The 57671-nt window shown below is 50.5% G+C and carries 55 protein-coding genes and 1 pseudogene (1 of these 56 running past the window's edge); 42 read left to right on the forward strand and 14 right to left on the reverse strand.

The features are described from left to right. Window positions 1–315 precede the first annotated feature (315 nt). From FPZ49_RS03105 to FPZ49_RS03120, 4 genes are all read left to right on the forward strand, one after another. Window positions 316–1644 carry a helix-turn-helix domain-containing protein gene (locus tag FPZ49_RS03105; protein ID WP_144843084.1) on the forward strand — a complete coding sequence of 443 codons (1329 nt, stop codon included), beginning with the start codon at window positions 316–318 and terminating at the stop codon, window positions 1642–1644. Between the two features lie 20 nt (window positions 1645–1664). Then, window positions 1665–2168, forward strand: a complete 504-nt coding sequence (locus tag FPZ49_RS03110) for a VOC family protein (RefSeq protein WP_144843640.1) — start codon at window positions 1665–1667, stop codon at window positions 2166–2168. 124 nt (window positions 2169–2292) lie between these two features. Continuing rightward, window positions 2293–2784 (forward strand): hypothetical protein, encoded by a 492-nt coding sequence (locus FPZ49_RS03115; RefSeq protein ID WP_144843086.1) that lies wholly within the window; start codon window positions 2293–2295, stop codon window positions 2782–2784. 89 nt (window positions 2785–2873) lie between these two features. Continuing rightward, on the forward strand, window positions 2874–3851 hold the full coding sequence (locus FPZ49_RS03120; RefSeq protein ID WP_144843088.1) for a pectinesterase family protein: 978 nt from the start codon (window positions 2874–2876) through the stop codon (window positions 3849–3851). Between the two features lie 558 nt (window positions 3852–4409). On the opposite strand, the gene FPZ49_RS03125 is transcribed toward FPZ49_RS03120, so the two are convergent. Beyond that, window positions 4410–4652: a glycine zipper domain-containing protein gene (locus tag FPZ49_RS03125; protein ID WP_144843090.1), complete on the reverse strand. Its 243-nt coding sequence runs from the start codon at window positions 4650–4652 to the stop codon at window positions 4410–4412. A 128-nt stretch (window positions 4653–4780) separates the two neighbouring features. On the opposite strand from FPZ49_RS03125, the gene FPZ49_RS03130 reads away from it, so the two are divergent. Beyond that, complete coding sequence (locus tag FPZ49_RS03130; protein WP_144843092.1) at window positions 4781–5590, forward strand: phosphotransferase family protein; 810 nt, start codon at window positions 4781–4783, stop codon at window positions 5588–5590. Window positions 5591–5661: 71 nt separating this feature from the next. On the opposite strand, the gene FPZ49_RS03135 is transcribed toward FPZ49_RS03130, so the two are convergent. Beyond that, a complete protein-coding gene (locus tag FPZ49_RS03135) occupies window positions 5662–6381 on the reverse strand; it encodes an RNA polymerase sigma factor (protein ID WP_144843094.1) in 720 nt (239 codons plus the stop codon). Window positions 6382–6566: 185 nt separating this feature from the next. Here FPZ49_RS03135 and clpP point away from each other — a divergent pair, with 185 nt between their 5' ends. From clpP to FPZ49_RS03165, 6 genes are all read left to right on the forward strand, one after another. Then, window positions 6567–7163 (forward strand): ATP-dependent Clp endopeptidase proteolytic subunit ClpP, encoded by a 597-nt coding sequence (gene clpP, locus FPZ49_RS03140; protein WP_144843096.1) that lies wholly within the window; start codon window positions 6567–6569, stop codon window positions 7161–7163. Between the two features lie 168 nt (window positions 7164–7331). Then, window positions 7332–8360: an ABC transporter substrate-binding protein gene (locus tag FPZ49_RS03145; RefSeq protein ID WP_144843097.1), complete on the forward strand. Its 1029-nt coding sequence runs from the start codon at window positions 7332–7334 to the stop codon at window positions 8358–8360. Window positions 8361–8379: 19 nt separating this feature from the next. Then, complete coding sequence (locus FPZ49_RS03150; RefSeq protein ID WP_144843099.1) at window positions 8380–9363, forward strand: aromatic ring-hydroxylating dioxygenase subunit alpha; 984 nt, start codon at window positions 8380–8382, stop codon at window positions 9361–9363. A 167-nt stretch (window positions 9364–9530) separates the two neighbouring features. Continuing rightward, a complete protein-coding gene (locus FPZ49_RS03155) occupies window positions 9531–10445 on the forward strand; it encodes an S-layer homology domain-containing protein (protein WP_144843101.1) in 915 nt (304 codons plus the stop codon). Between the two features lie 309 nt (window positions 10446–10754). Beyond that, window positions 10755–11339: a TetR/AcrR family transcriptional regulator gene (locus FPZ49_RS03160; protein WP_144843103.1), complete on the forward strand. Its 585-nt coding sequence runs from the start codon at window positions 10755–10757 to the stop codon at window positions 11337–11339. 280 nt (window positions 11340–11619) lie between these two features. Continuing rightward, window positions 11620–12828, forward strand: coding sequence for an MFS transporter (locus FPZ49_RS03165; protein ID WP_186445570.1), 1209 nt, complete (start codon window positions 11620–11622; stop codon window positions 12826–12828). On the opposite strand, the gene FPZ49_RS03170 is transcribed toward FPZ49_RS03165, so the two are convergent. After that, entirely contained in the window at window positions 12825–13670 is an 846-nt protein-coding gene (locus tag FPZ49_RS03170) for a helix-turn-helix transcriptional regulator (protein WP_144843107.1), read from the reverse strand. The genes FPZ49_RS03165 and FPZ49_RS03170 overlap by 4 nt on opposite strands. 127 nt (window positions 13671–13797) lie before the next feature. Between FPZ49_RS03170 and fabF the strand changes: the two genes are divergently transcribed. Continuing rightward, window positions 13798–15036: a beta-ketoacyl-ACP synthase II gene (fabF, locus tag FPZ49_RS03175; RefSeq protein ID WP_144843109.1), complete on the forward strand. Its 1239-nt coding sequence runs from the start codon at window positions 13798–13800 to the stop codon at window positions 15034–15036. Between the two features lie 24 nt (window positions 15037–15060). On the opposite strand, the gene FPZ49_RS03180 is transcribed toward fabF, so the two are convergent. Genes FPZ49_RS03180 through FPZ49_RS03190 form a run of 3 tightly spaced genes read right to left on the reverse strand, consistent with a single transcriptional unit; the run spans window position 15061 to window position 18568 of the window. Further along, window positions 15061–16131, reverse strand: a complete 1071-nt coding sequence (locus FPZ49_RS03180; RefSeq protein WP_144843110.1) for a Ger(x)C family spore germination protein — start codon at window positions 16129–16131, stop codon at window positions 15061–15063. A gap of 9 nt (window positions 16132–16140) precedes the next feature. Further along, window positions 16141–17223, reverse strand: coding sequence for a GerAB/ArcD/ProY family transporter (locus FPZ49_RS03185; RefSeq protein WP_222429853.1), 1083 nt, complete (start codon window positions 17221–17223; stop codon window positions 16141–16143). Between the two features lie 22 nt (window positions 17224–17245). Beyond that, window positions 17246–18568 carry a spore germination protein gene (locus tag FPZ49_RS03190; RefSeq protein WP_186445572.1) on the reverse strand — a complete coding sequence of 441 codons (1323 nt, stop codon included), beginning with the start codon at window positions 18566–18568 and terminating at the stop codon, window positions 17246–17248. A 176-nt stretch (window positions 18569–18744) separates the two neighbouring features. Between FPZ49_RS03190 and FPZ49_RS03195 the strand changes: the two genes are divergently transcribed. The 8 genes from FPZ49_RS03195 (at window position 18745) to FPZ49_RS03230 (ending at window position 26050) form a co-directional block, all read left to right on the forward strand. Beyond that, window positions 18745–19566 carry an XdhC family protein gene (locus tag FPZ49_RS03195; protein WP_144843116.1) on the forward strand — a complete coding sequence of 274 codons (822 nt, stop codon included), beginning with the start codon at window positions 18745–18747 and terminating at the stop codon, window positions 19564–19566. Beyond that, entirely contained in the window at window positions 19563–19877 is a 315-nt protein-coding gene (locus FPZ49_RS03200; RefSeq protein WP_144843118.1) for an XdhC family protein, read from the forward strand. Before FPZ49_RS03195 ends, FPZ49_RS03200 begins: the two co-directional genes overlap by 4 nt. A 76-nt stretch (window positions 19878–19953) precedes the next feature. After that, on the forward strand, window positions 19954–20547 hold the full coding sequence (locus FPZ49_RS03205) for a nucleotidyltransferase family protein (protein ID WP_261381232.1): 594 nt from the start codon (window positions 19954–19956) through the stop codon (window positions 20545–20547). Window positions 20548–20560: 13 nt separating this feature from the next. Further along, the gene (locus FPZ49_RS03210; RefSeq protein WP_144843122.1) at window positions 20561–22720 is read left to right on the forward strand and encodes a xanthine dehydrogenase family protein molybdopterin-binding subunit; all 2160 of its coding nucleotides are present in this window, start codon (window positions 20561–20563) and stop codon (window positions 22718–22720) included. Further along, window positions 22717–23184, forward strand: coding sequence for a (2Fe-2S)-binding protein (locus tag FPZ49_RS03215; RefSeq protein ID WP_144843124.1), 468 nt, complete (start codon window positions 22717–22719; stop codon window positions 23182–23184). Before FPZ49_RS03210 ends, FPZ49_RS03215 begins: the two co-directional genes overlap by 4 nt. Continuing rightward, the gene (locus FPZ49_RS03220; protein ID WP_144843126.1) at window positions 23178–24074 is read left to right on the forward strand and encodes an FAD binding domain-containing protein; all 897 of its coding nucleotides are present in this window, start codon (window positions 23178–23180) and stop codon (window positions 24072–24074) included. Before FPZ49_RS03215 ends, FPZ49_RS03220 begins: the two co-directional genes overlap by 7 nt. Then, window positions 24037–25299: an ArgE/DapE family deacylase gene (locus tag FPZ49_RS03225; RefSeq protein WP_144843128.1), complete on the forward strand. Its 1263-nt coding sequence runs from the start codon at window positions 24037–24039 to the stop codon at window positions 25297–25299. The genes FPZ49_RS03220 and FPZ49_RS03225 overlap by 38 nt, the downstream gene beginning before the upstream one ends. A gap of 4 nt (window positions 25300–25303) precedes the next feature. Continuing rightward, the gene (locus FPZ49_RS03230) at window positions 25304–26050 is read left to right on the forward strand and encodes an isochorismatase family protein (protein WP_144843130.1); all 747 of its coding nucleotides are present in this window, start codon (window positions 25304–25306) and stop codon (window positions 26048–26050) included. A gap of 38 nt (window positions 26051–26088) precedes the next feature. Here FPZ49_RS03230 and FPZ49_RS03235 read toward each other — a convergent pair whose 3' ends face one another. Next, window positions 26089–26283, reverse strand: coding sequence for a hypothetical protein (locus tag FPZ49_RS03235; protein WP_144843132.1), 195 nt, complete (start codon window positions 26281–26283; stop codon window positions 26089–26091). A gap of 239 nt (window positions 26284–26522) precedes the next feature. On the opposite strand from FPZ49_RS03235, the gene FPZ49_RS03240 reads away from it, so the two are divergent. The 5 genes from FPZ49_RS03240 to FPZ49_RS03260 all read left to right on the forward strand — a co-directional run bounded on the left by FPZ49_RS03240 (window position 26523) and on the right by FPZ49_RS03260 (window position 30596). Beyond that, complete coding sequence (locus FPZ49_RS03240) at window positions 26523–26732, forward strand: PspC domain-containing protein (protein ID WP_144843134.1); 210 nt, start codon at window positions 26523–26525, stop codon at window positions 26730–26732. Between the two features lie 26 nt (window positions 26733–26758). After that, entirely contained in the window at window positions 26759–27421 is a 663-nt protein-coding gene (locus FPZ49_RS03245; RefSeq protein WP_144843136.1) for a PspA/IM30 family protein, read from the forward strand. Window positions 27422–27604: 183 nt separating this feature from the next. Continuing rightward, window positions 27605–27934 carry an ArsR/SmtB family transcription factor gene (locus FPZ49_RS03250; protein ID WP_144843137.1) on the forward strand — a complete coding sequence of 110 codons (330 nt, stop codon included), beginning with the start codon at window positions 27605–27607 and terminating at the stop codon, window positions 27932–27934. After that, window positions 27931–28329 carry an SRPBCC family protein gene (locus FPZ49_RS03255; RefSeq protein WP_144843139.1) on the forward strand — a complete coding sequence of 133 codons (399 nt, stop codon included), beginning with the start codon at window positions 27931–27933 and terminating at the stop codon, window positions 28327–28329. The genes FPZ49_RS03250 and FPZ49_RS03255 overlap by 4 nt, the downstream gene beginning before the upstream one ends. Window positions 28330–28340: 11 nt before the next feature. Then, complete coding sequence (locus tag FPZ49_RS03260; protein WP_144843643.1) at window positions 28341–30596, forward strand: ATP-binding cassette domain-containing protein; 2256 nt, start codon at window positions 28341–28343, stop codon at window positions 30594–30596. 29 nt (window positions 30597–30625) lie between these two features. On the opposite strand, the gene FPZ49_RS03265 is transcribed toward FPZ49_RS03260, so the two are convergent. Beyond that, on the reverse strand, window positions 30626–31198 hold the full coding sequence (locus FPZ49_RS03265; protein ID WP_144843141.1) for a hypothetical protein: 573 nt from the start codon (window positions 31196–31198) through the stop codon (window positions 30626–30628). A 223-nt stretch (window positions 31199–31421) separates the two neighbouring features. Here FPZ49_RS03265 and FPZ49_RS03270 point away from each other — a divergent pair, with 223 nt between their 5' ends. The 4 genes and pseudogenes from FPZ49_RS03270 to FPZ49_RS03285 all read left to right on the forward strand — a co-directional run. Further along, entirely contained in the window at window positions 31422–33599 is a 2178-nt protein-coding gene (locus FPZ49_RS03270) for a histidine kinase (RefSeq protein WP_186445574.1), read from the forward strand. Beyond that, window positions 33596–34234 (forward strand): response regulator, encoded by a 639-nt coding sequence (locus FPZ49_RS03275; protein ID WP_222429854.1) that lies wholly within the window; start codon window positions 33596–33598, stop codon window positions 34232–34234. Before FPZ49_RS03270 ends, FPZ49_RS03275 begins: the two co-directional genes overlap by 4 nt. 205 nt (window positions 34235–34439) lie before the next feature. Beyond that, window positions 34440–36296 (forward strand): stalk domain-containing protein, encoded by a 1857-nt coding sequence (locus tag FPZ49_RS03280; RefSeq protein ID WP_144843146.1) that lies wholly within the window; start codon window positions 34440–34442, stop codon window positions 36294–36296. 135 nt (window positions 36297–36431) lie between these two features. Further along, window positions 36432–36880, forward strand: a pseudogene (locus FPZ49_RS03285) (SDR family NAD(P)-dependent oxidoreductase); the annotation flags it as partial. A 430-nt stretch (window positions 36881–37310) separates the two neighbouring features. On the opposite strand, the gene FPZ49_RS03290 reads toward FPZ49_RS03285, so the two are convergent. The 3 genes from FPZ49_RS03290 to FPZ49_RS03300 form a co-directional block, all read right to left on the reverse strand. After that, on the reverse strand, window positions 37311–38036 hold the full coding sequence (locus tag FPZ49_RS03290) for a YheC/YheD family protein (protein ID WP_144843148.1): 726 nt from the start codon (window positions 38034–38036) through the stop codon (window positions 37311–37313). Then, the gene (locus FPZ49_RS03295; RefSeq protein WP_144843150.1) at window positions 38023–38988 is read right to left on the reverse strand and encodes a hypothetical protein; all 966 of its coding nucleotides are present in this window, start codon (window positions 38986–38988) and stop codon (window positions 38023–38025) included. Before FPZ49_RS03295 ends, FPZ49_RS03290 begins: the two co-directional genes overlap by 14 nt. Before the next feature lie 113 nt (window positions 38989–39101). Beyond that, the gene (locus FPZ49_RS03300; protein WP_186445575.1) at window positions 39102–40283 is read right to left on the reverse strand and encodes an MFS transporter; all 1182 of its coding nucleotides are present in this window, start codon (window positions 40281–40283) and stop codon (window positions 39102–39104) included. A 208-nt stretch (window positions 40284–40491) separates the two neighbouring features. Between FPZ49_RS03300 and FPZ49_RS36605 the strand changes: the two genes are divergently transcribed. The 10 genes from FPZ49_RS36605 to FPZ49_RS03345 all read left to right on the forward strand — a co-directional run bounded on the left by FPZ49_RS36605 (window position 40492) and on the right by FPZ49_RS03345 (window position 49447). Continuing rightward, window positions 40492–40656 (forward strand): hypothetical protein, encoded by a 165-nt coding sequence (locus FPZ49_RS36605; protein ID WP_186445576.1) that lies wholly within the window; start codon window positions 40492–40494, stop codon window positions 40654–40656. A 37-nt stretch (window positions 40657–40693) separates the two neighbouring features. Further along, window positions 40694–41290 (forward strand): amidase, encoded by a 597-nt coding sequence (locus tag FPZ49_RS36610; protein ID WP_261381225.1) that lies wholly within the window; start codon window positions 40694–40696, stop codon window positions 41288–41290. Window positions 41291–41294: 4 nt separating this feature from the next. Next, a complete protein-coding gene (locus FPZ49_RS36615; RefSeq protein ID WP_186445577.1) occupies window positions 41295–41588 on the forward strand; it encodes a hypothetical protein in 294 nt (97 codons plus the stop codon). Window positions 41589–41828: 240 nt separating this feature from the next. Next, window positions 41829–43604: a sensor histidine kinase gene (locus tag FPZ49_RS03315; protein ID WP_144843158.1), complete on the forward strand. Its 1776-nt coding sequence runs from the start codon at window positions 41829–41831 to the stop codon at window positions 43602–43604. Between the two features lie 128 nt (window positions 43605–43732). Further along, window positions 43733–44473: a sugar phosphate isomerase/epimerase family protein gene (locus FPZ49_RS03320; RefSeq protein ID WP_144843160.1), complete on the forward strand. Its 741-nt coding sequence runs from the start codon at window positions 43733–43735 to the stop codon at window positions 44471–44473. 13 nt (window positions 44474–44486) lie between these two features. Then, window positions 44487–45473, forward strand: a complete 987-nt coding sequence (locus FPZ49_RS03325; protein WP_186445579.1) for a Gfo/Idh/MocA family protein — start codon at window positions 44487–44489, stop codon at window positions 45471–45473. A gap of 16 nt (window positions 45474–45489) precedes the next feature. Continuing rightward, window positions 45490–46824 carry an extracellular solute-binding protein gene (locus FPZ49_RS03330; protein ID WP_144843164.1) on the forward strand — a complete coding sequence of 445 codons (1335 nt, stop codon included), beginning with the start codon at window positions 45490–45492 and terminating at the stop codon, window positions 46822–46824. A gap of 19 nt (window positions 46825–46843) precedes the next feature. Continuing rightward, on the forward strand, window positions 46844–47839 hold the full coding sequence (locus FPZ49_RS03335; RefSeq protein WP_186445580.1) for a carbohydrate ABC transporter permease: 996 nt from the start codon (window positions 46844–46846) through the stop codon (window positions 47837–47839). Between the two features lie 5 nt (window positions 47840–47844). Then, window positions 47845–48663, forward strand: coding sequence for a carbohydrate ABC transporter permease (locus tag FPZ49_RS03340; protein ID WP_144843168.1), 819 nt, complete (start codon window positions 47845–47847; stop codon window positions 48661–48663). A 10-nt stretch (window positions 48664–48673) separates the two neighbouring features. Then, window positions 48674–49447: a response regulator gene (locus FPZ49_RS03345; RefSeq protein ID WP_144843170.1), complete on the forward strand. Its 774-nt coding sequence runs from the start codon at window positions 48674–48676 to the stop codon at window positions 49445–49447. A gap of 465 nt (window positions 49448–49912) precedes the next feature. Here the strand turns inward: FPZ49_RS03345 and FPZ49_RS03350 are convergent, their stop codons facing one another. Together FPZ49_RS03350 and FPZ49_RS03355 are read right to left on the reverse strand one after the other, a co-directional pair. Continuing rightward, window positions 49913–50932: an aldo/keto reductase gene (locus FPZ49_RS03350; RefSeq protein ID WP_144843171.1), complete on the reverse strand. Its 1020-nt coding sequence runs from the start codon at window positions 50930–50932 to the stop codon at window positions 49913–49915. A 16-nt stretch (window positions 50933–50948) separates the two neighbouring features. After that, window positions 50949–51797 carry an NAD-dependent epimerase/dehydratase family protein gene (locus FPZ49_RS03355; RefSeq protein ID WP_144843173.1) on the reverse strand — a complete coding sequence of 283 codons (849 nt, stop codon included), beginning with the start codon at window positions 51795–51797 and terminating at the stop codon, window positions 50949–50951. 198 nt (window positions 51798–51995) lie between these two features. Here FPZ49_RS03355 and FPZ49_RS03360 point away from each other — a divergent pair, with 198 nt between their 5' ends. The 3 genes from FPZ49_RS03360 to FPZ49_RS03370 all read left to right on the forward strand — a co-directional run bounded on the left by FPZ49_RS03360 (window position 51996) and on the right by FPZ49_RS03370 (window position 55997). Further along, window positions 51996–53039, forward strand: a complete 1044-nt coding sequence (locus tag FPZ49_RS03360) for a zinc-dependent alcohol dehydrogenase (RefSeq protein WP_144843175.1) — start codon at window positions 51996–51998, stop codon at window positions 53037–53039. A gap of 132 nt (window positions 53040–53171) precedes the next feature. Further along, a complete protein-coding gene (locus tag FPZ49_RS03365) occupies window positions 53172–55487 on the forward strand; it encodes an ATP-dependent DNA helicase (RefSeq protein WP_144843177.1) in 2316 nt (771 codons plus the stop codon). Between the two features lie 33 nt (window positions 55488–55520). Continuing rightward, window positions 55521–55997: a DUF2062 domain-containing protein gene (locus FPZ49_RS03370; RefSeq protein WP_144843179.1), complete on the forward strand. Its 477-nt coding sequence runs from the start codon at window positions 55521–55523 to the stop codon at window positions 55995–55997. A gap of 77 nt (window positions 55998–56074) precedes the next feature. Here FPZ49_RS03370 and FPZ49_RS03375 read toward each other — a convergent pair whose 3' ends face one another. Then, window positions 56075–57671, reverse strand: the 3' portion of a protein-coding gene (locus FPZ49_RS03375; RefSeq protein ID WP_186445582.1) for an alpha-amylase family protein. 452 nt of this gene lie beyond the right edge of the window; only the last 1597 of its 2049 coding nucleotides appear in the window; its start codon lies off the right edge, out of view — the gene reads right to left on this strand; the stop codon is at window positions 56075–56077.

A 57671-nucleotide genomic window follows, 5' to 3' on the forward strand; every position in this document is an offset into this window, starting at 1 on the left:
AAGATGTCATAACCTCACACAGACCTACAAGAAGGGCATTCGGAACGCCACCGAACATTGCCTTTTTTCCGCATTGGCTTTAAACATAAAACGTATGATAAGAGCGGTATAAGGGGGAAGTTAGCCACCGCAAATCGCAACAATTCAAGAGAAAATATGCCAAAAACTGAAGTATGGCTAGGGAACTTACTCCCTAGCCATACTTTGTCAACAGTCCCTATTATGCGGGCTTTTTTTGCTTTTTGATAAAAAAATACACTCCAGCGCATGGAGCATTTGTTATGATGAAGGCACGGAAGTGAAGGGAGGGACGCTGTGGAAACCGCCGAAATTGTCCAGCGGGCGATTGATTTTATCGAGAAGCATCTGGACGAGCCTCTTGACCTAGAGCAGATCGCAGAGGCGGCAGCCATGTCATTGCCGAATTTGTACCGTTTGTTTTATGCCATGACGGGCCATCCCATCAAAGAATATATTCGCAAACGAAGACTGAGCGAGGCAGCCCGATTCCTGCGACAAACAGATCTATCAGCTATGGATATTGGATTTCGCTGCGGTTTTGACACGTATCAAGCCTTCCTCAAATCGTTCAAGCGAAGCACCGGGCTGACCCCTGGCATATACCGGCAAGCGGAGCTGATTTTTAGCTTTGAACGGCTGCAGCTGAACGAACGCGTGAGCTATTTGGAAGAAAAGGAAATATCCGAGCGTTACCCTGACGTAAAGGTCATCCGACTTGCGCCGCAACCAGGCATTGGCTATTTGCACGCCGCGGTACAGGAGGAAGGGGGGGAAGATCTAGCGCTGCAGCGGATTCGAGAGCTGCTAGCAGATAGCGGAATTGATGCAAGGGAGCTGCGACTTTTCGGTTGGAATGTTGATTTGCGCGGAAGTCTTCGGCCCTACGGTTATCAAGTGGTCGCTGTGACCGAGTCGTGTCGGCAGATTCAAGCAGCTTTGCAGACGATTGAGCTGTCTGGTGGTCTTTATGCGATGACCCGAACCCCGGCGGGGAGTGGGCCTGAGATCGTCGCCGCATGGAACCGGTTGTTGTCGGAATGGCTGCCGCGAAGCACGTTTGAGCTTGGCGATCATGGTTTTCTGGAGGAATATCAACAGTACGGTGGCCAAATCTCGCGCTTAAAGCTCTATTTGCCGGTGAAACGCCGCCCTGCGCTGGAACCGATCGCCGTTGTGGAGCAGCCGTCGGTGAGCGTCGTGACATTTCGAGCCGAAGGCATCGATTGTGTGAGCAAGGCGGATGAAGCCTCTACAGAATGGTTAACAAGTAACGGATTCGCCGGGGATCGACGGCTTCAAGTCTACATGAGCTGCAGCTACGGCAATTCGTCAGACGAGCTCAGCATGTATGAAGTGCATATTGCTCTGCCAGAAGGGTACGTACCGCTTCAAGTTGACGCCCATCGGATGAACTTGCTGGAAGGCGGTTTGTATGCTTGTATGGAGACCGGCGCCTATGGCTCCATGGCAGGTGTGCTGGAGCGAATGTACCGCTGGCTCGGCACCACCGCTGATTATGAACTGGACGAAGAGCGAACATGGTACGCGCATTATCATTGTGTTGTGAATGACTTCGATCGATCGGTGAGCGTGCAATGCTATGTGCCCATCGTGGCAAGATAACTTAGGGTGGGGGATCGATGATGAGCAGCAATCCTATACGCAAAGAGCCGCCGGAAGGGTACCGACCGGTGATGATGCCGAAAGCATTCAAAATGATCCATGGAGGGAAACCAATGAACAACGATCAGCAAACCGCGAGTGATTCCAAATACGCCAGCCCCATTAAAAATAAAGTGGGGAGCATTTTCGTCCCTGTACGAGATATGGAGAAATCCCGCGCCTGGTACTGCCGAGTGCTTGGGATCGAGGTGGCGGACTGCCAGATCGTGGCCGGGCATCTATGCTCTCTGCCGATGGAAGGGACCGGTATCGTACTGGATACGATGCCGAAGTGGGGCGGCGATGAGCCTGAGGGTGCTCCGCCGATCCAGACGCCTGCTTTTATGCTCATGACCAATGATCTGGAGGGTTCCTTTGAATTTATGAAACAGCTTGGCGTAGAATTGGTCACAGACATCGAGCACAACCATTGGTTCGTCGTAAAAGATCCGGATGGCAACAAGCTGATGATAACCCGCGAATAGATCAAGCGAACCATACTCAAGTCCGCCACATGGCGGGCTTTTTATTTTATCCGTGAATTTCATAGCACTCTCGCACTAGACTACATAAAATGAAATAACCAAAACGCAAGAGAGGTGCTGCCGGATGGGATTTACGGTGCAATATATACCTCTTCATAAGATTAAAACGGAGCCCGCCGCCAAACCAACTAAGCGCAGCCGGGAGCTTCGCAGAGTCGCACAGGATTGCATGCAGCTGCTGATCGTCCGCAAGAGTCGAAAAGACGGCGGCTACCTTGTTATCAATGGCAGCCAACATTTGGACTACTATAAAAGGCATTCAAAAAAAACAGCCGTGCCCTGTCTTATAGATGAAGGCAAGCTTTCATCTACGTTTGCCGCGTTAATAAATCGTTTGCTGAAACGCAAGTTACCCACTCAAGAGCTCCCCTACGCCAATACAGAGCATATCGCCGGCAATGGGCTGTCAATTATTCGCTCGTTTTTGAAGCAGGATCCGCGATTTAAAAAATTAACTCGTCGAGAGCAGCTGAAGGTGCTTCGCCTTGGATTGCAGTATAAAAAGACGACGATCCGCTCCATGAAAGCGAAGGTCGATGAACTGCTTAGAAAGTAGTCCCTCGAGGTGAGGGGCTTTTTTCATTTCATGGCACACCTCGATATGGTAAACTATAGGGTATTCATTGAAGAGAGGATGGATCGAAGATGCTCGTAGCAGCAGATGGAAGCGGCGATTTTACTCGCATTCAAGAGGCATTGGACCAAATTCCCAGCGATAACACAGATCCGGTAGTAATTCAAATTAAGAACGGGACTTATAAGGAGAAGCTGCATATCGTTAAGCCTTGGGTTTCGCTGATCGGGGAAGACCAGGAGAAAACGGTCATTACGTTCGATGACTATGCGTTAATGCAGTTCCCGGACGGCGAGCGCTATGAAACGTTTAATTCGTACACGGTATTTATCGGGGCCGATCATGTGCATGCCGAAAATCTAACGTTTGAAAATACAGCCGGCATCGGCGATCTGGTGGGTCAAGCGGTTGCCGCCTACGTTGACGGAGATTGTACAAGCTTTCGAAATTGCCGATTCCTCGCACATCAGGATACGCTGTTCACGGGTCCGCTCCCATTAGCGCCGATCCAGCGGGCGACGTTTGGCGGGCCGCGTGAGGGACACCCTCGGAGACCGACCAGACAGTATTACGAAGGCTGCTTCATCCGCGGAGACATTGACTTCATTTTCGGCTCTGCTACGGCTGTGTTCAACCGGTGTGAGATTTTCTCTAATCGGCAGGAAAATAAAGCGGTGCAAGGATGGGTTACGGCACCTTCAACGCCGGAGGGGCAGCCGTACGGTTATGTATTTCTGGACTGCGACCTGACCGGTGAAGCATCTCCGAGGTCGGTGTATCTCGGCCGTCCGTGGAGAAATCACGCGAAGTCGGCATTTATTGGCTGCAGGTTAGGAGCGCATATTCATCCTGAAGGCTGGGACAATTGGGACAAGCCCGAGAGTGAAACGACGACGGCATTCTGCGAATTCGGTAATTCCGGCCCGGGAAGCTCTGCGGATCAGCGCGTGCGCTGGTCGAAGCAGCTGGAAGCGTCCGACGCGGCAAGGTTTACCCTGTCGAATATATTAGCAGGTGAAGACGGCTGGAATCCGTCCAACACTAGATAAGCTTTATCATTAAAATCCGCTTACCCCGGGCCTGTTGACAAAGTCTGCCTCAGAATAAAACGCTGGTGATTCACTACAATATATAGTGGATCATCAGCGTTTTTAATTCTAGATGTTGTATCACTTAATCGTGTATTGTCGTTTGTCAACAGTTCCTACCCCAGCGGATTTTTTTTATTTTTACAAGATCCAAACAATTGTCAAAAAATCGGTCCTTTCGAGTGAGAACTCTAAACAAAATTTTAGGGAAAACAGGGTTTATATGTAAATATATACCATTGTATAATGTGATTAGTAGAGTAAGGAGTGATACAATATGTATTTAATCATGCTGTTAGTTCATTCTTCCATATACTTGTTACTGGTACAACTATGCATGAGAACCCCTGAGATTGACTGGGAAGACGAGAGCAAATACAAGTATGACCACTATTAAATGCACAGACGTTTGGACTGGGGAACAAACCATCCAATAAAAAAGAGCCTTAGTATCACCTTTCAGTCAAGGTGGCGCTAAGGCTTATTTCATGGATGGGCTATGGATGGGCTAGAACCCAATCAATCTTCCTGCTCGTCCTGGTCCATCGAACTATCTGCTGCGTCGCCTACTTTGTTGCCAACGGCTGCGCCGACAATTCCGCCTACAACGGTACCGACAGGGCCCAAGGCAGAGCCTACGACAGCACCTACAGCGCCGCCGCTCACTGTGCCTAGAGTTTCTCCAGCCTCATTGTTGTCAGTGGTGTTGTTCGAGAGGTTTTCGGTCTCATCATTTCTATTCCGTTCATTATGGTTAGCCATTCCATTTCACTCCTGTATAATGTGATTTAGAAACGCAGTTCCTATACCCATGCATTTCCAGTTCTTATTTTAACCTGATCAGCCGAAAAAGATTCGAAGGTCAGTCATTCTGGAGGAGATGATTCCCATTGAACAAGATTAGCGAGGGCCGCACAGCGGAAATATTCGAGCATGACCATGAGAAAGTCATCAAGCTTTACAGGACCGGGTTCCCTGCCGAAGCGGTGAACTATGAGTATGAAGTCAATCAGATGGTCGCCCACCTTGGAATACCTAGTCCAATCGCGTACGAAGTCGTCGACATGGATCAGAGGAAGGGGATCGTGTTTGAACGGATCGAGGGCACGACACTGCTGCGAAGGAGTGTTCAAATGCCCAGTGAGCTTGAGCGGTTGACGTACGATTTTACACAGCTGCACTACCGCATCCATCAAACCGAAATCGACGCGGAGCGATGGAAAGGGACGACCATGCTGAGGCAAAAAATGGCTCTGGAGCACAATATCCGAGGCGCTTCGCTGCTATCGAACGATGTGAAGCAACAGATTCTGGATGATTTAGAGCGTCTGCCGGATGGAGCCAGCCTATGCCATGGCGACTTTCACCCGGATAATGTGATGAGCGGTGATCGTGCTTGGATTATCGATTGGATGACGGCCATGATCGGTAATCCGGCCGGTGATGTTGCCCGCACGCTGCTCTTATTCCGTTTCGGTACCTTACCTGATGAAGCTCCTAAGAACGTTATAGATGCACTTGAACAGTTGAGAGCGAAAATTAATGATAGCTATTTAGCTCATTATCTATCTCTATCAGGACTGCAGTATAGTGACATTGACGAGTGGATGTTACCGGTCGCAGCGGCTAGATTGTCGGAATGGATTCCTGATGCAGAGAAAGCAGCTCTTTTACACTTCATCGAAGACCGATTGAGATAAATGCCTGTATTAAATGCAAAAACCGATTCCTTAAAGTGGTTAAGGATCGGTTTTTTTGTTTGCTTCTGCCCCTACGCTGCAGCAACTCCACAAAATGCAATTGGATTCGATGCTCGATTCCCGAATGAATGCTTATTAAACAGCAGGCGGTTCTGGATCATGCCAATCGCGGCAGCCGGCTCCAGATCCGCACGGAGGGTCAGCGTCAGCAGCAGTTCAATATCACCCGAAGCGTAAGCAGAGGCTAAGGCACGCAGTAATGCCTTTAATTCGTCCTTCTCAAGCAGCGGCAGCGAGTTCGTAGACAGCGCTTGCTTGACTCCCCCGAGCGATTGACGGGCCCGGTGGTGCGCCGCTTTCACTGCTCCGGCGGTTGTGTCTAGCAGATGAGCCGTCTCCTCGATCGAATAACCGAAGACGTCCCGAAGAAGGAACACGGCTCGCTGTACTGGCGACAAATACTGGAGCAAGGCATGGAACATTCGCTCGAGTTCAAATAGGCCGAGCTCTTTCTCGTGGATCGCATTCTTTTTATGCGCAGCCTGCTCCTGATGAAGAATTCGGGTTAAAACGCGCTTTCTTCGACCTTGATCGATCCAGGTGGTTTTGGCGATGCGCAGCAATAACGCTTCGGGATTCGGATGGCCTAATCCATGGGGTAGACGGATGACTTTTAACCAGGTGTCTTGAGCCAAATCCTCCGCATCCGAGCGGGATCCCGTTAGTGAAAGGCAGTAGCGATGGACGATGTCCTGCAGCTGCTCCATGGGTATGGAATCGGTGATGTTCATGCTTCCAGCTCCTTTACTCTGTAAACGAACGTGGTGATCACAAAGATACGCTGATTTTTATTATTTATTATAAGACTTCATCGTCGGCTGGTGAAGCTGAACATCGGCTACGTTACCGTATCCTCCGGCAGCCTTGGTTCGTTTACCAAGTGTAAAAAGTCATAACCAACTGGAGGGTTCAAGAGATGAGCGTGTATGTTCCTTATGTAGTCGAGCAAACCGGACGCGGGGAAAGATCCTACGATATTTATTCCCGGTTGCTGAAGGACCGCATTGTGTTTCTAGGGTCAGCGATCGATGATCAGGTGGCTAACAGCATCATTGCCCAATTGTTGTTTCTGACCGCGGAGGACCCGGAGAAAGAGATTTCCCTTTACATCAACAGCCCGGGCGGCTCGACCTCTGCCGGATTTGCGATTTACGACACGATGCAGTTCATCAAGCCGCCAGTCCATACCATTTGTATGGGGATGGCCGCTTCGTTCGCCGCGATTCTACTGCTTGCAGGTGAAAAAGGAAAGCGGTTCGCACTGCCAAGCAGTGAGATCATGATCCATCAGCCGCATGGGGGAGCGCAAGGGCAGGCAAGCGACATCGCGATTAGTGCGAAACGGATTATCCAGATCCGGGAAAAAATCAACCAGCTTACCGCAGAACGAACCGGCCAGTCGCTCATGAAAATTGAAAAAGACATGGACCGGGACTATTTTATGTCCGCACAGGAAGCGCTGGAGTACGGGATCATTGATCAGGTGATCACAACATCGTCACAGAACAAATAAACGAACGATAAGTGTTCCCATTTACCATAATGTTTGGCGATCTGCACAAAAAAACCTATGTATGTTATGTTTTATTACAAAAATGTACGGAAATCGTTGTTCGCTCAGCCCATCCCCACTATAATGAGGGCAAACCGAAGGCACATTTTGGATAGGGTGGGGATAACCATGAAAAAAAGTTTATTCACCGGATCTTTAACGCTCTTGATGGTGTTGTCCGCAGTATTGGCAGGGTGTTCGTCGACAGAAAAACCCGCAGCATCGCAGGGAGCCGATCAACCGGCGGCCGGTCAGAGCACGGAGAAGAAGCTGGTCCCGGTTACGCAGGTGACGAACTGGTTCGCAGAGCCGGAGCATGGGGGACAATACGCTGCACTGGCCAAAGGGTACTATAAGGATGCCGGCCTGGATATGACGATTCAGTCGGGAGGGCCGCAAGTGTCGCACATCCAAATCGTCGCCTCCGGTAAAGCGCAATTCGGCATGGCTCAGGCGGATGAAATCCTGCTGGCCAGAGATCAAGGTATTCCAGTCGTTGCGCTGGCCGCGATTTTCCAGAAAACCCCACAGGCCATTATGTTCCACAAAGGTGAACCGATCAAGACCTTCTCGGATTTGAACGGAAGAGTGTCGATCATCGCATCAGGGGCTGCTTATTGGGAATATATCAAGAAGGCCAACAAGCTGGATAAGGTCAAGGAGATGGCGTATACCGGACAAATGGGGCCCTTCGTTAGTGACAATACCGCGGTCATCCAAAGCTATATCACATCGGAGCCGTTCACGATGAAGAAGCAAAATATGGACATCGATTTCCTTATGGTGCACGATTCCGGCTATCAGCCGTACGCCGGCGTCCTGTTTACGACCGAGAAGTATTTGAAGGAAAATCCGGACATTGTCAAAGCGTACATTCAAGCGTCGATGAAGGGCTGGAGCTACTACAAAACGAACTACGAGGAGATCAACCCGAATATCGGCAAGGCGAATCCGGATTTATCCAAAGAATGGATGACCTTCGGAGCAGAGGCGGAAATGCCGCTCATTTTCATAGGTGATGCAGAGAAGGGCGGAGTAGGGACCATGACGAAGGAGCGGTGGTCCACGCTGTCCTCTCAGTTGTTCGAGATCGGACTTTTGAAGAAGCAAGAGCCGATCGAGCAAGCATTCACGACTCAATTTGTAAGCGGCAAATAACTCCGGAGGTGTCGGTGGCATGTTGAACGATCCCGTAGTGTCGAACGACTGGCATGCGATCTGCTTCGCAGCTGATTTGAACGAAACACCAAAGCAGGCCATCCTCATGGAGGAGCGTATCGTGCTTTTCCGCTCAGACGGGACTGCCAAAGCGTTTAAAGACCTGTGCATCCACAGAGGAGCCGCCTTATCGCTTGGAAAAGTGCGCGACGGCTGTCTCGTATGCCCATATCATGGCTGGTCCTACGACAGCGGCGGGCGCTGTGTGTCCATTCCTCAGCTGCCTAGGGGGGCAGCTATCCCGCTTAAGGCGCAGGCGGTGACATACGCTTGTGTCGAGCGATACGGCATCATCTGGGTCAGCCTGAATGCACAAGCTGAGCTCGGCCGGATCCCATTGTACGAAGAAGCAGACGACCCAGCCTTTCACACGGTTTCTTGCGGCCCATTCAAACTTCAAGCTGCGGCCCCCCGAATCGTGGAAAATTTTCTCGATGTGAGCCACTTGGCCTTTTTGCATGAAGGCTATTTGGGGGATTCCGAGCATCCGGAAATTTCGCCTCATGAAGCACGGCTGGAGAACGACCGGATTGTATCGGATGAGATCGGTGTATATCAGCCTGACCCGGACGGCCGAGGGCTTCCTATGGACAATTACTACGTGTATGAGGTGTTAAGACCACTCACCGCGAGACTGAAGAAGACGAATAAAGAAACGGGGGAAACGTTCTCGATGCTATTTGCTGCCCTGCCTGAAGGGGAACGGTTCACCTCGGTTTTTATTCTCGTATCGCGCAATTATGCATTCGATCTGCCCGATGAGGAATACCGGGATTTCCAGAAGCTGATTATCGAGCAGGATGCCGGCGTCGTCGAAAGCCAAAGGCCAGAGCTGCTTCCTCTAGATCTGCAGGAAGAGCTGCATCTGCGTTGCGACCGAATCAGTATCGCATACCGGAGGTGGCTGTCGGAGCTTGGTATGAAGCTTGGAACGTCCGTATAAAATCAATCCATTCAAAGCTGCCGGAAATCGATTTCCCGGTGGCTTTTTTTCGCGCGAACAACGTTTACAATTTATTTACAAATATAACTGTAACCTTTAGTAATTAACCGTCGTTTAGTGATTGACTTCCGAAATGGAAGATCAAACTACTTCAGGAGGTAAGAATTATGAAAAAGAAACTAACAGTACTTGTTACTTCAGCTATGGTGTTCAGCAGTATATCCTTTGGTACGGCATTTGCCTTTAGTGATGTGGACGGCAGTCAGTCTGCAGCCGTAAACATGCTTCAGGAGAGGGGAATCGTTAATGGAGTGGATGCCGATCATTTTGCGCCTCGAGGAAAAATCAGTTACGCGGAGAGCGTACAGCTTCTTGTAAGAGCGTTTGGCTATAATCTAGATGCTATGCGTTTCGACCATCAGCCACATGCTTCCGAATTTTTCACTAATGTGAAGGATAATGCATGGTATGCGGACGCGTTTGTCATTGCGCACTATCATAATTTGGACATCCCTAAGGACGTGAACCCTAACTCATCCGTCACTCGGGAACAGTTCGCAAGCTTGCTGGAGCATGCTCTGGCTCAGAAAGCGCAGCTTCCATTAATTAACATTACACCGGATATTAAGGATGAGGCTTCCATTACTCCAGACCTGCAGGGCAGTATCGCGCGGCTCGTGCATTATAAAATCGTCGAACTGGACAAGAATGGAAACTTCAATCCGAAAGGTGAACTTACCCGCGGGGAGTCCGCCACGTGGATCTATAATACGCTTCAGTTTATGGCCCAAGTGAAACCGCCAGCGCCACCTGTCCAAACCGAAAACGTGAGCCTGAACGTCGAAAAAGTCACGAATGACATTAACAAGGTGACGATTAGCCGAGAGCAAAAGCCTACGGGTGGGTATAGCATCGTAATTCGGAATATTCAGTTTACGGATGAGAAGCACGCGGTCATTCAGTACACATTAACCGATCCAGCGGCGGACAGCATGAATGCGGAAGTGATTAATACGCCAACGGCGGTTGCCTATCTTCCAGCTGGCGTCGAAGTTCAATTGGAAGCTTTGACAACGAATTAATCGTTCATTAAGACGGCGGAAGTTGTTCCTGCACTGGGGCTGATATAGGGAATCTTTGCTGCTGCTCCATACGAATTCAACCCGCGGCGTATGGCGGTAGCCGCTGCTTTAACGGTGTCAGCTGTAATCTATTTACCATTTGCTCGTAATCGGAGTCGCACCGCGATACAAACAGCAGCAGGAATGAGAAGCAATAAAAATGATCATATTAATGGGAGCCGCGCTAGTCCGTCGTGGCTCTTTTTATAAAGAATAGTTGATTGATCGTTCTTAAACATATATGATAGAAAAATAGGAGGTGGATGCGAGATGGCAAGACCAAGAGAGTTTGACCAGGAAGCGGCGCTTAGCAAAGCGATGGACTTGTTCTGGCAGAAAGGGTACGAACGAACCTCGATTCAAGATTTGGTTGAGCATACCGGGGTTCATCGGGGCAGCTTGTACGATACGTTCGGGGACAAAAACCAGCTGTTTCTGTCCTGCTTGGATCGGTTTCGAGAAACCTCCAAGGACCGAACCATGGGCTTGCTTGAGGAAGCGGGCGACCCTAAGGAAGCGCTGCAGCGCTATTTCTCCAGGCTGATCGATATCGCCATGAACGAAGAAACGGGCCGCCGCGGCTGTTTAATCGCCAATACAGCTATGGAGCTTGGGGCAATGGATCCCACGGTTTCGCGCCGCATTGAGGCGTATACGTTGGATATGGAAGTCAGGTTTACGAATTTTCTAATGCGTGCCCAGCAGCAAGGCAGCTTAAAGTCCAAGCATAGTGTGAGAGAGCTGGCGAGGTTTCTTCTAAGTACGAGAAATGGGCTTTATGTGCTTGCAAAATCTGTTACCGATCGAAAAGTACTTGAAGATGCCGTGAACGTAGCGTTATCCGTATTTAAGTAAGCAATGGTTTCTTATCCTAGGATAAGAACTCCGTAAATAGTTCTTGACTGAACGTTCTTAAATGAAATATACTAAGTCATATGTTCGACGATCAATCGCAACGATTTAAGAATGGCTATTCTTTTATTCTGCTATTTTGAGAACGATCATTCTTAAATGTTATTTCACAACTTGATGCATTTCGACAATGACTGGTGACACCGTGTTCGAAACGCAAAAGAAACGACTTTTTATGCGATTTTAAGAACGACCATTCAAAAATATTAGGAGGTTGATGCTCATGAAAACTGTTTCTTCCAAAGCGGCATTCTGGATTGTCGCATGGGTACTCATGATCAGCTTATGGTCCAGTTCAGCACCATCGATTGTCTTTCCAGTCTATGCGTCGCAGTGGCATGTTACGAAAGCCGTAACTACAGGCATTTTTTCTGTGTATCCGATCGTGCTTACCTTGATTCTCTTATTACTGGGGAATATTTCTGACTACATCGGGCGCCGGAACACCTTACTTACCGGGCTAGCTTCGCTTCTCCTTGCAGCCTTAGTATTTGCCTTGGCACCGAGTGTTATTTGGCTGTTTATTGGACGCGTTCTGCAAGGGATTGGAGTGGGATTAACAGCAGGGTCGGGCGCAGCAGCACTGGTGGAATTTAATCCATCGTCGAACAAAAAGCTGCCGGGCTCAGTTAACACGATTACCCAGGCATTCGGTCTGTTTCTTGCTACGATTATTGGCGCGGCTTTAATCAAATATGCACCAGCGCCGCTGTATTTAAGCTATTGGGTCCTAGCTGCACTAGTAGTCCTAAGCATAATATTGTGCTTTTTCCTTCCGCAAAAAGCTGAATCGCAATCTGCTGTTAAGCGCACATGGAAGCTGCAAGGAGTCAAAGTTCCGCAAGGCTTATGGGGCGTTTATGCGCTCGCCGCATTGGCCGTAGGCGCTGGGTTTGCCAATGGCGCAGTATTCTTATCGCTAGGAGCTCAAATTGCCCGCGATGTGGTGGGGACCCAGGACATTCTTGTCATCGGCACGGTGCTGTCGATCTCGTATTTGCTGGCTGCGGTCAGTGCAACGATTGCCGGACGTTTAGGTCCAATTACGTCCATTCGCGCAGGGATGGTTTCCATCCTCTTGGGCACCGTTTTACTCGTCACAGCGGCGGAAATCCACTCGTTCATTTTATTTATCAGCTCGTCCGTCCTAGGGGGTCTTGCGTTTGGGTTCTCTGCATCCGGCGGGATCGGTCTTGCCGCGATGAACGCTCCAGCTTCGTATCGAGTACAATTTTTGTCTGCAGTGCTAGTGGTCGCTTATTTGTGCCAAGGCGCCAGCGGGTATGGCGGAGGCGTGGCTACCAGCACGCTCGGTTTTAGCTCTGCTATCTGGTTGATGGCCGTCCTCGTCGGACTGATTGCTCTGTTTACACTGCTATTTACAATGAAAAAGCGCAAAGAAACGAGCGTTTTAACCGCTAATCCTGCTTAAGCATCAAGCAATTGCTTTAGCTTGGTTTCCGTTGTGGATCCTTGCACCGGGGTATAAATGCTGCAGCGCAAATCATCCGGACCATGAACCTGTAAGGATGTGAGCTCGAACAGCATTTTCCCGGCTTTCGAATGACGAAATTCGATCGTAACCTCCGGAGCAGAGCTGACTTTGCTTTGCTCCCAAAGCTGGTGGAAGTCAGGATAGCGTTCCTTCATTTCCGTGAGAAACCGATCGTACCATTCATCTTCCACATATTGACCGTAGTATGCACGAAAAATGGCCAGAAATCCGCTGGCGAAATGCTCCCAGTTAACCGCCAGTCTGCGAAATTCTTTTCTCGAAAAGAGTAAGAGAATCAAGTTGCGCTCCTCGAAAGCCATCTCTTCAAAGTTTATAAACACGTGGGCTGCCGCTTCATTCCAGTCGACAATTCGGCAGCGACGGTCGGAGATGATCGTCGGGCAATAGCGAAGCTCCGTAATAATTCGGCTTAAGGATGCGCTGATTTGCGGCTGCTCATCCTGCAGCAGGCTCGCACCGGTAATGCCGGAGCTTGTCTCCAGCGCGAGAGAGAACAAGTACTTACGTTCATCCACCGTGAGCTTCAACGCCGCGGCAATGCAATCGAGCACCGAGGACGATACTTTGATGTCTCTGCCTTGCTCCAGCCAGGTGTACCAGGTAGAGCTGACCCCGGCCAATTGGGCGACTTCCTCGCGTCGTAGCCCTGGCGTTCTTCTTCGTGTACCGGTCGGAAATCCAGCGGCTTCCGGGCTGATTTTCCCTCTCTGAGCTTTCAGGAAGGCGGATAATGCCTGTAATCTCGTTTCGTGATTCATCGGACCCCTCCACGTGCTGATCTTAAACTGGTAGTAATTATACTATGATAAACAGCAACTTGTAATAGGATAGCATACATGACAAGATAGGAACAAATCAGGAAAGATCAAGGGAGGCTTACACACAATGGAACGGGTAGTCATTACAGGAATGGGGCTTATCTCGCCGCTTGGCAATGAAGTCGAATCCTTTTGGAATCAGCTGGTTAGGGGTGAATCGGGTATTTCCCGGATCGATACTTTTGATACGTCGAGACATAAGACTCAAATTGCGGGGATCGTGCGAAACTTTGACCCTGATGCGCATTTTGGGCGCAAAGAGGCGCGGCGGATGGACCGGTTCGTCCAATTTGCCGTTGCCGCTGCGGAACAAGCGGTAAGCGATTCAGGCTTAGTATTGGATCAGATCGACCGAGAACGGATGGGCGTATACGTTGGTTCGGGAATCGGCGGGATCCAAACCCTGCTGGAGCAAAAAGATATCCTCAACAGCCGCGGACCGGAGCGGGTGAGTCCAACCTTGGTCCCGATGATGATCTCGAATATGGCTGCGGCGATGATCAGCATCCGATTCGGTGCCCTAGGACCAACACTGTCACCTGTAACCGCATGCTCCATCGGAAATACAGCGATTGGAGAGGCCATGCGCGTCATTCGTTTGGGTCTGGCCGATGTGATTATTGCGGGGGGATCGGAAGCCGCGGTAAACGAGATTTCACTGGCGAGCTTTAGCAATGCTACTGCATTATCGACGAGAAATGAGGAGCCTGCGCGGGCGAGCCGCCCGTTTGACACGGAGCGAGATGGTTTCGTGATGGCGGAAGGGGCCGGCATTGTCGTGTTGGAGTCGCTTTCCCATGCGATTCGCAGAAACGCACGCATCCATGCGGAAGTGATCGGCTATGGCAGCAGCTCGGATGCCTACCATATCGTTGCCACGCATCCCGAGGGAGCAGGCGCACTTCAGGCCATGAAGCTGGCACTGGCCGATGCCAAGCTTGCGCCGGAGCAAGTCGATGTGATCAGTGCACATGCTACAAGTACGGATATCGGCGATAAATCGGAAACGAAAGCCATTAAAAAGCTGTTCGGCGAGCATGCTTATCGTATTCCGGTGACCGCTAACAAATCCATGACCGGACACATGCTGGGCGCGGCCGGAGGGGTTGAAGCCATCGCGCTGGTGAAAAGCTTGCAGGAGGGAATCATTCCTCCGACGATCAATCTGGAGCAGCCGGACCCCGAATGCGATTTGGACTATGTGCCAAACACAGCTCGCGAGGTGAAGGCGAGAATCGGATTATCCAATTCGTTCGGCTTTGGCGGACACAATGCGGTTATTGTATTGAAGGCCTATTCCTCGTGAACTGGCCTTTTCTGCTATGAAGGCTTAATTACTCCTAATATCTCCACTATTCGAAATATTGCACTTGATATTCATTTCGGTCTCTAAATTAGGATAATACATTTGACGCCAGTTTGGTAACTGGTCCAAGGGAAGCTTGCTTCTGAAATGCTGCCCAATTCCTAACGCATCGGATCGGAGTTTTTTCAAATGTTTGAATAATTCCTCATATCGCGTTTTTATATCCTTTGAAAATGCCTCTTCAATCTCGTGCTCGGAGCGCTTATCATTATTTTCTATTAAGTGTAAGGAGAGCCGCATGTTCATTCGTAGAAAGGGATGCTGTTCCCTCCATTCCGTATGGAGATCGTTTTTACATTTGACAATAGCGACACTCGCCCCCCCCATTACTTGAACAACAGAACCTTCAAACAATTCCTCAAATAAGTTAATCAATAAAGATTGTTCTTTTTCAATGTCCCCTTTCATCTGACCTTTGGCCATCACGGCGGAGCCCAAAAATTCCAGCATCGTTGATTTACCTGAACGGAGGATGGGGATCGTGATATCTTCTGTGTCCGAATGGATTGCTCCAAAGGCATTCCAAATGTAGGCTAAATTAATCTCGGGACTCCAGCCGGCATTTTTATTGAAAAAGTTAATTAGTGCGCTCTCTTCATTTTGAATCACATTGCCTGTGCGAGTTAGTAGCTCACCCATCTCTTCTGAAGTTATGGCTAGCAGCGCTTTGCTGGGGATCTGCTGGCTTCTCATGATAAATGCAACTTCATCTTGTATTCCTTCTTCAGCAACCTTGCGATCAATCACGATTAATTGCACGTGCATAAAATCGATACCGGCCTCAATGTCCGTATCAATTTCCGTCAGTGCTTTACTGATGGTATCGGCTTCTTTGTAATATACCTTCGAAATGAGACGATTTCGTTCCGGTAATGGAATCTGAATGTGAAGCCTGTATTTATGTGTTTTACCCTTTGAAATGCCCATGACGATCGGTAGCACCCGGTGATTGAGGTCCTTAATATCCCAACAACCCGTTAAAAAAGCAGCGCAAAGGATCAGTAGAGTTCCCGTATAAAGCTTTTTAAGCATCATATTTGATTCCTACTTTCTTTCCTTCCGTTGAATGAAGCCACCTCGAAAATAAACGGCAAGCGGGATGAGGATATAAATAAAGAGACGAAACCAAACATCCTTAGAGGCAATACTCATATACGAATTCCAGTTTGGAATCAGGAAGGCTATGATAAAAATAAATAAGCAAAGGATAGGTCTGATATAGGATTCCTTCCAAATCGGCACCATTTTTTTCACTAACAAAGCAGAAGACCAGAGCACAAAGGACGCGGTTAACATGACAAAAGCGAGTAATGCAGCGGCATAAAATATGGATATCCGATCAAATATGGTCCAGGTAATATTGACGGTGTCAATGCTCGTTGCCAATGGATAATTCATGAGAGATGCAGCGTTGATCCCATAAACCAAGATCGGAATGTAAACGATAACCATATATAAGATAGTTAAAGGTACCATTGTAAGTAAGATTGGCTTCATCCGTACTTTGGTCACAGGAGGAAGCATACCTAGAAGAAGAAAAGGGCAGATCGAAAATAAAGAGACCAGATACATTCCATGGTGCATAAAATCAAAGCTTGTGTTTATGATCGGGAAAATATTATCCCACTTGGAATTATTAATACTGCAACCCAGTAAGGCAAACAAAAGGGCCGGCAGATATAAGAGGGATAGGAAAGTGCTAGCCCTCAAGATGCCTCGGGGTCCAACGGATGATCCTACATAGGTAATTAGGCACAGTAATATCAATAAAGAATATAACGGTGATCGCAGCACGAAAACAATCTGCATGAGTTCAGCGAAGCCTCGAATTCCCATAATCCCAATCAGGAGTAAATACAAAGTCAGTGGGATCAGAAGGAAGGAGCTCATCCATCGGCCGAGTGGTAGAAGTAAATCTGCATAATCCAAATTTCCAGCTTTGCTCAACCCTTTTAGCAGCAAGACCAGAAGGAATAGCTCAATAATCATATTCAGCAGAGCTGGTTCCCAGTGCCCGTGATTCGTAGTTCGCAGCAACGCTCTAGGAAATAATAGAAAGATGATGCTGCAGTGAGTTCCGAAGAAGAATAGAGGGATGGTAATGATGGAATTCACTCGGGAAATCAACAGAGTCACTCCTTTCTTTATTCTAGGTTTGGCCAATTCTTCTGGTGTCCAAAAAACTCATAAAAGGGACACCGAATCGTTCGATCGCGCACACATAAAAGCAAATGGCTATAAAGCTGCCGAACAAGCCAAATACACCAAACATTCCCGCCGGCACGATCATCCCTACCCTCATAAGACGAATGGATAAGGAGTTGATGTAATTCGGAAAGGCAAAGTTAGCGGTTGCGGAAATGGATAGGACGATGATGACCAGACTGCTGACAAGCTTAGCCTCGACGATGGCAGTACCAAGAACAATACCGCTGGTAAGGGTAACGGTTGCACCAATGACTTTGGACAACCGTTGTGTGGATTCAATAGTAATTTCACTAACAATGAGCAAAAACAGCATTTCCAAAAACGTAGGCAGCGGGATCCCGGTTCGGCTGCTAGCAACAGAAAGTGCAAGCTCGGTTCGCAGCGCTTCTGGATTCACGGAGACCAGAGCTACATACAGTCCGGGAGTTAATAGAGCGATTAATAAGCTCAAGATCCGCAAGCTTCGAAGACCGAGCATGATGAGTATAGGAAATTGGGTATCCCATTCCAACGCAATAAAATCGGAGAATAGTAGCGGCAGCACATAAGCTACGGGCTCTCCGTCAATCATCAATAGCACTCTACCTTTCAAGATCGAGTAGATGGCTTGGGCAGGGATTTCGGTTTTATAAAAAGGGGGGAATAAGTTCATTCGATTGCAGCCGAGCACTTTTATCAGGTCTTGTCCATTCTGCAGATCCCGATCGGATGCTTTCTGTAAACAGCTTCGGACTTGATCCAGGAGCTCTTTATCCACCCGTTTGGCGTTGTAGATTAAAGAGGCCTCTTTCGTTGCTGCTCCAGTAAAGGTGAAGCCTTCTATTTTTAATTCCTTCGAATTGAACGCATTTCGCAGTAGTCCGATGTTGGTAGTTAATGATTCCATGAATGTGACCGCCGGGGCAAACGGTAAAAATTCGTTCTCCGGGCTAGCGATAGCTCTCGAAAGGTTGTTGAGCTTTCCTAGAAAGCTGAATGCTCGTTCGCCATTCGGATCAAGTAGAACAACCTGGTTTTGATGAAGCTTATTCATATCGTCGGAGGTCAATTCCTTGCCAGCTAATCGGCTGCATAAGTCACTGAAGGATTCTGTTGGAGGCGGAGTCGTTCGAGAATTCCAAATAAAGTCGACCGTTTCCTGATAATTCACGATGGATTCATAATAAACCAGCCACAAACCATCGGAACCCAGCTGCAGCGGTTTAATTTTCAAATCACGATTCAATTCTGTTTCTTTAAGTAGGGCATGCAAAAAATTATCCACTCGCCAGTCTCCTCCCTCCTCATTCAAGCTCAAACTTACTTATAATTCCTTTTTATACTAACCAGATTTTGTGGGGATATTCAGGCGCATGGAAGCGAACGAGCATCACCAGTAATTAGAATTGCGATTCAAAAATATGTATAGAACAAGCTTCGTTTTCAGAGAGGGCGGGTTCTATGGAACTGTATCCGAGATTGATCTCCTCCATCGAAAATCGATCAGGCGTTGCCTTAATTACCGTCACCCGGACCCAGCTTCAGGATCCCCACAAGGGCTGTGCTTGGAGGGTGCCTGTGGGAACCAAGCTGCTGCTGTACGCCAGCGGCGAAGTGTTTTGCGAGCAGGAGCTATCCATGGACGATTGGCAGCCCGTATTGGAAAACGCAAGAACCGCAATGATCCAGCAAAAATCAAAGACTTTTATCTCACGAATCCAGTGCTGCGAAATAGAATATTTTGTGGACGTGTATTCGCCGCCGCTGCATTTAATCGTTGCTGGAGCTGGCCATGTGGCGAAGCCTTTGGTGGAGATGGGACATAAGCTTGGGTTTTATATCACGGTCGTCTGTGATCGGCCTCAATTTGCGAATGCGGAACAGTTTCCTTGGGCGGACGAGGTGGTATGCAGCTCATATCACGAGTATTTCCGAGCTTTGGACATTACGGACCGGCCTTATATCTTACTGCTCACGCGCGGCCATCAATATGATGTGGCCATTCTCCGTGAGATCCTGCATCTGCCGGTTCCCTACATCGGAATGATCGGAAGCCGCAGACGCATCTCCGGTGTGTTTTCTCAGCTCCATGAAGAGCTTCCGGATAGCTCGTTTCAAAACGTATACGCTCCGATCGGCCTGGACATTGGTGCACAAACGCCGGAGGAGATCGCCATTAGTGTATTGGCGGAGATTTTGCAGGTGAAAAATCAGAGGTCCGGTAAATCACTCAAGGAAACCATCGGTCATTTTATCGTGGACAGGCAGGAGGAAGAAACATGAGCGAGCTGGAGCTGATGAAACGGATCGTGAGCATACAGTCAACCGGCGCAGCGGCAGCTCTGGCTACCGTCATTCGGACGAAGGGCTCCACACCCCGAAAGGTTGGCGCCAAAATGATCATCTATACGGATGGGACCATCGCCGGAACGATCGGTGGGGGCTGCGGGGAAGGCGAAGTGATTGAAATCGCCCTGCAGGTTATCGCAACTAAGAGGTGCGCACAGCACACGGTGGATCTGACCTCGGGTTTGTTTTATGAAGATGGAGGCATATGCGGCGGCATTCAGTATGTATTTATTGAGCCGCTTTAAGGGATTCGGGAGGATATATGTCATTTGACACGAGCATATATTATTACATGCCCAAGGGGGCCAAGAGGTGGAAGCGATGGAAGCGATGGAAGCGATCATCCTTGCAGCCGGTTATTCAAGCAGAGCGCGAGATTTTAAAATGACCCTGAAGCTAGGGACCAAGACCGTCTTGGAGCATACCATTTCGAAATTTGAAGGCATATGTAAACGGGTGATCGTTGTCAGTGGATTTCAGTGGGAACGGATCCAAGAAGCCATAACGAAGATGCAGAACAGCTATGATATGGAGATTGTATGCGTGGTGAATCCGAGCTTTGACGAAGGTATGTTTAGTTCGGTTCAAAGGGGCTGCAGCGAAGTAGGAGCCTGTAGTTTTTTTGTTACACCGGGAGATTGCCCGCTGGTTCACAAGGAAACGATTTGGAAGCTAGCCGGAGCACCGGGGAACGTGGTGATCCCAAGCTTTCAGAGGAAGGGCGGCCATCCGATTAAACTAACCGGTGAGATTAAGAAGCGTATTGCTGAAGCGGGGGTTGATGCTACTCTGCGTAAGATTTTGCAAGACTATGAAAAGAACTATATGAATATAGACGATCCTGGTGTCCTGATGGATCTGGATACTCCGGAGGATTTTATGCAAGCGACCGAGTATTACAACGAACTGCCATAAGGGGGCTGCTCCTATGCAGGCTAAAGATATTAGTAGCTCTGTAAAAAAGAAAGATCACGATGGGAAAGTATCAGGCCAGCTGGCTTACATCGGTGATGTGAAGCTCGAATCGATGGTTTATGGTGTCTTATATCGCTCGCCGATCGCCTATGGCAAAGTGCGGTCCATCCAGCTGCCGCCATTGCCTGAAGGGGTTGTAAAGATTGGCGCAGAGCACATCCCTGGTGGGAATTTTGTCAAATTGCTGCGTCCGGATCAGCCGATTTTTGCAGATGAATGGGTCAATTATATTGGGGAGCCGATCTTCATGCTCGTTGGCCCCAAGCTTGAGATTCTACATCAGCTGCTAGATGAAGTGGAAGTGGATCTGGAAGAGCATCAAGCTGTCTATACCTTAGATGAAGCCATTGGGCAGAAGGATCAAGCAGGTGTGTTCGCTTACCATGAATTTGGAGAAAATCTCGAGGTGATCCAATCGATCGAAGCTAGTGCGCATCAAATCATAGAAGAAGAGTACGAGACGGGCTATCAAGAGCATGTCTACTTGGAGCCCCAAGGCATGCTTGGAATTTATTCCGATGATGAAATCCGTGTAGAAGGGTCGATGCAGTGTCTTTACTATGTAAAAAATGCCTTGATTAGCGCACTCGCCTGTGAAGGTGATGAGGTAAGGGTGGTCCAAAGTCCGACCGGCGGCGGGTTTGGCGGAAAGGAGGATTTCCCTTCCATGATGGCTTGTCATGTGGCCATCGCTGCTAAGGTGGTCAAAAAGCCCGTCATGCTGCTGTTCGACCGGGCTGAAGACTTTGAGGTGACGACCAAGCGGCATCCAGCCAAATTTAAATATCGAACGGCTTTAGACGAGCAAGGAAATATTTTATGTATGAATGTGGAGCTGTTTCTAGACGGAGGGGCCAATGCGGGGCTCAGTCCAGTCGTATTGCAGCGGTCTTTATTGAACAGCGCAGGGGTATATCAAATTCCGCACTTTCATGCGAAAGGGTACGCGTTGAAAACCAATACGGTGCCTAACGGGGCTTTTCGAGGCTTTGGCGCACCGCAGAGCTTTGCAGCGATTGAAAGTGTTCTAGGACACATTAGCCAGAAGCTGCAGCGTGATCCGATTGAATATAAACGGAGCTATTTGGTGAAGCAAGGCGACCCTACGATAACGGGTGGGAGATTCAAAGATCCGGTTCTAATCGATGACCTCATCCAAGATTTAATGGAGACCGCGAACTATTCGAAGAAAAAAGAAGCGAATCAAAGCTTTAACAAGCAAAGCAAGCGGTACAAAAAGGGGATCGGCGCCTCCTTTTTCCTGCATGGCTGTGGCTTCACCGGAAGCGGGGAACGAGACCATATTAAAGCTACGGTTAAGCTGGCCAAAACCGAACAGGATCAAGTGCTGATCAAAATCTCCAACTCCGATATGGGGCAAGGTGCGCTAACCACCCTGAGCAAAATCGTAGCCCATAAGCTGGCGCTGCCTTACGAAGATATCTTGTTTCCCTATCCGGACACGAAGGAAGTGCCTGACTCGGGTCCCACCGTAGCCTCCAGAACGACGATGATTGTCGGTAAATTGCTGGAGCGGGCAGCAAGCAAGCTGAAAGCGCAGTGGCAATCTGGCATTGAACAAGAGGTAGTTGAACACTATGTTCACGAAGAGATGATTCCTTGGGATGAGGCCAAGTTCTCTGGAGATGCTTATCCGGCTTATTCCTGGGGCGTCAATCTGATTGAACTGGAAGTGGATACGCTGACCGGCTTGGTTCAAGTGGAGAAGATTTATGGAAGCTTTGATATCGGAAAAGCAATTGATAATCTGATTGTTAAAGGTCAGATCGACGGCGGCATGGCGCAGGGAATCGCATACGGTTTTATGGAAAAAATGACGTCCAAAGCAGGCAAGATTCAGCAAAAAAGCATTTCAGACTACGGCCCGCCAACCGCGATGGATATCGTCCATATTCAAAGCAAGCTTTATGATAATCCGTATGCCGGTGGACCTTATGGCGCCAAAGGTGTCGGCGAGCTGCCATTAACGGGAGGAGCTCCAGCCGTGCAAGCCGCGATTGAGGATGCGCTGCAAATTCCGTTTTATCAAATTCCAATTACGCCGGAATTGATTATCGAGAGCTTGACGAAGAAGGGCGGGGGTGGCGATTGATTAAATTTACCCTGAATGGAACGGAAGTAGAAACGGATGCTCCTGCCACTTTGCGATTGATCGATCTATTAAGAGACGAATTTCAGCTGATCGGTTCCAAGGAAGGCTGTGGCGATGGAGAATGCGGGACTTGTAGTGTCCTTGTGAATACGCTCGTGCAAAATAGCTGCCTCATTCCCATTGGTGCGATGGAAGGAGCGGAGATTGTCACCATTGATGGATTTTGCGAGAGTGAGCAATTTAAGCTGCTAAGTGAGTGCTATTCGGAGGCCGGTGCGGTGCAATGCGGTTATTGCATTCCCGGGATGGTGATGGCAAGTGCAGCCCTATTATCCAAAAATCCACACCCGACCGAGGATGAGATTCGTGAAGGCATCTCCGGGAATTTATGCCGCTGTACCGGCTATAACATGATTGTGGATGCGATCGATCTAGCCGCCAAAAAGGGTGAAGGCCTATGGTAACCTCCTACCGTTTGAAGAGTTTAGATGAAACCATTGCGCAGCTTAGCCGGGAAGACTGCCAAATTATCGCGGGCGGCACCGATCTCATGGTACAGCATAAAAGCCCGAGAGGCGCGCCTGCTAGGTTTGATGAGCCCATCGTTTTTATCGATCATTTACAGGAATTAAAGCGGATTCGCTGGGTGAATCAGGACCTTCATATCGGCGCTTGTTGTACGTATAGCGAAATGCTGGGGCATCCTCTCATTCCGAATATTTTAAAAAAAGCGATCAAAGAAATCGCCGCTCCGGCGATACGAAATCGAGGTACGCTGGGCGGGAACATTTGCAATGCCTCCCCTGCAGGAGATACGCTGCCTTTGTTGTATCTTTTTAATGCTAGGTTACAACTAAAATCCGCTAAAGGAGATCGGGAGGTGGAAATTCGAGATTTTATCCAGGGGCCACGAAAGGTTAAGCGGTTAAAGGATGAACTGGTAACTGAAATCATTTTGCCAAACGTGCAGGAGGATCATACTTCCTTTGTGTTTGAGAAAGTGGCGAACCGAAAAGCCGATGCGATCACCAAAATCTCATTTGCCGGCTTGATGCGCTGGGACGAAGGCCAGATTGTTGACGCTAGATTTGCGTTCGGGGCGGTAGGCCCCACCATTGTACGTTCCGCGGCTATTGAGCAAAAAATAGTAGGGGAAGCTTTTCCGCTGGAGGCTGCGGTCGTGAATGGGATTGTTGCTGATTTTGAACGGATCATTAAGCCTATTGACGATCAGCGCTCGACGGCGATTTATCGGAAAACGGTGGCACTTCATCTTTTGAGATATTTTATTGAGAACGCAGGAGAGGAGCGGGGGTATGCAATCGGACAAGGAAAAGATCATCCGGTGGATTGAGGAGAATCGTGAGCAAATCATTGAATTTCTCCAGCAATTAGTGCAGATTCCTTCAGACAATCCGGCAGGAGATTGCTTGCCCATCGCCAGCCGGCTCCACGGGCAGTTGTCGCAAATGGGCTTCGAGAAGGTCTCCCTATTGGAAGTGGATCCGAGCGAAGTGAAAGCGGCCGGCATGCTCAGCCTGGCGAATGTCGTTGCTGCTGTCGCCTTCGGAGACGGAGACGGTCCACGAATTGCACTGAATGCCCACGGTGACGTAGTGCCGCCGGGGCTTGGGTGGTCGGTTGATCCCTATGGCGGGGAAATTCGTAACGGGAAGATGTATGGCCGGGGAGTAGCGGTCTCCAAATCGGACATAGCAGCCTATACCTACGCCGTACAGGCATTGAGGCAGGCAGGGGTCGGAGGCAAGCTGCAGGGTGAAGTAGACTTGGCCTTTACGTTTGATGAGGAGACCGGTGGGGAGCTGGGTCCCAAATGGCTGCTGGAGCGAGGGCATATTCGGCCGGATATGGCGCTGGTCGCTGGCTTTACTCACGCCATTGTGAATGCGCATAATGGATGCTTGCATTTTGAAATTACAGCGATTGGCAAGTCTGCCCATGCAGCCATTCCGGAGACGGGGATCGATGCAGTCGAGGCAATGGTGAGCATATTGCAGTCCTTGTATGCGTATCGAGAGGTGCTGAAGGGTAAGCACTCTACAGTAGACGGGATTGATCACCCGACCCTGGTTGTCGGGTTGATTTCGGGTGGCATCAACACCAACGTCGTGCCGGATGTATGCCGGTGTCGGGTGGACCGTCGGCTCATCCCCGAGGAAGATCCCATTGAAGCCGAGGAGGAGTTCAGGCGGATCGTGGAAAGCGCAGCGGCTAAAATCGATGGGCTGGAGGTTGAAATCCACCGTGTCCTCCATGCTCAAAGCTTCGGTCCGGTTCCGAACGATACGCCGATCATTCAAGCACTAGCCGCCAATTGGCGCAGCTTGATGAAGGATGCCGGGGAGCTCTCCATCCATGGCGTTCCGCTCTATACGGATGCGCGGCATTTTGCGGCTCAAGGCATTGCTACCGCCATGTTCGGCGCAGGTCCCCGAACGCTGGAGGAAGCGAACGGTCATCGCGCCGATGAGCATGTCCAACTCGAAGACCTGATCCGCGCGGTCAAAATTGTGGCCTGCACGCTGTATGACTTGCTGTTAAACGAATCAGAAGGGTGATCTCATGCACATCAATCTCTCCACCACAACGCAGCAGTTGATTCTGAATGAAAATGGATATCGAAACTGGCATGCCACGACCACGGAACAACAATGGAACGTCAATCAAACGGCCATCCTCGTGTGTGATATGTGGGATCGTCATTGGTCTAAGGGAGCCACGGAAAGAGTCGCCAGTATGGCGGTTCGAATGAATGAGGTCCTTAAGACCATGAGACAAAAAGGAGTGCAAATCCTGTTTGCTCCTTCGGACACGATGAGCTTCTATGCGGATTCATCTGCACGCAAAAGACTATCGGAGCTTGAACTGATGGAGTTGCCAGCAGCGAGACTTGATCTTACGGAACATCGGCTTCCGATCGACGATTCCGACGGTGGAAGTGATACGGAGGATGAGCATGAAGTCAACAGCCGCGTGTGGCGCCGGCAGCATCCTTTATTAGAAATTGACGAGACCGTGGATGGGATAACAGATGACGGGCGAGAGGTGTACAGCTTTCTGAAGACAAAGGGGATCTCCAACGTAATCTTCATGGGGGTTCATACGAATATGTGTGTGCTGAACCGAAGCTTTGCGATTAAGCGGCTGGTCGGATGGGGCTTCAACGTCGTGCTGGCGCGGGATTTGACCGATGCGATGTACAATCCGGCACGTCCCCCGTATGTGAGCCATGAGGAAGGCACCCGATTGGTGGTTGAATATATCGAGAAGTTTTGGTGTCCGACGATTCGTCTGGATCACCTCACTTAAGAACAAAGCTGCCGTACTTTCACGGCAGCTTTGTCGCATTATACCACGATAAATTGATTTACAGTTCGGAGCAGCGGCTTCTCGCCAATGGTTACTTGGTGAGTTCCATAAGAAGTAATCTTTCCAGGTCCGAATACCTTTATATCTCTTTGTCTTGCTTCAATCGTGCATCCTTCATTTCTCGCTTTTTCAAAATCGCTATCTTTGGTAAGAATAGTTCCTGGTTCGAGCATATGCAAAACCTCCTAGGGTTAATAATGACGGGGTCCATCTGCAACGGGATGAAGTGCATCAATCTTTGTTTATTATGAGAAAAGGATACTTTTTTCATTCAGCTTCCCCACCTAAGTCGGTCCAGTTCCCCAACTTAAGTCTAGTCTCAAGAACGGTCTGGGGTCCGTTTCGACATCCACCGGTTCTCCTTACAATAGGAGTATATCAAGGATTGATTTTGAGAGGGGAACTAAACAACATGAAAAAATTATATCGCTCCGCAACAAATAGCTGGCTGACTGGACTCTGTGGTGGCTTGTCCGAATACCTAGGCATCAACGCTACGCTGATCCGAATCCTAATGGTAGTCGCGCTGTTCGCGAGCTTCGGAACAACCGTCATCCTATACTTCATCGCAAGTATGCTAACACCGAAGGCCGGTCGTTACATGGATTACCCGTCTTATTAATTTAACATCATAGGAGGATTTTTCAAATGAAAATTTTGCAAAGATTAATGGATTTGTCAAAGGCTGTTGTGAATGAAGCGCTAGATAAAGTGGAAAAGCCGTCCATGATGCTGAACCATTATGTCCGCAGCTTGGATGAAGAGATTCAGGACATGGAAGCCGCGCTGCTTCAGGAAGCATCCCGAGGCAAGACGCTTCAGCAGCAGATCGCTTACTATACCAAGAGAGCGGAGCAGCAAGAGCGCAGAGCGGGCGAAGCGATGGCGGATGACCGAATGGTCGAAGCTCGTCAGGCCGTGGAGGCCAAGCTGGATGACTTGGAAAAGGTATCCCAGCTGAAGGCAGCCTACGATACCACTCAGCATGAATCCGAGGAGCTAATGGAACGCCTGGCCCAGGCCCGGGAGCAATATGCTGCTTTGAAGCTGAAACAGGACGAGCTGCTAAGCCGCGCTCAGAAGGTCGAACAAGCGCAAGAGCTGCAGGCTAGTCCATCCCAAGTTAAAGCCTACACCCGCAGGGAATCGGCTTCGGCGCTCCGCGGATTCGAGCGGATGGAGGAAGTCATCCTACAGAAGGAAGCTAAGCTGCAAAGTGTTCAAGCAGCGGCAGCGGCGGCAGCAGCAGCGCGGAATTCCCTCGTAGAGGAGCAGCTGGCGAAGCTGAGATCGGCGAACTCCAATGCATAACTGCATAACTAACTAATCTAAAACGTATAGCCCGTTTCTGCGTGATTTCATGCGGAAGTGGGCTGTTTTTTTGAACATAATAATAACAATGGTTGACACGACACCGAAAGGTGTCCTATAATAAATACGACACCAAATGGTGGCCGAATGAGAACTCTACACAATTTTTTAGGAGAGGGTGTTGTGAGCGAGATCAATCCGTTGCGTGATGTGTATGACGCGATTGCAGATCCAACCCGGCGCCAGCTGATTCGTCTGTTAGCTGAGGCGGAGGAGCTCCCGCTGCATGAGTTAACCGCACAGTTTCAAATGGGACGTACAGCGGTTTCCAAGCATTTGACCATCCTTAAAGAGGCTGGATTAGTAGTAGACCGGAAAGTTGGCAGGGAAACACGATATAGGCTTAATGCCACACCGCTTCGAGAGGTTCAAGACTGGGTGGCGTTCTATAGTAGGTTCTGGAGTACGAATATGATGCGCTTAGTCCAGTTATTAGAGGAGGAAGAAGAATGAGTTTAGCATTAACGTTGGATTTTCAGTACAAGACAACGATGGAGAAGCTTTGGTCTGCGATCACCGATTCCAAGCAGCTAGCCAGATGGGTTATGGAAAATGATTTTGAGCCTATCGTAGGACATAAGTTTCATTTTCGCACGGAGCCAACCCAATATTGGAATGGACTAATCGAAGGTGAGGTTCTCGTTGTGGAAGCACCTAACCGGTTGTCCTATTCATGGGCGAGCGGAGGGGAGAAGCACACGGTCACCTGGACGCTGCAGGATTTAGGGGACGGCCAAGTGAATCTTCACCTGGAGCAAACCGGATTCTCCAATCCGCAAGGTCTCCAAGGCGCGAAGTTTGGCTGGACGAACTGGTGCGGCGGGCTTGAAAAATTGCTGGAGCAATAAGAATGTCAAGCATGAACGAATGGAATCAAGAGTATATCGTGATCTCGGGCGCGAGGGAAAACAATCTCAAGAACGTATCCTTGCGCATTCCCAAGCGAAAGATCACCATCTTCACCGGAGTATCCGGATCCGGCAAGTCGTCGATCGTCTTCGACACGATTGCGGCAGAATCCACACGATTGCTCAATGAGAACTTCAGCTTGTTCGTTCGCAATTTCCTGCCCAAATATCCGCAGCCGGATACGGATGCAATTGAGAACCTGAGCATGGCTGTGATTGTGGATCAGAAGCGGCTGGGCGGCGGTTCCCACTCCACGATGGGCACGATTACCGATATTTCTCCCATCCTCCGTCTGCTCTTCTCTCGAGTAGGCCAGCCCTATGTTGGAACAGCGAACATGTTCTCGTTTAATGATCCGCAAGGGATGTGCCTCGAGTGCAATGGGATTGGTCGAAAGCTGGGTGTCGATATGACCAAGGCGCTGGACATGACCAAGTCGTTAAAAGAAGGCGCCATCCTGCTGCCGGACTATTCGGTGGACAGCATGGATTGGACGATACTCGTGCAGTCGGGTTTCGATCCCGACAAGAAGCTGAGCGATTATTCGAAGGAAGACCTGGAGCAGCTGCTTTACGGTAAGGCGAGGAAGATTGAGATGCAGTTCGCGGGAAAAGCAGTGAATATAACCGTGGAAGGCGTCATCGAGAAGTTCACCAATAAGTATATCAAGCGTGATCTAAAGACGATGTCTGAGCGAACACAACGAGCAGTGACGCCTTACATCACCGAAGGCCCGTGCTCCAGCTGCCGCGGCGCGAGACTCAGCCAGGCTGCGCTCGGCTGCAGGATCAATGGACTGAACATTGCGGAGATGTCCTCGATGGAGGTAAGTCAGCTCATTCGTGTCGTTCGTGAGATTAACGACGCGATCGCTGTGCCGATCGTGAAGTCGCTGACAGAGCGGCTGCAGCATCTGGTGGATATCGGACTCGACTACTTGACGCTGGACCGCGAGACGGATACGCTGTCGGGCGGCGAATCGCAGCGCGTCAAGATGGTGAAGCATCTGAGCGGCAGTCTGGTGGATGTCACATACATTTTTGATGAGCCGAGCGTTGGCTTGCATCCACGGGATGTGCACCGGTTGAATGAGCTGCTTCAGAAGCTCCGCGACAAGGGCAATACGGTGATTGTCGTCGAGCATGATCCCGATGTCATCAAGGTGGCGGATCATATTGTCGACGTTGGGCCTCATGCCGGCAGCCGCGGCGGTACGATCGTGTACGAAGGAAGCTTCCAAGGCTTGCTGGAGTCAGGTACACTCACTGGCACCCATATGAAGCGGCCGCTCCAGCTGAAGCCGACTTCCAGACAGCCCTCGGGCAAGCTGTCCATTACCCATGCTACACTGCACAACCTGCAAAACGTCAGTGTAGAGCTTCCAACCGGAGTGCTAACCGTCGTTACAGGTGTTGCCGGTTCGGGCAAAAGTACGCTGATTAACGAAGTATTCCTCAGCCAGCATCCGGAAGCGATCGTGATCGATCAGTCGGCGGTAGGCGTATCGACACGCTCGAATCCCGCGACCTACACGGGCATTATGGATGATGTGCGCAAGGCGTTTGCTTCTGCGAACAAGGTCAATCAAGGCTTGTTCAGCTTCAACTCCAAAGGCGCTTGCGAGAACTGCCAAGGGCTGGGCGTGGTGTACACAGACCTTGCCTTCCTTGAGAGTGTGAAGCTGCCTTGCGAGGTATGCGGAGGTAAACGGTTCAAGGAAGAGGTGCTTGCCTACAAGTTCAACGGAAAGTCCATTGCGGATGTGCTGGAGATGACGGTGGAGCAGGCGCTGGAGTTTTTCCAGCTCAAAGAAGTGGTACGCAAGCTCCAGGCGATGAGTGATGTGGGGCTGAACTACATTACTCTAGGCCAGCCGCTCAGCACGCTCTCAGGCGGAGAATGCCAGCGGATCAAGCTGGCCAGCGAGCTCCATAAGAAGGGCAGCATCTATGTGATGGACGAACCGACAACCGGCTTGCATATGTCCGATATTGGTCATCTTCTGGAGATCATGAATCGTCTCGTAGACACCGGCAATACGGTAATTGTCATCGAGCACAACCTCGATGTGATCAGCCAAGCGGATTGGATCATCGATATGGGACCGGACGGAGGCAGCAGGGGCGGTCAGGTGGTGTTCGAAGGCCCGCCTCTTCAGATCACTCAAGCGGAGCAATCGATTACGGGAAAATATTTGAAGCCATGAGGAAATCTACGAAAAAAACGACCTTAGCCCTATTTGGGCACTGAGGTCGTTTGATTTTTTTTCGATGGATTTAATCTTCCTGCCCAGACCGTATACCCCATGCCTACATAAGCTAATCCCCAGAAGAAGGCAAAATATTTATTGTCTCCGACCGGCAGCACCATCGAAAAGTGCATCATGACGAGTAGGACGATAACCCAGCGTGGGAATACGTTCGCTCGGTAGGAGAGGATCGTAAACAGCAGCGTTCCTCCTGTCAATCCGATAAGAGCCAGCAGGTGCAAAAGGGTGAAAACCGCGCCATCCGGGGGGCTGGCCGGATCGATGGAAAGGATCGCAGACCACAGCATGAAGGTTATGGCGATATTTCCGATCATGATACCGAGTACAGATATGAATCCGATCGTTCCGATTTCCCTAGACTGGACCAGATAGACAGCCAACGTACCGACCGTCATGAGAATGCTTGCAACAATCCCGCACGTCAGCTCCGGAAGGCTATCCGTCCCCCAAATCAGGGAGCTTGGCGTCATCCCCATACGGCTAAGGCCGGCCAGCAAACAAATCATACCCAACCATGGAATTGCTCTTGCTTTAATCATGTTTTCCAACCTCCAGTTCAACTCGTTATGCTAACGATTTCGATTATAATCGACAGGAAATCACGGAAAATAGGGCAGGGCACTCCTTTCGTTTGGGAAACTGCGGCTGGGACACTTTTCGGGAAACTTGGGAAGTCGTTGGGAAGTTGCGGCTTCACCGTATTCAGTCCGCGGGATGCCCGCTATAATAGAGGTAAAAGTATCCTTATTTGGAGGAGGTCTCATGTCACAAGATCGAACCGCAGTACCTGCAGACCGTATCCCGAACCTAGGGCTCCTCGTTTGCCTTCAGCTTTTTGCCGTCTTGTTCTCTGTGTCTTCGGCAGTGATCTATTGTGCGGGGATCCCCAAGTACTACCAAAATCTCATTTCGACTTGTATTGTAAACGGGTGCAGCAATTATGCGCCTGCCATGCCTCTTGAGAATGCAAGAGCCATTCACTTGTCACTGGAGACCTATGCAGTGCTGTTCGTGTGTATTGACCTCATCTTTACGTTGGTTTTTTATGGGGCTGCGATGCTCATTTTTTGGAAAGGCATTCGTGAACCGATGGCGCTTCTGGCTGGCTTGGCCATGGTTGCGTTCGGCACCTCGTTTCCTTCGTTAGTGCCTGTTGCTTTTCAGGGGAATACCGCTATGGAGTGGTGGTTCTCTGGGGTAGCGACGCTCGGCTGGATTGGTTTGTCCCTGTTGTTTCTGCTGTTTCCAAACGGGTCGTTCGTGCCGAGATGGTCTGTAGGCGTTTTTATTGTGATTCTCATTGTTCAAGTCAGCAGTTTCATTAATCGCGGCATCATCTGGAATGAAATGAGCGGTTCCGCTTACCTTCTTGCTGTGTGGTATATTGGGTCGACGCTGATTCTGGTTTATTCGCAAATCTATCGGTACTTGAAAGTATCATCACCGGCGCAGCGGCAGCAGACCAAATGGGTGGTGTACGGGCTCGCTGTGGGCCTGATTGGATTTATCGGGATGAGCATCTTATTTAACCCAGCTATGAATGACGGCAGCGCGCTAACTTATGTGTATCTCAATGCCTTCCTGAATCTAAGCTTACTGGCGATACCGCTTACGCTTACGATGGCCGTGCTGAAGCAGCGGCTGTGGGATATTGACCCGATTGTGAATCGTACGCTGGTGTATGGTGCCTTGTCGCTTTGTGTGGCTGCGATCTATATTTTTTCGGTCTATTACTTGAGCCGCTTATTTGAGACTCAAAATAATCTGATCATCTCCTTGGCTGCAACGGCGATCGTGGCGGTAATCTTCGCTCCGCTCAGGGAAAAGCTGCAGCGGCTCGTGAATCGGATGCTAAAAGGCCGGCACGACGATCCGTATGCCGTGCTGCTGGAGCTGGGAAGCCAGCTCGTTCGACCGATGGCGCCGGAGGCCATGCTGGAGGCGCTCGCTTCCACCATGAAGGAGTCGCTGCGCTTGCCTTATGCAGGCATTGCGATCGGTGTGGGAGGGCAGGACGCTTTGGTCGCTACATCCGGAGAGCCGCTGCACGAGGTGCTGTCGTTTCCCATTATTCATCGCGGGGAGAGGCTCGGTACGCTCTATTTGTCCGCTCGTTCTCCTGGAGAAGCCTTCTCGTCCGAGGACAACAAGTTCCTGGATGTGCTACTTCACCAAGCGGGACCAATCGTTGAAAATGTGAACATGACCCTCGGCATGAAGCTGCTGGCTCAAGATTTGCAGGAATCTCGAGAACGACTCGTTCTAGCCAGAGAAGAAGAACGCCGGCAAATTCGGAAAAATTTGCATGACGATCTGGCTCCTAGACTTGCGGCTCTGGCGCTTAACGTGGCGACGGCCGAGAAATATGTCCTGAAGAAGCCTGACATAGCGATTGAGATGCTGGGCGACCTCAGAACGGTGATTCGGGCGACGGTGGGGGAGATTCGGACCCTTGTGCACGATCTGCGCCCGCCAACGCTGGATGAGCTCGGGTTGATCAGCGCGATTGGGGAGCGAATCAGCGAGCTGAACAAGCCGGCACAGCTGCTGGCCGATGAGCAAGGCACCATCCCGATCCACATCCGGCTGCATGAACCTCCACAGCTTCCGGAGCTGCCGGCCGCAGTGGAGGTGGCGGCCTATCGAATTGTTACGGAATCGCTGGTCAACGTCATTAAACACAGCCAAGCTACCGAATGCATCGTCAAGCTTCAGCTTTCGCCGCTGAAGCAGCTGATCGTCGAAGTGACGGATAATGGCACTGGTTTTCGTTCGGCCTACACGCCTGGACTTCCGGGCAAAGGCGGAATTGGACTCCAATCGCTAAAGGAGAGAGCGGCGGAATTAGGCGGACAATGCTCGATCGAGCCTGCGGAGCAGGGCGGCACGCGTGTGCTGGCAATTTTGCCAATTGAACTGAAGGAGGAGCATGGACGTTGAAAATTTTGATTGCAGAGGATCATCCCTTATTTCGCAGCGGCGTGCGTAATTTGCTGAGGACGACGGACGATCTGGAGGTTATTGGGGAAGCATCGTCCGGGGAGGAGGCGGTGGCTCTGGCGGAGCAGCTGCATCCCGATCTCGTGCTGATGGACATTCGTATGCCCGGAATGAATGGGATCGAAGCCACACGGATCATCAAAGACAAGCATCCGGAGATCGAGGTGCTGATGTTGACGATGTTTCGAGATGATCAGTCGGTTTTTACCGCTATGCGTGTAGGGGCCAAAGGGTACATCCTGAAGGATTCCGACGAAGAGGAGCTGCTGCGCTCCATCCGAATGGTAGGCAACGGCGGCGCTGTCTTCAGCTCGGATATTGCCAGCCGGATGATGCACTATTTTTCCCAACCCCAATCGGTTCCCGTGGATGATCCTGCCTTCTCGGAGCTTACCAAACGCGAATTGGAGATTTTGGAGCGGATCGCAGAGGGGGACAGCAACGCCCAGATTGCCGCTCGATTGCATCTCAGCAATAAGACGGTAGCCAATTATGTCTCAAACATTTTAAATAAGCTGCAGGTTTCGGATCGCAATGCCGCAAAGCGTTTGGTGCAAAAAACGCGTGAGGAATAGGGTTCAAAGCAAGCGCATAAAGCCTCCAGACCATCACTTTCACAGTGGGGTAGGGAGGTTTTTCGTTATGTCTTCCCGAATCGGTTCCCAACTTATTCCCAATCATTTCCCTGCCATGACTCAAGAAATATGGATGAAGCGCATTGTATGATTACTTCAGAAACCAAATCCAACCAAGTGATTCATAAAGGAGAGTAATGAGCGTATGAAATGGAGCTTCGGGAAACGAAATTATACTTCGGTCATGACCTTTTTGCTTGCAGGCTGCTTGACGTTTGGCAGTATCGCTAATGCTTTCGGTGAAACGCCTCCTGCAGGGGTGCAGATCAAGGAATTCAGCCTTCTCGATACGGCGTCCGATGTGGTAGGTGCAGCTGATTTTACACCGGAGGGCAATAAGGATGGACACTTCAAGCTGCGGCTGAGCCTTGCTCAGCATACGGTGATCAATTCTGTCGTCCTGCGTTCAACGGATGCTTATGGCAAGGACAATTCTCAAGGGGTATGGAGGACGAACCACGTTACTACCGGGTGGCTGCTGGGCATTGTGCAGGACAAAGTTGTGCCATCGTCAAGCGGAACAACTCATGAAAGCATCATAATCAACCCTGGATTTCGGAAGGATGTAAAGGCACCGGTCGGCGAATTCGACGGTGAGCTTACCTTCGACTTGTACGCTAGCGATAACGGCACGATTAAAGAAACGCAATATTATGTCTTGGAGATCGGGACCCCGCAAGGTACAGTCGTATCCAAGCCGATCAAATATAAAAGTCCCATGATAGTTTCTGATTCGGCAAGCCCGACACCAGCACCTACACCACCTACGCCAGCGCCAACTCCAGTTCCAGCACCTACACCAGCTCCAACTCCAGCCCCAACTCCAGCACCAAGCCCAGCGCCTGCTCCAGTACCGGATAGCCCGCAGATTCATGTGCTTTTCAAGGGTCAAGCGCTTCAGTTTGATGGCGCCCAACCGATCCTGAAAGACGGTTCAACGCTGGTCCCGTTCCGCAAATTATTCGAGACGCTAGGCTTTGTGGTTCAATGGAAGGAATCCGGTGGAACACAGCAGGCGATTGGAACGAAGGAGGGTCTTGCCATTGAATTGACGATCAACAGCACCTCCGCTAAAGTAAATGGAAAAAGCGTGAGCTTGGATGTGCCTGCACAGATTCTGGATGGCAGCACTTTAGTACCACTGCGCTTTGTGGCGGAGAACAGCGGATACGCCGTGTCCTATTCCAGAACTGGCAACGAAGCGACCGTTCAAATTGAAGAAGCGACTGCATCGCCAGCACCTACACCAACGCCAACACCTACACCAACGCCAACACCAACGCCTGCACCAGCTCCAGCACCGCAGCCATCGCCTAGCCCTGCTCCGGTCCCTGAGCCCCCAAAAGAAGCAGCGGAGCCCTATGTCGTCAAAGGCTATGTACGTGATGCCAATGGTCAGCCGATTCCGGACGTCGTCGTTTTTGCAGATAACACTTTGCTTTACGACAGCAACATTCTTGGCGTTACCGATGAAACAGGTCACTATCGGATCGAATTGCCTCAAATCGCAACGTCCTGGCGAATGGGCGGCGATATCACCAAAACATTTAACGATAAAGAGTACACCTTCCACTTAAAAGTTGACAAAGATGTTCCATTCTCGGGCAGCACCGGAGCCGTCCGCAACTTTACATGGAACAAGTTTGACGGACAGATTTATATTTATCCGTTCTTTTTATCCTCAGATGACTCGCTGCCGGAGTTCAATATGAGCGATCTGGAAGTGACCCTCACACCTGTAGGTCCGCTGCTGGATGGCAGTACAGGAAAAACGATCATCAAGCGAGGGGGACCGGTCTCAGGCGGAGCGGGCGTGGATCAAATTCCGATCGGCCGTTACAAGGCTACAGCCAAATGGCTGCCGGAAGGGCACGCGCCAATAGCCTTGCAGATCAGTGACAAAAGTGGCAAATATGGCGATTCGGTAGAGTTCGAATTCGGCCCGTCCAACGGGATATCGACAGCACTTTACCTCAGTGAGCTGACCGTGAAGATTCCATAGAACATGGTTTAATTAAGCACCAAGGGCTGCCGAAAGGCAGCCTTTTTGCGATTTAGGCTTTGTAAAGTGTGCTAAATACTAAACCAAGAAAAATTACAGCCCGCAGGAGGAACGAAGCGAGCTGCTGCAAATCTGATGAGATTATCTGGAAAAATTGCCGTTGTCACCGGTGCCGCCTCTGGCATGGGGAAAGCCATCGCAGAAATGTTTGGACGAGAAGGAGCTAAGGTGTTGTCTCGGACCTTCGCGTTGATGCAGCGCAAGCTGTCGTGGATGGGATTTCAGCTCAAGGCGGAACGGCTTTGGCGATAGCGGCAAACGTCGCTAAGGAAGAAGATGTCCAATCGCTGATCGATACCACGGTGGAGAAATACGGAACGGTAGACATTCTGGTCAACAACGCCGGCATTATGGACAACTTTGTCCCGGCCGGAGACCTGACCGACGAGCTGTGGGACCGTGTCTTCGCCATCAATACAACCGGCCCAATGAGAACGATCCGCAAGGTGCTGCCCATCATGACGGAAAAAAAGGCCGGTGTGATCGTCAATGTCGCTTCGGCCGGCGGGCTGTTCGGTCTCCGATGAGTCTAGCTTTGTGAACGGGACGATTATCGCTGCAGACGCCGGTTGGACGGCGTATTAACTTAAGTAAACGTAAAGAAGCTGTCGGTGTGCGTGACCGGCGGCTTCTTTGGTGCGTCGTCACGGTATAACCGTAACATTAATGCATATCGTTCTAAAAGGCGTATTGACTAGACGGGTCATAACGAAGACTTTCGTCTTTCCTAATCCGTCGTTGGATCTTATTGAGACCTGTCTTCGCATCTCCCGAGTAGGAAGCGGAACAGCGAAGCAGTCAACAATCTTCGGGTCATCGACCATGCAAGAATTAATAAATTCGGTGTTTTGAAGCCCCATTTCCTGCGCTCCGACAAAGATAGCTCCTGCTTTTTGCTTAACGCTCACGTTAATTTCCTTATCACATCTTATCCCCATCAAGATTACCTCCTTTTTAGTGGTTCTGATACCAACGGATTCTGCGGTATATCGAGGAATCTTTCAACAGTCGGAAGGGCAGCAGATCCGGCTTATAATTGCCTTCCAGGATCCAAATCCGCCGCTTCTCATCGATGCCCAGATCGAAACCGACCTGCCGCAGCTTGGGGAACCGCTCTCCAAGTCGTCTCGCTGCCAAACGCGCGATTCGTTCGCATTGGACGAGCAAGCTCCGGTCGCCGATTCTCGCATGCTTCAGCGCTTCGGACACCGGAAGGATGCCGCTGGGCACGTTCGTGACGAGATATCCCTGCGCCGCGATTTTCGCGTAAGAGCCTGTCACGTTCCAAGTCGATGAAGCTCCTTTTCTTCGCTGCACCATGATCCGGATGTCAAACGGATTGCCTCGAATTCGCGCCAGCCACAGCCGCCGCTGCACGATATAGCTTCTTGAGCCGGTCATTTTGCTGATCCATTGGATTAACGGTTTGGTCTTTTTAAAAGTGAACGTTTTCTTCTCCACGTGCACCCGATACGATCTAGACCTATTAAGGGTAATGAAAAGGATGTGCCGACCGAACCGCCCGCCGCGTGGCTTAAGGACGATGCCTTGATACTGAGGCAGCAGCTTCGTCATCATGTTCAGCTTCAGCAGCCGTGTTTCCGGTATCCGGGCAGCCAGAGCAGGTATAGTGCGCAAGATGCGATATTGCAGCCATTTGTCTCGCTTAAGCTTTGTCATATTGCACCGACTGCCAAACCTTGATTAAACCCTCGGTGATCGTTTCGATCACTGCTTTATCGGTGAAGTACCGATTATGAGACGCAACGCCCAAACCAAATAGCAATACTCTGGAAGCGACTTTGAACAGCTGTTTAATTCGATTCGAAATGAGAGGAAGGAGCGCAAAGGGAAGAGACAGGATGAGGCAGATTACGTAGATCATTTTTCGCAATCCGCTGTTGCTCTCCAGCTTGATGTCTTTCACGTTCAAATTTGCATTATTATTGAACTGGGCGATGGGGTAAGCCATAATATCGCGATCATAATACAGATTGACCCATTCCCCGTAACGATACCGGTTGGTTTCCTTGGCGGGAATTTGGATCGTACTTTCATCCTTGTTCATGTATTTTAGGCTGAAGAGTGAGATCGGACTGCCGAGCGTGTAGAAAGAGGCGATCGTTTGGCAGGTTTCCAGGTGGTTATTTTCCAGGGGAGGCACTACGTTTTTTTGCATCTGCATGTCGTAAATATAATTGCTGGACACGACGGTCCCAAGACTGTGAGCAATAACGCAGACGGGCGCTTCCGGTCCAACCTTTTTACGCAGCTGATGCAGCGATTCCGCAATTCTTTGATGGATGGCTGTGTGCAAAGCGTTGGTTGTCTGGCCGACGTCGATCCGATGGTATCCCAGGACGTCCACCGCATACTTGATGATGAAGGATCTGGCCATGTCAAACTCCAACTCATCATCAAACTCTGCTTTGACGGCTTTCCTGACGAAGTCTTGATTTACCTCGACGATATCCGACCAGACAACCTCCTCGAATACAAAATCCCGAACAGAGATATCGAGCCCTGTCATCCCGGCAAGCCGCCTGCGGAGCCGCAATTGCAGGGGCTTGGAGTAACCCATACGTTTCTTGCCCATCCCGTGGATGATCAAGATCCCCACCTGTGTTCTCATCGTCTTATTCACTCCATATCGTCCTCAATAACCAATGCAGGTTGCTTCCGCATACATTCTTGCTTTTATATATGCTTGAAGTGGACAAATGGACAAGGCGAATGAGTAAGGATCTATTTGGCAGGAAGCGATTTACGCAGCGGTTCAGCACCGGCAATAGCCAAGAGCGACACGAATGCGCCGATCCACCAGAGGAGCCCCGGCAGCCCGGAGGATGATCCGAGCTGCATCAGCAGGCCGCCCGTACCCTGGCTGATTCCGCCGCCGATGGCCATAGCCAAGTAATAAAATCCGAAATAAGTTGCCGTCATGCCCGGTCTTGCTAGCCGTGACGTCAGATCAAAGCTGGCCGGCTCGATCGTCATCATCCCGACCGTGAATAGGGCAATGCCCGCGACAAAAACCGCGACATGGCCTGCAAAGCCCAGCACGAGCAGTCCTGTTCCGAGCAGCGCGAAGCCTGCCTGGATGGCGCGGATTGCGTGGAGCCTCCTTACCAGCAGGCTGACTGGAACTTGAAACAGGATGATCATGATGGACAAGACGAGGAACACGACGGATACCGAGGAAGCTTGTCCCGTCAAATCGACAATGCGGGCAGGAATCGCTAGATACAGCTGCATGAATAGAAAAAAGTATCCGATCATGACCGCTACGTAATGAACGAAAGGCTGGTCTAGCGTAACGGTTCGCCACATGTCGGCCCAAGCGACCGGCTTGACCTGGATGCGGATGGACGGCAGGCGAATATACGTCATGATGCCCGCAATCACGAACAGAGCGCCGGAGATCAGCGAGAGCAGATGGAAGCTCACCGAAACCAACAACGAGCCGAGCAGGGCCGAAACCACGATGCCGAGGTTGTCAGTTACTTTCTTCACCGCGTACGCGCGAGATCGATTCTGCACATTCGTCAGCGTTGTCAGGGCCGCATCACTTGTCGGCTCGAACAGGCTGCCACCGATCCCGGCGATGATAGCGGAAACAAAGATCAAGAGCGGGCTTGTACCGAGGGCAAACATGCCGAACCCGATACCGCGCAGCACAAACCCGAGCGAAATCGTCAGACGATAGCCGACCCGGTCGGAAATCATCCCAGTCAGCGTCATCAGTCCCTGCTGGCTGAATTGCCGCACCATCAGCAGGACTCCGGCAAGCAGCGGCGCCCATCCGAGCGAATGCGTAAGATAAACGGACAAATTAGGGATCAGAGCGTAAAAACCGATCGACATGAGAAACGAATTGGCTAGCAGCAGCGGTACGCCGCGCGGCCAGTCCTTAGACCACAGCTTCAAAGTCATCACTCCATCTAGTTCGAGATAAAGACACAAAGACTTGTATGATCATTTTACGATACAATGATGGGCGCACAATAGGGGAAGCTAGAAAAAATATCTCCTTAGACCATAAGAATGCGATTGACAGACCGACGGTTGGTATGATTATTGGCACAAATTAAACTTTAAGTGATCAAATTATTATCAGGGGACGGTGGAAAGAACGATGCTGACTGCCATGGAAATAAAAGCGCTGCTGTGTCTCGGCGCAGCTGAAATGGCCAGAGGAATCCGTGAGGGACGTTGGACCTCGCAAGCATTAGTTGAAGCCCATATTGAGCGAATGATGGAAGTGAATCCTACGCTGAATGCGATGGCCACCGCTCTTTGATGAAACCCGGAAGGCTGCTAAGGAGGCCGATCGTCAATTGGAGGCGGGAGGAGCGGAGGTGGGGCCTTTGCACAGTGTTCCCGTGACGATCAAGGAGTCGCTGGATGTGGCTGGGACGCCTAGTACGTGGGGCTTACCCCATCGGCGAAGCCAGCTGTCGCAGACTGACGATCCGGGCGTGGCACGGCTCAAGCAGGCCGGTGCAATCGTCATCGGCAAAAGCAATATTATGCAGCTGCTCATGAGCTGCGAATCGGTCAACCCAGTGTACGGTCGGGTACGCAACCCCTGGCGCCCAGAGGAACGGTCTTCCGGCGGGAGCAGCGGCGCCGAAGCGGCGATCCTTGCAGCCGGGGGATCGCCGCTCGGCCTGGGTACGGATGTCGGAGGCAGTATCCGTCCGCCGTCCCATTGCTGCGGCATTCACGGTCTGAAGCCGACGCCTGGCCGCGTTCCCTCAGGCAAGCCGAAGGGCATTGTGCATAGGCATGAAATTGATCGTCTCCGGGATCTTACGCTTGCTGGGTCAGAACATCGCGGGTCGTCATATCGTTCCCAACTTAGGAGCCAAGACCGAAGACGAGCGGCGGGAGCTTGTTCGTCTTCGGGAGCAGTACCAGCTGAGATTCCTTAAGGAAATGGAGCGGCAGCAGGTCGACGTCCTGATCGCGCCTCCGTTCCTAACTCCGTCCCTGCAGCATGATCTGTCCTTGAACATGTCCTATGAAGGATCGTATGCGCTGCTGTACAACTATCTGGGCATGCCTGCAGGCGTCGTCAGCACGACCCGTGTCCGTCCGAAGAAACGGAGAGCCGCCGCCGAAGCAGAGATCGATCCGTGCAGGCGGCCTCGAAGGTCGACGAGCAAAGCGCCGGCCTGCCGGTCGGCGTCCAAGTCGCTGCTCCGCCCTGGCGTGAGGACTTGGTATTAGCGGTCATGAGCTGCCTAGAGCAGCATTTCATGCAGACAAAGGAATATCCTGTCGGTCAGGCCATGTCATAATTTATCGCCATTCGATGAAAAAACAAGCTTCAGCTTGCAGGTGTTTTCTGCGGCTGGAGCTTGTTTTTTTATCCCTTTACTATCCTTAGCAAACCCATTACACTGGATTTGCAATCGCGTACCCAAGAAATGGTAAGCGTTTACAATTATAAATAAAGAGGTGTAATCAATGAAGAGGGCACGCTCATGGAGACCCATGAAAAACGTCGGCTTGCAAAGCAAAATCTTCGCTTATTATGCACTGCTCATTGTCATTATTTTTCTTTCGAGCAGCATTGTCCTCTATTATTACATCTCCAATTTTACTAAAAATGTGGTCGGCGATTATGCACTCAATACGATCCAACAAACCAACATGAAGCTGGACAGCTGGATGCAGGAGCTCGAGTCGTTGTCCAAGACCATTATGTGGAATGGCAACGTTCGGGATTTATTGGTGGATTATTCCGGCTCCCCTTCGGATTTTATTAAGAAAATGCAGGTTAGCGGCTACTTCAGTTTACTGACGGCGCAGCGTGATGATATTCAATCGATCCTACTGCTGAAAAACTCCGATTATATTCTAAAATACGGCAATTTCTACGATTCCGAACCGGAAGAGCGACGATGGAGAGAACTGATGAGCAAGCCCGACAGCAGTTACCAGGCTGGCAATTTTATATTGTCCGGCTCCATTAAGCGAGTACCGGGTGACGTAGACATGACCTTTGCGGGAATGCGGCAAATCTACGATAAATTTACATTCACCTCGATTGGAGCGATGGTCATTGAGTTTAAATACAGCCGGCTGTCCCAGTTCATGAGCATCTTGGACTCCAAACGGAAGGAGCACTACCTGGTCAATGGGGAAGGGATGGTGCTGTATAGCACCCATGCTGAGGACGTGGGAAACAAGCTGAATGCCGAGTACATGAAAGAGATCGCCGCCGGCCAGGCGTACAATCTCGCCAAAATTGAAGGCAACAAGATGATCGCGTATAACCGCTCCGCATATACCGGCTGGTACATTATTTCCGTGACTCCACTCAGCGAAATCGTGGGTCCGCTCCAGTGGATGCAGCGCATTTTTCTGGCGGTCAGTGTCATCGGCATTACAGTCGCTTTGGCGCTGTCGGCATGGCTCTCCCGAAGCATCACTTCTCCGTTGACAGAACTCGTACGCAAGATGAGGCTCATTTCATTAAGCAACCTGAAGCAGCCGCTCGGCGCGGAGCCCGTGCAGATTCAATCCTATAACGAGATCGAAAGACTGAACCATACGTTCAATACCATGCTGCGAGAGATTGACCATATGATCAGCGAGGTGTATGAAGCCCGTCTGAAGCAGACGGAAACGGAGCTCAAGGTGCTCAGGGCGCAAATTAATCCCCATTTTTTATACAATACGCTTGATGTGATTCACTGGAGGCTCATTGTCGACCACCAGAATGAAGTCGCGAGTCTCGTAAGGGCCCTATGCGGGATGCTTCGGTATAACATTAACGACAGTGATAAACCGGTCCAAATTCGCGATGAAATCGCCCAAATCCGCAATTTTATGGCCATTCAGCAAGCGCGCTTCGGTAACACGATCCATTTGCAAATTCAGGTGCAGCCGGAAATCGAGCAGTTGTCCATATGTAAATTCATCCTGCAGCCGATCGTCGAGAATTGTTTGATTCACGGGTTTAAAGCAAGGAGCCAGGGGAAGATCGTCATCAACGGATACCTCGAAGAGGGACAGGTAAGGCTTGAAGTGGTGGATGATGGAATCGGCATGACACCCGAATCTTTGAATGTCCTGAACTCCACGCTGGCAGCCCGCTCGAATGGGAGTACGGGGATCGGAATACATAACGTTAATCAACGTATTCAGTTGTGTTATGGAAGCCAGTATGGATTGAGCTTTGAAAGTTTGTCGGGAGAAGGGACGAAGGTGAGGATTACGCTGCCTCAATGCGGGTGAAGTGGGAATCGGAGGGGAAAAACCAATCTGAGTGTACCATTTCCAATGCCAGACTCATTTCTGCCTAATAACCCGAGGGGTATAATAAATTTGTAAACGCATACGAGCTAAAGCAAAGGAGGAGTTGAATGGGAAACATTGCCGTAAGCCCCTGCAGTAATCCGGAATTGACTCTGGAAGAAGTGCTCAAGGCCTACTCCGGTATGGGCTATGAGAAATTCGAGCTGTTCACCTCTTGGACGCGCTCTTCGGTAAATTATACTTCCGATCCGAGTGGGTATGCTTCACTGGCCGAGAGGTACGGAATGAAATTCACTTCGATGCATCTGCCTGTTATTGACGAACAGGAAGAATCCTTGCACCGGGCGATTGAGGCCGCACGCTTTGCCCAACGTCTGGGTGTGAACGTGGTGTTGTTTAAGGCGAAAAGCCGTCCTCTCTATATCCGTAATGCGGTGCCTTTTCTGAATGCGATTGAGGAGCTTATGCTTGATATCACGCCTGTGCTGCAAAATCACGCAGGCAGTCCCATTGCTACGCTACAGGATTATCGGGAGGTCATTGAGGGGATTGGTGATCGTCGGATGAAAACGCTGCTGGAGGTAGGTCATTTTCATTCGGTCGGGGTGTCATGGAGGGAAGGGCTGGAGCTTCTGGGCGATTCGATTGCCCTCGTACATATCAAGGATCAGATCGGCCCTCAGTCCGTTGCATTTGGCACGGGTGAAATTGATTTGGCAGGCTTATTCGAGACGATGAAGGCTTCGGGGTATGCCGGCGATTACGTGGTGGAAATGGAAGTCGAAGATAAAGAAAATACGCTCACTTATTTGGAAGCAGCGAGGCAGTATATCCAACCTTTGTTGTAAAGGAGACCATCGAATGGAGCACGTTAACGTATGTATCATCGGTGCCGGGAATTTAGCATCTAAGCGAATTTATCCGTATATCGCCTCAGCGGGCGGTCGTTTGGTCGGCGTGTGCGATCTGGATTTTGAAAAAGCAGGTTTGAAAGCGCTTCTTTATGGCGGGAGAGCTTATAGCGATTATAAGGAAATGCTGTCAAAGGAGCATCCGGATTGCGTGATTGTGTGTATCGGGCCGGAGCAGCATTATCAGATTGCAAAAGAGATCTTGAAGCTCGGCATTCCCGTGTATACGGAAAAGCCCTCAGCCCCTTCGGCGGAGATGGCGCTAAAGCTCGCCCGACAATCAGAGGAAAGCGGCGTGCTGTGCACAACCGCGTTCAAGAAAAGATACAGCGTAGCCTACAATCGAGCCAAGCAGTGGATCAACCAATTCGACCCCTCTCAATTGGTCTCGCTCTCGGTCGACTATGCTTCGGGACCTTATTCCAACCAAAGTCCGAGAACGGAGTTTTTGCTTGATTTTGCCATCCACTGCATTGATGTAACGGGTTATTTGTTCGGGGAAGCCCAGGAGGTCTTCAGCTTTGCAAAAGGCATGGAAGGGTATGCGGTCAGCGTCAAATATCGAAGCGGTGCGGTGGGAGCCTTCAACTTTACTTGTGCGCGTTCGTTTGGCGTACCGACGGAGGAAGTGGAGATCTCGGTCAAGGGCGGTAATTTTATGAGTATTCATAATTCCTCCTGCTGGAAAATCACCGAAAATGAAAAGCCAGTCGAGTGGCGTGAGCCGCCTACGTTCATTAGCAATGGGGATAGCGGCAATGAAACAGGGCACTTCGCTGAAATCGTCGATTATTTTCAAGCGGTCCGTGAGCGTCGATCGACGAGATCCAATATTTACGAAAGCTATAAAAGCCTGGTGCTATATGAAGCGATTAAACGGTCGGCCGAATCCGGACAGGTGGTTCCAGTACAGTATGAATCCGTAACGAAAATTTAAGCTGAGGAGGCTGTATATGAGAAAAAATAGGGGATGGGGGCAACGCATTTCGGCCATGTCTATGGCTGCCGTGCTTGCATTGACCGTTGGCTGCAGCAATTCCGCTGATCCAACTGCTCCAAGCGCCAATAAAGCGAATGTTAACGGACCGAAGCCTAAGGTCATCTACTGGACGAACCGTCCTGCAGCCGACATCGAACGCATTAAAACCGACATCTTAAATGAGGTTCAAAAAGAGGTCGATCTGGAAATCGTCGTCATTCCGGCCGAATACGAGAACAAAATCCGGATTGCCATTAGCGGCGGAAACGCTCCCGACATGTTCGACGTCGACGGGGTTTACACGGCCAATTACGCATATACCGGCGCGCTGCTTCCGCTCGACAAGTATTGGGATAACGCCGATTTTGACGATTATGTTCCATCCTCTAAGGAAAAAACGACCTACAACGGAAAAAAATACGCCGCCTCTTTATTTGACTCCAGCGTCGTGCTTTATTACAACAAGGATCATTTTGCCAAAGCAGGCATCACCAACGTCCCGGACAAGGTTAGCAACGCTTGGACCTTCGATCAATACTTGGATGCCGCACAAAAGCTGACGATCCGCGATGCTTCCGGCAAAATCACCCAATATGGCGCCATTCCTTACGGCTGGCTTGCCCCGGACGTGACGAACGAAGGCGCTTCGTTTACTCATTTCTTGAATATTTGGAATCATGGCGCTGAGGTTTTGGACCCAAAGTATACGACCGCCAAAGGCTATCTCAACAGTCCCAAGACGATCGCCGTGCTTCAGGAGTACCAGGACTACTTCCAGAAATACAAGGTATCTCCACTGGAATCGATCACCAAGGATCAATCCGGCTTTGAGAATGGCAAGCTGTCCATGTACATTTCCAACATTTCCACCTCCTACGCGCTGAAGACCAAATATCCTGACCTAAAATTCGGTGTCATGCCGCTTCCGAAGGGCGAGAAGCAATACGGCTCCTCCGGCGGCTGGAACGTCGGCATCAGCGCCAAAACGAAAGTCCCGGACGCCGCGTGGAAGGTCGTTCATGCCTTGACGGGAAAAGAGGGGCATAAGAAATTTGCGGAAATGTTCAACTTTATCCCGTCCAGAAAAAGTGCGCTGGATTCGATCCCAACCCTAAAGGAGTATCCCTTCAACCTGGCCAGAGAGCAGATGCTGAACGCCAGAGCCAGACCGGTAACACCGGCGTATGCTGAAATTTCCCCGATTTTCGCTGAAATGATGAGTGCTATAGCCTATGGAGGAAATCCGACCGAGCTTGCGAACAAAGCGGCAGATAATATCGATAAGGTGCTATCGAAATACGCGAAGTAAATCAGCTGGAGAAAGCGGCATGTCTTCTTTGGAGGCAGTGCTGCTTTCTCATAACAAGAGACAAGAAGAAAGGGGTGGTGACATGAGCATGCAGGCCGACAAAACGGTGCTTCAAGCCGCAAGCAAACCGGCCCGGCGGAACTACCTTTACCTGAGGCAAATCCGCGACGGTTATTTTTTCATCTTCCCCGCGATGGTGATAATGGGTTTATTTACGGTCTATCCGTCCATTCATTTATTCTGGATGAGCTTGAATCGGTATCGCATGGTTGAAGGGGAGCAGCATGCCCAGTTTATCGGATTAAGCTATTATATCGCCGCATTTGATGATCCGCTGTTCCTTAAAACGCTATGGAATTCGTTTTATTTTCCGCTTGTCATTACTCCACTTCAGACGGCACTCGCTTTATTTATTGCTATCCTGCTGAGTGGGAAGACGCGGGGAATCAGCTTTTTTCGAACCACTTATTTTATCCCGGTCATTATGTCGTTCGTCATCGTCGGCATGTTCTGGAAGGAAATGCTGAATACCAATTCCGGTGTCATTAATGGGATGCTGGCTGTCCTGCATTTGCCTCCGTTGAGTTTTCTAACCGATCCGCAAATGGCGAAATTGTCGATTGCCATGGTCAGCATGTGGAGAGGCTGGGGCTGGTATTTGGTTATTTTTATCGCTGCCCTAACTCAGGTGCCTAAAGAGCTCTACGAGTCAGGCAGCATCGATGGGACGAACGCCTGGCAAAAGTTTTATTACATTACGCTTCCGATGATTCGCCGCAGTATGCTCTTTGTTATCATTGTATCGACGATGAACTGCATTAAGCTGTTTACACCGATTATGGTCATGACGAACGGGGGACCGGCCGATTCGACGCGAACGATCGTTCATTATATTTGGAGTATGGCGTTCCGATCGGGCGATTTTGGATATGCTGGGGCGATGGCGGTCATCTTGTTTTTTATCATCATGTTCATTTCCTTCGTCCAGTATCAATTTATGAAAAATGAGGATTGAGACCTATGATCATAAAGCAAAGCATGTCTGTCCTAAAATATGCGATTTTAATCGTGCTCGTCTTCGCCGTGTTTATCCCGCTGATCTATGTGATTTTGAAGTCGTTTACACCGAACGCGATTTTAGGAAAATCATTGTTTATTCCGGAGCGCGTGACATGGGATAATTATGATGCGGTGTTGTTTCATACTCCTTTTTTCAAATATTTAGGGAACACCATCTTTCTAGCGGTGACCATAACTCTAGGGAGTCTGTTGTTTGATTCCATGGCGGCCTTTGGATTTTCTCGGATTGTGTTTCCGGGGAGGGAGATTCTCTTCCTATCCATCATCGCTATGCTGATTGTGCCGGGCGAAGTGCTACTGCTGCCTCGTTACATGCTGATGCGGGATCTAGGGTGGATTGACGATTACAAAGCGCTCATTATCCCGTCCTTGAGCTCCGCTTATGCGATCTTTTTCTTACGACAGTTTTTCCTGGGCTTGCCTAAGGAATTGGAAGAGTCGGCCTTTATGGACGGCTGCTCCAGAATCAGAGTGTTTGCACAGATCTTAGTTCCGCTGCTCAAAGCTCCGTTATTAACGATGGGGCTCATGATTTTTTTTGGGGTGTGGGACGAATTTCTCTGGCCGTTAACTGTTATCAGCTCGCCCAGCAAATATGTTTTGCAAATTGCGGTCAGTCTGCTCGACACCGAATTCTCGACGAATGTGGGGGCCAAATTCAGCAACGTGGTGTTAAGCTCGCTGCCTATTGTTGGTCTATTCTTGATCATACAGCGTCACTATATTACAGGCATTACGGCGGGAGCCATTAAAGAGTGAGGGGTGCCGGATGAACATTCTCATAGTTGACGACGAGCACATGGTTTGCCGGGGAATCCAAACGATTATTGAGAGAACGGACTGGGGCTGGACAGTGGCGGGCAGTGCCAGTAATGGGCGAGAGGCGCTGGAGCTGATGGAGCAGCAGGAGATCGATGTCGTCATTACGGATATCAAAATGCCGGAGATGGATGGCCTGCAAATGATGGAGTGCATTCATAACCGGGGGTACAGGTGTGAAATGATCGTGCTCAGCTCCTATGCGGATTTCGAGTTTGCCCGAAAGGCAGTCAAATATCGGGCCATGAATTATTTGCTCAAGCCGGTGGATCCGGATGAGCTGATCAAGGATCTGCAAAAAGCGGAGCAAGCCGGGCAGGAGCGATCTCCCCGGCCGTTATCGCAGGAGCAGCTGCACGACTCGGCTCAGGATCCAGCTTCGGCTTCGGCTGGGAAAAAAAGCCGCCGAATCATTGAGCAGATCAAAGCGATCATACATGAAAGGTACCATCAGGATCTGCAAATCCGCGCTATTGCGGACGAGCTGAACATGAACTCCAGTTACTTAAGCGATTTATTCAAGCAGTACACGAATTTAACGTTCACCGAGTTTTTGATCGAATATCGCATCCAGAAGGCTAGGGAGTTGCTCCTTACCGATACGGGCATGAAGATGTACGAGGTCGCGGAAGCCGTCGGCTATCGGAATCCGAAGCATTTTAGCCAAATTTTCAAAAAGCATGTTGGCGAGTTCCCCATTGATTTTCGCGATCGGGTTCATTAGAACGTTCCGTTCTTCACCGCGCAGCTAGGAGCTCGCCCCGGTGTCTGAGCGCCTCGTGCAAAGCGGAAAATCCGCTTAGGAGCTCGCCCTAGGGTCTGAGCGCTTCGTGCAAAGCGGAAAATCCGCTTAGGAGCTCGCCCTGGGGTCTGAACGCTTCGTGCAAAGCGGAAAATCCGCTTAGGAGCTCGCCCTGGGGTATGAGCGCCTCGTGCAAAGCGGAAAAACCGCTTAGGAGCTCGCCCTGGGGTCTGAGCGCCTCGTGCAAAGCGGAAAATCCGCTTAGGAGCTCGCCCCGGGGGCTGAGCGCCTCGTGCAAAGCGGAAAACCCGCTTAAGAGCTCGCCCCGGTGTCTGAGCGCTTCGTGCAAAGCGGAGGGAAAGAAAAAGGGACATCCCTTCGTCATCAACTAAACGACGAGTTGTGGGATAGCCCCTTTTCTTTTCCGAATCGCTCTAATCATATGAGCTAATAATCTCTGCCGTTTCTTTGCTGCCTTGTGGCGCCACGGTCGTAAGGATACGACACCGGCATCGCGCTCGCCTGATCCAACTGCTCCATCTGCTCAGAAGTGAGTGCCCAGCCGCTCGCGCCAAGATTCGTTTCCAGCTGCTCCATCGTTCGAGCGCCGATGATCGGTGCGGTAACTCCTGGCTTCTGAAGCAGCCAGTTGATAGCCACCTGAGCGGGCGTCTTCCCGGACTGCTCGGCCACGTTGAACAGCTCATCGATCACGTTCCAGGTATGATCATTATTATACACGCTCCACGATTCGCTCCAGCCTTTCTCTTCCGCGATCGCTACCCGGCTATCCTTCGGCGGCTCCGCCATGCCCCTGCGGAATTTGCCGCTGAGCCAGCCACCGCGAAGCGGACTCCACGGAATGACACCCAGCCCTTCATTCTGGCACACTTGGATCAGCTCGTATTCCGTTGCCCGGGCCAGCAGGTTGTATTGCGGCTGTAGACAAACAAACGCCTCCCAGCCATGCTGTCTGCTCACATCAACCGCCTTTTGCAGCTGCCAGCCCCGGAAGTTGCTGGCGCCGATATATCGTACTAGGCCGCGCCGCACCAACTCGTTTAATGTACTAAGCGTTTCCTCCAGCGGTGTTTTTGGATCCCAAGCATGAACCTGAAACAAATCGATATAATCGGTCCCAAGCCGACGCAGGCTGGCTTCAACTCCGGCGAGAATATGCTTTCTGCTCAATCCGACGTCGTTGGGGCCACTCCCCATGGCAAAACGCACCTTAGTGGCGATGACGTAATCATCGCGACGCTGAGACTTCAGCCACTTGCCGACGATTTCTTCCGAAGCACCGGACGTATAAACATCGGCAGTATCGATAAAATTGCCGCCACCCTGCGTAAAGCGGTCCATAATCCGAAAGCTGTCTTCTTCACTCGTTTCGCGTCCGAAGGTCATCGCCCCTAAGCAAAGCTCGCTGACCCGGAGGCCCGATTTTCCCACATGTCTAAAATTCATCGTTTGTTCCACCCTCTCAATATTGAACGTAGCTGCGCCAGGAATGAACGGGCTGCCAATTCAGCAGCTTTTTCGCCTTCTCGTTACTAAGGAGCGTCTCGTATCCGTCTAGAGTAGCGCGCAGATTTTGAACTTCGGGATAGGCAGCAGCCATCAAATCGCGGCTTTTGATATCCATACTTGTGTCGTCCGCCGCAATGTTCAAGGCTACCGCACCCAGTCCGTCCGCCTCGATCGCCAGACGGCAAGCTGCTGCTGCATCGCGTGTGTCAATGTAGCTCCACAAAATCCTTTTCCGTTTTTCCGGGTCATGAATAAAGCCTGGGAAATTTTGATACATCTCAGGTGCAATCACATTGCCAAGACGGAAGGAAACGATCTGCATACCGGTTTTGCGATGAAACATCTCCGCCGTCTGCTCATTCACAATTTTGGACAAGCCATAAGAGTCCTGTGGAAGCTGCGGATGCTCCTCGTCCATCGGTACATACTGCGGCGCAAAGGGCTTGACGGCAAATACGAGTCCGTAGGACGACTCACTAGATGCGATCACTGCTTTGCGGATCCCGAGTCCCGAAGCCGCTTCAAGAATGTTGTAGGTGGACATGACGTTATTTTGAAACGTTACCTCGTTGGGGTGGGAATAAGCGACTGGAATCGCCGCCAGATGCACTACAGCAGCCGCGCCGGACAACAGGCCATACACTTCACCCAGGTTTTTCAAGTCTGTGATCACCGTTTTACATAGCGGCTCCTCCGGCAGCCGGATATCCGCATTCACAACCTCATAGCCCTGCTCCAAAAATTCTTTGATGACCCACTTACCGAGTCGGCCTGCACCGCCTGTAACTACAATCTTGTTCAATTAACTTCCCCCTTGACCTGATCTAAATGGCGTCATGTATAATATACATAATGACTGTCCGTACACCTAGCATTATAGGTGCTGCCCCGAAAATTGAAAAGTAGTGAACTTTTGTTCATATAATTAATTGAATGAGACCTTGTTACTTGGAATATAGTTAGTATCCAAATGTAAAAGGGCAGAAGGGAGGATGAGGGTTTGAAAGCCATACAAAAGCAGGGGAAGGGATTGGCGGCATATATCGAAACACAGACCCCGGATTACGGACCGAAAGACCTCCTATTAAAACCACTGTTTTCCGGCATTTGTGCGACAGACCTGCACGTTCTTTACCATGATCTAGGGCAGGAGAAAAAGAAATTCCCGCTAATCATGGGGCATGAATTTTCCGCGGTTGTGGAAAAGGTCGGCAGTGAGGCAGATTTTTACATCGGCACCCAACAAAAGATAAGCGTGGGAGACCGGGTGACGGTTGAACCGATCCTTCCTTGCGGCAAATGCGATTATTGCTTGAAGGGGAAAGTGAATTTGTGCCCCTTCATGTCCCACTTAGGTATTTTTGAGGACGGATGCTACGCCGATTATGTACGGGTGCCAGCGCACCGTGTACACCGGCTCCCCGACAATCTATCGGATCTCGCAGGAGCACTGGTTGAACCGTTGGCTTGTGCGATTAATTTTGTCGATAAAAGCCGGATTCAACCGGGAAATTCAGTAGTGATTCTTGGAGGGGGCTCGATCGGTCAGTTTACTCTGCAGGTCGCCTTGGCTTCAGGAGCCGGTATGGTGATCATCAGTGACCCTGTGGCGAAGAAACGCGAGCTCGCTTTAAAGACCGGGGCACACGCGGTAATAGATCCAGTCCACGAGGAGATTACTGAAAAGGTACGAACTCTTACAGGCGGAGGGGCGGATATCGTCATTGAGTGTGTCGGCATTTCCGCAACCGTATCGCAAATGGTTCATCTGGTGCGGAGGGGCGGCAGATGTGTAATGGCAGGCATCCCTTCATCCAAAATTCCGATGGATTTACTGGATCTGGTGTTTGGGGAGATCGAGCTGGTCGGAGTGATGGCTACGGCCTGGCAATTTCCGAGGGCCATGCGAATGATTGAACTGGGGCTGGTCAATGTTCAAGCTGCCTTAGAACGGGTAATTCCTTTCTCACAAGCGATTGAAGGGTTAAAGGGAGCTTTTGAGTCGAACGAAATAGGTAAGCTTGTGATCGAGCATGGAAAATAATTTCGAAGGAACAACGGTCACGGCCTCCCAATAAGGATCGACGGGAACACCCGCTTCTCATGAAGTCGGGTGTTTCTTTTTCATCTGCGGTCATGATACAATAGAACAAACGTTCTAGATCGGAGACCGACGATGACAGATCGCGTTCCCATTTCCGTGCGCTCCCTAGTGGAATATGTATATCGAAGCGGCAGTATCGATGCGGCTTTCCATTCGAGCACGACATTGACCGAAGGGACCAAGGCACACCAGGATATCCAAAAACAATACAACGAACAGGATCAGCGGGAAGTGTATGTATCGGCTGAATTCGAGCAGGGTGGGCTTGTCTTTGTCATCGATGGGCGTTGTGACGGACTTCTTAAGCTTGAAGACGGATGGACCGTGGACGAAATCAAATCGACTTCCTCTGATCTGAGTCTGATCGATGAAAACTCTTATCCTGTTCACTGGGCCCAGGCCAAATGCTACGCTTATATGATAGCCAAAGATCAGGGGCTGAACCGTATGCGCGTCCAACTGACCTATATGCAAGTGGTGACCAGGGAGCTGAAGCGATTCACAGTTGAGGCATCGTTCGAGGAGCTCGAACAGTTCTTGGTTGATGTGGTGCAGCGATTTTATCCCTACGCGCGCGCTAGAAAAGAGCATGAGGAGCGGCGTAATCAGAGTATTAGGGAACTTGTGTTCCCATACGCGTCCTATCGGCAGGGGCAGCGCAAGCTGGCGGGAGCGGTATACAAGACGATCGAGGGCAAGCATAATTTATTTGCTAAAGCGCCGACAGGCATTGGAAAAACGATGTCGACGATGTTTCCCTCCGTGAAGGCAATTGGAGCAGGATTACTTTCGCGCCTATTTTACTTGACTGCGAAGACCATTACGCGAACGTCGGCGGAGCAAGCTTTTTCGATTTTACATGGCCAAGGGCTGCATCTGCACTCCGTAACGATTACGGCGAAGGAAAAGGTGTGTTTTCAAGAAGAGGTTCGCTGCACCAAAGAGCATTGCGAGTTCGCAAACGGCTACTACGACCGGATCAATGAGGCCGTGCTGGATCTGCTCCACAACGAAACGGCCATGACGCGTGAGGTGATCGAGAAATTTGCGAGGAAGCATCAGGTTTGCCCTTTTGAGTTTTCGCTCGATATCGCCTATGTCGCCGATGCGGTGATTTGCGATTACAATTACATCTTTGATCCGCGAGTGAATTTGAAACGGCAGTTTGAGGAGCAGAAGCGTAAAACGGTATTGCTTGTGGATGAAGCTCATAATCTGGTGGACCGGGCGCGTGAAATGTACTCGAGCACGTTGAATAAGTCGGATTACCTCGCCATTCAACGAGAGTTTAAAGGTGTGCACCAAGAGGTGTACGACGCAGCGAAAGCGGTGAACCATTATTTGATTTCGGTTCGAAAACAGATGGGCGATCGTTCGCTGCAAGTGGAGAAGGAGCTTCCAGAGGAACTGATTGGGCTGCTCGAGGCGTTTATTTCCAAGGTGGAGGACGTATTGGTTGCGTCGAGTTCATCTAGCTCGCTGCTGCTGGATACTTACTTCCGTGCTGCCAATTTTGTACGCATCGCCATGCTATATGATGAACGGTACATTACGTTGACCGAACAAGAGAAAAGCGAGGTCACGCTCAAGCTGTTATGCCTGGACCCTTCGTATTTACTGAAGCAGATGGGGAAGGGGTATCGATCGCATATTTACTTCTCGGCGACGCTCTCACCTTTATCCTATTTTATGGATGCCTTGGGCGCGGGGGAGGGCGATTATTCCGTCTCGGTACCATCGCCCTTTTCTAAGGAGCAGCTGGAGGTTCTCGTTAAGCCCATATCCACGCGATTTCAAGACCGAGAACGCAGCCGCGAGCCGATTGCGAGGGCGGTTTATGAAGTAGTGGCGCAGCATCCGGGCAACTATTTGATATTTATTCCGTCGTATGCGTTTATGAACAGCGTTTATGAGGCTTTTACAGAATTGTCAGGCGTTGAACCGTCGGATCGGGTCGACCCCATGAGCATTTTGGTACAAAGGAACCAGATGTCGGAGGTGGAGAAGGAGCAGTTTCTAGCCGCATTCGAAGCGGATCGGAAGGACACGCTAGTCGGCTTTGCTGTGCTTGGCGGCAGCTTCTCCGAAGGGATCGATCTTGTTGGAGATCGGTTAACCGGCGTTGTTGTTGTCGGTGTCGGCCTGCCGCAGCTCGGAGCGGAACGCAACCTGATCCAATCGTACATGGACTCTATCGGCCGCAATGGCTACGACTACGCTTATGTCTACCCTGGAATGAATAAAGTGCAGCAGGCGGGAGGCCGCCTGATCCGATCGGAGACCGATCGCGGTGTGCTCTTGCTTATCGATGACCGCTACCTGCAGCCGCGCTACCAAAGCTTGCTGCCTGAGGAATGGCGTGAGTACAAGCTTCATAATATGAATTAGATGCAGCCTTGACCTTATCTAAGGGGTTTGGTAATGAAACCATTTCTAGCCACGCTGAAGGCAAAGATCGTGAAGAATTGGAAAGAACTGTTGAGTGACCCAGCAGGCCCGCACGTTGTAGCTCTAAGCTATGCCATCGGGGTATTAGCCTTATTGCTCACCTTGCCTACGTTGGGACTTGCTGTTCTGCTCATGATTGCAACGATCCGGTGGACGAAGCTTAGTATGACGGCGGCGTTAATCGGCTATTTCTTTACCAAGCTCATCGCCTTTCCTTTGGCTCCATTGGAGATCATGATCGGCAGAGTGCTGCTTCATGAAGACTTCAATCCTATGAATCATAGGTGGGAGTGGGCTAGAGGGCTGCTGCGTAAAGGTGCGGAGCTAGTGGTGGGTGCGAGTATTATGGGTCTTGGTTTGGCTGTCATTTTTTACTTTGTGATTAAACAAATCCTTATTCTACGAATAAAGCGGGAAGCAAAAAAGAAGAATCAATCACATAAGCAATAAAAAATAGCGAGGATTGGTTGCGTAGTGACAGCTGCCGCCAATTCTCGCTATTTTTATAAAGCTAAATATTATGAAACTTATGAATTCAGCTCGACCACGATCGTCTCGAACAGCTCTAGCTCCGGCAGCTCCAGTAGGATGCGGCCAGTCGAATCTAGGCGGTAGGGCAGAGCGGTCTTGGCCTTAAGCGCATGCACGCTATGCGGCTGTCGTCCGAGCAGGTTCGCCGATACCTCGATGCCCCGCATCGGAAGCGGCGCGTGAAAAGCGGTGCCTAGCTGGCCCGACAGATTGACGAAATGCAGCAGCAGGCGGCTGCCGTCCTCCGAAGTATGGGCGACAAGCTTGACCGTAGGGGAGGCGCTCACTTGGATGCCAGGCTCGTGCCCCAGCAGGTCTTGCAGCGCTGCGGCGATCAGCTGTGAATGGCCATGGCTGCTGAGCTTTTCGTAATGGCGGCCAATGGTCCAAGGCAAGAGTGCCGTCCGGCCTTGGCCGTAATCCTGCGCGATGAGACCCGGGATGTCCGTGACGGTTGTATAGTAGCATTTTTCAGGCGGACCGAACATGCACGGAGGAATGTAGCCAAGGAGCGAGTCACTGCCAGCCTTGGCACGAACCTGGAAAAATTCGTCGTACAAATAGACGATGTCCAATGGCTCGAACCCTCGAAGCTTTTCCTTATCCTGCGGACGGATGCGGAAATACGTTCCCTGCTTGCGAGGGTGAGTTTCTTCGATCGCATCGGCCCCCAAAGAGGCTAGCCGATAAGCGCCAAGCGAGGTGCCGTTTTCGCTGCAGGTGGAGCTGCCTCCCGTTGCGAGCAGCTTTCCTCCAGCTTGAACGTAGCTGTCCAGAACTGAGCAGGCGGTCTCTGACAAATTTCTGGCGTCCGGCAGTACAACCGCTTTATAGCGGCGCAGCAAAGCTTCAGCGCGTGGTTCGTTCAGCACACTGTCGTGCACTACGTCAAACAGCACATGCTGCTCCGATAGCATCCGGTACAGACCTTGAAACTCCTTGATGCTTCCGTAATAGCTGCTGCTATCCGGATAGATTAGACACAAGTCTGCATGCGATTGCAGCTGGGTGTAGTATTGCTCGTTGTCGCGGTGGAAGGTGTAGATGTCCTTGACAGCTTCCATACAAAGACGGTCATCCTGGTTGCCTAGCGTCCCGATGACATAGTAGTCGAGCCAAGCGCCGTGTACCAGGTCCTGGGCGAGACGGGCGGCGGTATGATGGGGCGAGACGGCGGAATGGCGCATGGCGAAATCGACAAAATGAACGGCGGAGTTGCTGACAGCCATCTGCTCCCAAGAATTCATCACCATGCTGACATGCTGGGATGCGGAAAAGTTGAATTCCGGGAGCTGCCGGTCGATCCCGGTATTCGACTCCAAGCGGAAAATGTCGGTTCCCTCCGGTGTGTAGTTGCAAATGGCGATGTGCTCATTGACCGCCTTGACTGCCTGCGAACGTCTTCGGAAAAGCTCGCCGATGGTCACCTGCTTGAACGTTTCGTAATCCCGGTAGACCGGGTCACTGCTGTCTTCCTTACGCGGAAGGCTGTCATGGCCGAACATGCCGTGAAAGCGCACCCGGCAGTTTTCGCACTGGCAGATACCGTAATAATTATAGCTATAGTCCCGCGTCACATACCCGTGCATATTG

Source organism: Paenibacillus cremeus (assembly GCF_007786445.1).
GTDB lineage: Bacteria > Bacillota > Bacilli > Paenibacillales > NBRC-103111 > Paenibacillus_G > Paenibacillus_G cremeus.

Coding starts and splice junctions, on each gene's coding strand:
- FPZ49_RS03345 (WP_144843170.1), top strand. CDS start 48,674: ATGAACATTCTCATAGTTGACGACGAGCACATGGTTTGCCGGGGAATC.
- FPZ49_RS03315 (WP_144843158.1), top strand. CDS start 41,829: ATGAAGAGGGCACGCTCATGGAGACCCATGAAAAACGTCGGCTTGCAA.
- FPZ49_RS03150 (WP_144843099.1), top strand. CDS start 8,380: ATGTTGAACGATCCCGTAGTGTCGAACGACTGGCATGCGATCTGCTTC.
- FPZ49_RS03295 (WP_144843150.1), bottom strand. CDS start 38,988: ATGAGAACACAGGTGGGGATCTTGATCATCCACGGGATGGGCAAGAAA.
- FPZ49_RS03350 (WP_144843171.1), bottom strand. CDS start 50,932: ATGAATTTTAGACATGTGGGAAAATCGGGCCTCCGGGTCAGCGAGCTT.
- FPZ49_RS03225 (WP_144843128.1), top strand. CDS start 24,037: ATGCAATCGGACAAGGAAAAGATCATCCGGTGGATTGAGGAGAATCGT.
- FPZ49_RS03120 (WP_144843088.1), top strand. CDS start 2,874: ATGCTCGTAGCAGCAGATGGAAGCGGCGATTTTACTCGCATTCAAGAG.
- FPZ49_RS03335 (WP_186445580.1), top strand. CDS start 46,844: ATGTCTTCTTTGGAGGCAGTGCTGCTTTCTCATAACAAGAGACAAGAA.
- FPZ49_RS03195 (WP_144843116.1), top strand. CDS start 18,745: ATGGAACTGTATCCGAGATTGATCTCCTCCATCGAAAATCGATCAGGC.
- FPZ49_RS03110 (WP_144843640.1), top strand. CDS start 1,665: ATGAGCAGCAATCCTATACGCAAAGAGCCGCCGGAAGGGTACCGACCG.
- FPZ49_RS03205 (WP_261381232.1), top strand. CDS start 19,954: ATGGAAGCGATGGAAGCGATCATCCTTGCAGCCGGTTATTCAAGCAGA.
- FPZ49_RS03340 (WP_144843168.1), top strand. CDS start 47,845: ATGATCATAAAGCAAAGCATGTCTGTCCTAAAATATGCGATTTTAATC.
- FPZ49_RS03235 (WP_144843132.1), bottom strand. CDS start 26,283: ATGCTCGAACCAGGAACTATTCTTACCAAAGATAGCGATTTTGAAAAA.
- FPZ49_RS36615 (WP_186445577.1), top strand. CDS start 41,295: ATGGAGCGGCAGCAGGTCGACGTCCTGATCGCGCCTCCGTTCCTAACT.
- FPZ49_RS03155 (WP_144843101.1), top strand. CDS start 9,531: ATGAAAAAGAAACTAACAGTACTTGTTACTTCAGCTATGGTGTTCAGC.
- FPZ49_RS03230 (WP_144843130.1), top strand. CDS start 25,304: ATGCACATCAATCTCTCCACCACAACGCAGCAGTTGATTCTGAATGAA.
- FPZ49_RS03365 (WP_144843177.1), top strand. CDS start 53,172: ATGACAGATCGCGTTCCCATTTCCGTGCGCTCCCTAGTGGAATATGTA.
- FPZ49_RS03290 (WP_144843148.1), bottom strand. CDS start 38,036: ATGACAAAGCTTAAGCGAGACAAATGGCTGCAATATCGCATCTTGCGC.
- FPZ49_RS03240 (WP_144843134.1), top strand. CDS start 26,523: ATGAAAAAATTATATCGCTCCGCAACAAATAGCTGGCTGACTGGACTC.
- FPZ49_RS03115 (WP_144843086.1), top strand. CDS start 2,293: ATGGGATTTACGGTGCAATATATACCTCTTCATAAGATTAAAACGGAG.
- FPZ49_RS03210 (WP_144843122.1), top strand. CDS start 20,561: ATGCAGGCTAAAGATATTAGTAGCTCTGTAAAAAAGAAAGATCACGAT.
- clpP (WP_144843096.1), top strand. CDS start 6,567: ATGAGCGTGTATGTTCCTTATGTAGTCGAGCAAACCGGACGCGGGGAA.
- FPZ49_RS03325 (WP_186445579.1), top strand. CDS start 44,487: ATGGAGCACGTTAACGTATGTATCATCGGTGCCGGGAATTTAGCATCT.
- FPZ49_RS03280 (WP_144843146.1), top strand. CDS start 34,440: ATGAAATGGAGCTTCGGGAAACGAAATTATACTTCGGTCATGACCTTT.
- FPZ49_RS03330 (WP_144843164.1), top strand. CDS start 45,490: ATGAGAAAAAATAGGGGATGGGGGCAACGCATTTCGGCCATGTCTATG.
- fabF (WP_144843109.1), top strand. CDS start 13,798: ATGGAACGGGTAGTCATTACAGGAATGGGGCTTATCTCGCCGCTTGGC.
- FPZ49_RS36605 (WP_186445576.1), top strand. CDS start 40,492: ATGCTGACTGCCATGGAAATAAAAGCGCTGCTGTGTCTCGGCGCAGCT.
- FPZ49_RS03370 (WP_144843179.1), top strand. CDS start 55,521: ATGAAACCATTTCTAGCCACGCTGAAGGCAAAGATCGTGAAGAATTGG.
- FPZ49_RS03180 (WP_144843110.1), bottom strand. CDS start 16,131: ATGATGCTTAAAAAGCTTTATACGGGAACTCTACTGATCCTTTGCGCT.
- FPZ49_RS03125 (WP_144843090.1), bottom strand. CDS start 4,652: ATGGCTAACCATAATGAACGGAATAGAAATGATGAGACCGAAAACCTC.
- FPZ49_RS03160 (WP_144843103.1), top strand. CDS start 10,755: ATGGCAAGACCAAGAGAGTTTGACCAGGAAGCGGCGCTTAGCAAAGCG.
- FPZ49_RS03135 (WP_144843094.1), bottom strand. CDS start 6,381: ATGAACATCACCGATTCCATACCCATGGAGCAGCTGCAGGACATCGTC.
- FPZ49_RS03245 (WP_144843136.1), top strand. CDS start 26,759: ATGAAAATTTTGCAAAGATTAATGGATTTGTCAAAGGCTGTTGTGAAT.
- FPZ49_RS03220 (WP_144843126.1), top strand. CDS start 23,178: ATGGTAACCTCCTACCGTTTGAAGAGTTTAGATGAAACCATTGCGCAG.
- FPZ49_RS03165 (WP_186445570.1), top strand. CDS start 11,620: ATGAAAACTGTTTCTTCCAAAGCGGCATTCTGGATTGTCGCATGGGTA.
- FPZ49_RS03270 (WP_186445574.1), top strand. CDS start 31,422: ATGTCACAAGATCGAACCGCAGTACCTGCAGACCGTATCCCGAACCTA.
- FPZ49_RS03260 (WP_144843643.1), top strand. CDS start 28,341: ATGAACGAATGGAATCAAGAGTATATCGTGATCTCGGGCGCGAGGGAA.
- FPZ49_RS03170 (WP_144843107.1), bottom strand. CDS start 13,670: ATGAATCACGAAACGAGATTACAGGCATTATCCGCCTTCCTGAAAGCT.
- FPZ49_RS03255 (WP_144843139.1), top strand. CDS start 27,931: ATGAGTTTAGCATTAACGTTGGATTTTCAGTACAAGACAACGATGGAG.
- FPZ49_RS03320 (WP_144843160.1), top strand. CDS start 43,733: ATGGGAAACATTGCCGTAAGCCCCTGCAGTAATCCGGAATTGACTCTG.
- FPZ49_RS03145 (WP_144843097.1), top strand. CDS start 7,332: ATGAAAAAAAGTTTATTCACCGGATCTTTAACGCTCTTGATGGTGTTG.
- FPZ49_RS03265 (WP_144843141.1), bottom strand. CDS start 31,198: ATGATTAAAGCAAGAGCAATTCCATGGTTGGGTATGATTTGTTTGCTG.
- FPZ49_RS03200 (WP_144843118.1), top strand. CDS start 19,563: ATGAGCGAGCTGGAGCTGATGAAACGGATCGTGAGCATACAGTCAACC.